This window comes from Aquirufa sp., from assembly GCF_044239315.1.
GTDB lineage: Bacteria > Bacteroidota > Bacteroidia > Cytophagales > Spirosomataceae > Aquirufa.
Genome location: NZ_JBIIBQ010000003.1, coordinates 57,672 through 115,342, shown reverse-complemented (window position 1 = coordinate 115,342; position 57,671 = coordinate 57,672). Strand labels below are relative to the sequence as shown.

Here is a 57,671-nt window from a genome sequence, read left to right as displayed (position 1 = left end):
CTGCCCCGAATTTCTTGCGAATCATCGTACGAAAAACCTCTTCCAAAACCGCGATCATCGTCGGCTTGTCAATGTTTTTCTCCCGAGCAAAGTCTGAAAATGACGAAATTAATTCAACACTGTTCATTGCTATCTCTTCTTTGTTTATTGAAATGACACTTGTACTTTTATTTTATCTACCTCTGCTAACGGAAACCAAGTGGCCTCTTTCGCAACGATTTTTCTATGCTTGACGGTCTTCTCTGTTAAGATCTCCACCGCTTCCTCTGTAAAAGAAACCAACGTCCCTTCTACATTTTCTGCGTCTTTATTTTTCATCCAAACCTTTACCTTACGGCCCAAATTCTTTTGAAATTGCCAACCTTGACTTAAAGGAAAGTCTAAACCTGGCGAAGACACTTCTAAATTGTATGCTTCTTCGATTAACACACCCTCTTCAATGAAGTGAGCTAATTTACGGCTCATTAAAGCGCATTCATCAATCGTAACTCCCTCTAATGTATCCACTAGAATTGTAATTAAGGTTCTTTTAGCACCCTGAGTAACAGAAAAATCCACTAATAACAAAGGGCCATCGCCTATGTAAGCTACTGTCCACTCTTTCAGTTTACTCGTCAAATCCATCTTTCGCTCGGCCTATTAAAACAAAAAGAGGGATCAAAAACCCCTCTTCTTTTCCTTAAATTCTTCACAAAGATACGCATAATTTTAGAAAATCCAAGTATTTGATGCTTTATAGCGTCTTTAACCCAAAACAGATTGAGATTTTTTTCGTTATTTGCGATTGAATTTTTTTCCAAATGAAATTAGCGTCGCTATTCTTTTTATTCAGTTTACATGTCTTTGCTGGCGAGCGCTTGCCAGTTCCCCCTGATTCCCCTATTCGATTATTTTTTATCCAAAGAAGTACGAATATAAATGTGGCCGTATACGATGCGAACTTAATTGCAGGTAAACTAAATCCACAGGACCCAGTTAGAACCTATTGGTACAAATTCAATGAAAAGCCCCCTATTGAGGAATTAACTATGATTCAAAGGACATTAGCTTATGGATTATATACCACCGCTATTCAAGGAATTATGAATGCTTTTGAAGGACATTTCCTTGCCTATAGAAAACGTAAATTCATAGTTAAACAAGATGCGTCAGGAAATCCGATTGCGCTTTTTTTAATTAATGGCAAAATGCAGATTTTGAAAAGAGTCTATGTAAAAGTAGATGAAACAAAATTTCTGACCACCGTGGAATACATTGAGCTTTTCGGGAAAGATCCGGTGACGGGGAGGGATGTGTATGAGAAGTTCAAGCCTTAAACTAGAGTAGAGATAAGAGAGTATAGAGTAGAGATAAAAATCTCACAATCTTCTCTCTACTCTATAATCTATACTCTTTACTCTAAAAATTTCCCGTTAGGGATATTTGTAAGTTCCTCGGTTGCCCGCTATACCCCGTTATCTCTGTGATTTCTTGATTCAGCGCGTTTTTCAATATGCCTGAAAGCTTCCAATTTCGATTGATTTGATAATGTATAGATAAATCAGTCCACAAATAACCATCCATCGGGTTTGCCTTGACGGAATAGCTGGATTCATCGTAGAAGTAGTCCGTTCTTTGGCCTACATACTGATTATTCATCCCCACGGACCATTTTTTGTGGAGCTTATATTGCAAACTTAAATTCCAGGCATTCGAAGGACGGCGAATCAAGGACGAATAGGTCGAATCGCGATCAATCATCTCCCCTTTCAAATAAGTGTAATTGAAATCGGCTTGAAACTTAGCTTTTTGATAACCTAACTCGAATTCGATGCCATGCGTTTTTTGGCGAGAGATATTTTGGTATTTGCCAAAAGGCTCCACGGCCATCGACTGAAACACAATCCCCTGATTCACCTCGTTTTGAAATCCCACGACGCGTATTTTCCAAGATTTGTATTTCTTTTCTGCGCCTAATTCGATTGTTTCACCTTGCTCCGGCTGTAAATCTAGATTACCATAAGGTGAAGCTAATTGATAGATTGAAGGCGTCTTAAAACTCGTATAATAATTCCCAAAGAGCTTCGCTGTCTGCGAAATAGCCCAATAAGGATTAAAATTATACGTAAAATAATTCCCAAAAGTCGATTGTACATTCCAGCGCGTCCCCACTTCGTAACCAAACTTTCCCCAACTCTGCTGAAAGGTAAAATAGGTCCCCAGAATCTGCTGAGTCTTTTGTTTTTCAGTTAAATCTGGTGAAATATAAAGACCATACTCACTGATGGAAAGATCGCTTTGGTCCGTTTTTTGGCGTCTAAATTCTGAACCAATTAACAAAGTGGCATTCTCTTTGACTAGAATTTTTACGAAAGACTCAAATCCTTGATTCAAACCCACATAATTGGAAAGGCTGAATTTATAGAAAGCGTTTGCCGCTACGTTTGTCGAATCATTCTTAAATTCTCGGTGAATTAAATCCTGAAAAGCACGAACCGTCCAATTTTTCACCTGATACTGTGCTCTAAACGAATGACTAGTCGCTTTAGAAGCGAAATCACGATCATCTACAAAAGGCCCATTGTCTAAATTCCCTTGGTACAATTGCGATGAATAAGAGAAATCAAGATTTCCATTTTTGCCCAAATCACGCCCCCATTTCAAACCCCAACTTTGTTGCTTAAATCCATCAGCCTCCGCTACGCCTTGCGCAATTTTGGCTGAAGAAAAGCCATCTGTCGCATAATTTTGGGCCTGAATTTGAAGTCTATTAGTTCCTTGTCGAGTCGACCAAGAGATCCGTTCCTGATGCGTACCTAATCCTCCCCCTTGTAAAACTACATTCAATCCTTTTGCATCTTTTCGCGTCACTAAATTGATGACCGCAGCCATCGCGTCCGAACCATATAATGTTGATTGCCCCCCTTTCAGGATTTCAATTCTTTCGATGTTTGCCAAATCAATCAAGTTCCAATCCATTACCGACGAAATATGTGACGGATCATTTAGCGGAAAACCATCCATTAACAAAAGCACATGCCCCGTATTCGCCCCTCTTACATAGATCTCTTGATTTGTCCCCGGCGCGCTGCGCGCGCCTACTACTGCGACACCTACACTCTGTTGGAGTAATTCACCTAGACTTTTCCCCTGATTGGCCTGGATCATTTTGGCTGAAATCACCGAAACTACTTTTCCTGTGCGCGCTAATTTCTCGGGATACTTGGGGGCGGAGATGGTGACGTCTGCGAGCGTGGAATCTTTTTGAATGGTAAATGGTGAATGGTAAATGGTGGATGATTCCGCCGGACTACTGTCTACTGAATACTGACTACTGGCTACTGTCGACTCCCGACTAGCGACTAGCGACTGTTGCGAAGCAACTACTAGCGACTCCCGACTACTGACTACCGGATACTGATTACCGGCTACTGACCACTGACTACTGACTACCGGATACCGACTACCGACTACCGGATACTGATTACTGACCACCGCTGACCACAACGTGGTCGCAACTAATACTACGTTTAACATTTTTTTGCCCTTTCAGGCCTGTGAAATAAATAGGTAATCGAACGCTCGACCTCGGATCATCCTCCGTAAAACAAGGTCAAGAATAGTAAAAGGCAGGTCTCCTGACTCATTTCCATTGCTTTTCGGCCTTCCCAGCGACGCCAGTGACCCTAGATTGAAAAGCTTTTTGAAAATTTACAGTTGCGGGGACAGCTTTGGACTTACACCAAATTCCCTATTAATCAACGCCGTTCGAAGCGGCGCAGAACCTTTCGCTGACACAAAGGTAGTTCAATTTCTATTTTATCAAGTTGTTGGGCCAAAGATTCGAAATATATTCTTCTATTTTGTAAAAAGAAACCCGAAATAATGGACAATAAAATACGCTGCCGCTGGTGTGGCACAGATGAATTATACCAAACTTACCACGACCTGGAATGGGGCAATCCGGAGCACCGAGATGACGCGCTTTTTGAGCTCCTCATTTTAGAAGGCTTCCAGGCCGGCCTCTCTTGGATCACTATTTTGAAGCGACGCGAAGCCTTCAGAGAAGCCTTCGCGCATTTCGACTACCATCTTCTTTCTGACTGGTCTGATGACCAACTCGAGGCCCAAATGCAAAATGAGCTAATCATCCGAAATCGGTTAAAAATCAACGCCGTTCGAACGAATGCGCAGGCTTTTATTAAAATTCAGGAAAAATTTGGTAGCTTTAACCAATATATTTGGGAGTTTGTGGGCCATACGCCTATCCTAAACCACTTTGCCCATCACGGAGAATTACCCGCTAGCACAGAAACCTCTGTCTTATTGAGCAAATCTCTAAAAAAGAATGGATTCCGATTCGTTGGACCCACCATTTGTTATGCCTTGATGCAGGCGGCTGGATTAGTGAACGATCATACGATCGACTGCTTTCGCCATCCTAACAATAGCTAAATGAACAAAAGGATAGTCATTATCCCCACTTACAATGAGATTGAAAATATCGAAGCCATCCTTTTAAAGGTGCTGAGCTTGGATCCCATTTTCGATGTCTTAATTGTGGATGATGGTTCTCCTGATGGAACAGCCCAGCAAGTGAAACGCCTCCAAAAAGCAAATGAAGGACGTATCCACTTATTGGAAAGAAAAGGAAAATTAGGACTAGGCACTGCCTATATTGAAGGCTTTAAAATCGCCCTAGATAAAGGCTACGACTTCATCTTTGAAATGGATGCGGATTTTTCCCACAATCCAGATGATTTAGTTCGTCTATTCAAAGCTTGTGCAACACCCGCTGAATTGAAGGCTGAAAAACTAGTAGAATCAGAAGCAGGAAACGGCGATATGTCCATTGGGTCTCGATACATTAAAGGTGTAAACGTCGTGAATTGGCCGATGAGCCGTGTTTTAATGTCCTATTTCGCTGGATTTTATGTGCGATTTATTACAGGAATGAAGGTGCAGGACGCCACCGCTGGATTTGTTTGTTACCGCAGACATACGTTAGAAACATTACCCTTAAATCAAATTAAATTCATCGGATATGCCTTCCAAGTGGAAATGAAATTCACTACCTGGAAATACGGATTTAAATTGGTGGAAGTGCCAATCATCTTCACGGATCGCACGAAAGGAACGAGTAAGATGTCAGCGAATATCTTTAAAGAGGCGATTTTTGGGGTGATACAGATGAAAGTCAATAGTTTGTTCAAACGTTACCAAGCCTAACATGAGCTATACGGTCTTAAAATCCCTTCATATCATTTTTGTGGTCAGTTGGTTTGCTGGGCTGTTTTACCTTCCCCGTTTATTGGTTTACCACGTAGAGGCTCAGGATAAAGACGAACCAGAGAAAAGTATTTTGGCAAAACAATTCGAGAAGATGCAAAAGCTCCTATTCAATGCCATCATGATTCCAGCGATGTTTTTGACTTGGATAACTGGACTATCTCTAATTTATGTGGCTTGGTTGAGCAGTTTCGCCAGCCAAGGTTGGCTACATTTGAAATTAGCCTTTGTGGTGGCCATCACGATTTATCACTTCGTTTGTAGACACCTGATTCTTCAATTCAGAAAAGGGAATTTCTTACTTACTGGCCCACAACTACGTCTTTTCAATGAAATCGCTACGATTCTGTTAGTCGCTGTTGTATTTCTAGTGGTGGCTAAAAATACGCTGGACTGGATGTATGGATTGGGTGGATTTGTAATTTTTGCCATCGTTATCATGGCGGCCGTGACGATTGTCAAGAAAATCAGAACGAAAAACTAGGATAAAGAGCGGTCCATATCTCGCTTCACATCTTTCTCTTTAATGTCGTCCCTTTTATCGAAGGTCTTCTTGCCTTTCGAAAGGGCGATATTCAATTTCGCGTAGCCTTTGTCTGAAATGAATAAACGCGTAGGGATAATCGTTAAACCTACGTTCTTTAATTCCTTCTGTAATTTACCTAGCTCGCGTTTGGACAATAATAATTTACGGTCACGAAGAGGCTCATGGTTATAATGAGTTCCTTCGTCGTAGGCGGAGATGTGCATGTTTCGGACAAAGAGTTCATCTTGAAAGAAGACACAATAGGCATCCGTTAAATTGGCCTTCCCCTGACGAATTGACTTAATCTCTGTTCCCATTAAAACCAAGCCCGCCGTGAAGGTATCGATGAATGCATATTCAAAGGATGCCCTACGATTCTTGATTTCAACAGTCTTTTGGATTTTCTCTTTTGCCATTGGAATAAAAAAAGCCACACAGCGAAACGCTGAGTGGCCAAATGTAGCTAAAAGCTATTATTTATCTTCTTTTTTGTCGCCTTTTGTCGCAGCGTACTCTTTGTTCAAGCCTTCGATGATTTTGTTTGTTACATCTACAGAAGGATCTGCGAATAATATTCCACCACCCACTTTCGAGTACCCTAAAACAAACTCATATTTGTTAGCCTTGTTTGTTTTTGTGATATAGTCACGAATGTTGTTGTACAATTCTTCGTTTTTCTTTGCTTGCTCTTGACCTAACTCGGCCTGCTTTTGTTGAGAATATTGTTGCAATTCAGCACCTTTCTTCTTCAACGTCATATCAGCTGCTTGTAATTCAGCTTGAGTCATAGCAGATGCACGTTGTTGAATGGCTTGCAATTCACCTTGTAATGCTTGCTCTTTTTGGCCTAAATCAACCTGCAAACGGTACCCTTTGTTCTCAAACTCCTTTTGAGCGTCTTTGTAAAACTGGTAATTCGTTAATAAGGAATCCGAATTTACGAATACGATACGTTTTCCATCAGCTGTCGAAGCACCTAAGCCTGCAGACGAGTTATCTGAATTTTTGTAAAATAAAAAGGCAATTGCGATGGTTAAAACGCCCAACCAAGCGTAAGGTAAATTTTTCACGTGTATTAATTTTATTTATTGGATTGTCGGCAAATATACAAGGTCTGTATCGTTTGTCCTAAAAAATTATTATTTCTGTCTTAATCTAGCTCCTGCCCAGGTCCAAATGCCACTAAATAAGCCTCCTAGCACACCAGTCACGGCAAATAAAGCAAACACATTCCCCTTCAATGGAAACACTTGAGCCATCCGGCCAGGTAATGTACTCGGGTGTTGCAAATCCAGCCACAAGGCTGCTACCACCCACAAAATAAAGCCCGCCAAGAAGCCTGTTAAAAAACTTGACTTTACAGGCATATTCAATGCAAAGGCGATTAAACCGAATGCTATACCCATCGCATACCAAGGCAAATAAATACCCACTAGGGCACCTATCACGATCAATATCAAACTATAAATTAACTTGCTCATAGACTTATTTAGATAAAGTGATTTTCTTACGTAAACGATTCGATTTCTCCTCTGGAGATGTTAAATAAAGAAGAGGTTTAAGCTCTCCTTTGGCCCATGTATCAATCAAATCATCGTAATGACTACTACCCGGATTCCCAGACTGACCACCTGGATACACGCCATAGGCTCTCGGTTTTCCCTCCTTCGAAAGCTCCACCACTAAACGCCAAGATGGACCAGTCTTCGTAGTAGAAGCATTCACAATCGTTCCGCCACCCCCAATCGGGATATTCAAGCGAGACAAGGCATCCATACCTGGAATCAAGTGACGAACCCCCGTTTGTTTGACCTTATACCAAGCCCACTCAGGTCCCTGCGGACCGTGATGTTTTACCAAGGAATCCAAATTCGCTTGTAAGGACTTCATGACGATATCTGACATCGACTCCTTAATAGGGGTCTTCGTATCATCCCACCAGCGTGCGGAGGGCTCCGATTTAATCAATTGAATCGTGCGGTCCATCGAAGGACGGCTCATAGGAACCTTTTCATCCTCTGAGAATTCATCATCCCAAAGACAACTCTGCAATGTCAATACCCAGTTTTCAAAAATCGTTGCTCCCACAGATTCTGGGCTATTCACTAGATTCCATGATTTCAAGGCAGCCAATGCTTTCGATTGAGCAGCGTTTGGCGATTTTACCTGTGCAAAAAGAAGTGGCAATAATTCACGAGCACGGATGTTAAAGTTGTCGTTTTGGAGACCACGTAAGGAGTCCATCGTAATTTTCTCCATCACCGCTAGGCGCTCATTGATGCGACGCCCACGCTCAGATGGCGCATATTGCCAGCCTAAATAATACGGATAGGATGGATCTACTGAAAATTGATTAGCTGAACTCACGAAGCCACGTACTGGATTTTTCACATGTGGATTGTGTGCTTGCGGAATAAATCCTTGCCAATCCGCCGCCGCATCCGTTCCGTCTAATAAATACTTGCCTTGCAATTTCGACTTCAAAGGAAATTTACCATTCACCCATAAAGCGATATCCCCTTCATTACTAGCAAATACGAAGTTTTGAGCCGGAGCAGAATAGTAGGTTAATGCTTTCGCGTAATCGGCATAGTTTTTCGCGCGATTCAGCTGATAGAAAGTTGTTAATTCTTGAGATTTCTCATGCGCAATCCAACGAAGAGCATGACCTACCGGAATATTCGAACGGAACGGCTTTTCATGAGAAAGATAAACCACAGGACCATGGTGAGTAAAGAAAATCGTGTCCACCATATCTTTCTTACCCTTAATCTTGAAGGTTTCGATACGCATGGTGGTTTTCTTCCATTTCCCGTCGTGCCAATACTCCTGCTTCGAAGCATCCTTGAATTTCACTTGGTACCAATCTAAGACATCAGAACCAACGTTCGTTACACCCCAAGCCACATTTTTATTGAATCCAATGATCACGTTTGGTGTTCCTGGCATCGTAGATCCGTAGACATTCACACCGGGTGCAACTAATTGCATTTGGTACCAAATCGATGGAAGAGATAACGTTAAGTGCGGGTCATTCGCTAAGATTGGTAAACCCGAAACCGTTTTGTTTCCTGAAACAGCCCAGTTATTCGAACCGATATTTGGATCTTTTTCTGGGGTAGTCATCGAGCTTCCTAAACCGGTGAAGTCAGCCGGTGCAGCTGGAATAGGCACGGGTTTGAAATCGACAGGAGAACCTACGGGAATGATTGGACTTTCTTGGAAAGGATAGTTTGGAAATAAATCCTCTGCTACCTCGCGGCCGTATTTGCGCAAGATGTTAGTCATCTTCAAATCGTCAGTTCCCGAAGCTAATACGAAAGACATATTCTTCAAAAACAAGGCGCTCTTGATAGGTGTCCAAGGTTCTGGACGGTAGTTTAATAGTTTGTATTCCAAAGGTAATTGGCGATCTGACAAAGAACCAATGTAGGCATTAACCCCTGCTGAATAAGCTTCAAGAGCCATCTTGGCAGCAGGATCTTGTTGCATTCCTTCGAAAGATTTCTCGGCTCCATAAACGGAACCCATTCTGCGTTGGAATTGATCGGATGCCATTCCTTTTTCACCTACGATTTCAGAAATGCGACCGCCAGCAAAGTGGGTTTGGAACTCCATTTGCCATAAACGGTCTTTGGCAGTTAAATAACCCTGAGCCAAATATAGATCATGGTCATCCTGTGCAAAGACGTGTGGCACCCCCATCTCATCATACACGACTTGAACGGGTTGATGAAGGCCATCAATTTGCAAAGTTTCTTCTGTAGGCTCGCCTGATTCTGGACTTTCGGCATTCATCCAGAAGCCATGGAAAGGACTAAATATTTTACCGATGGGAGGAATAGTTCCCCAGCTTTGGTTCATCGCATAGGTTAAAAACAGGGCGATTACCAAAGGAAAAGCAGATTTAATGATTTTCATTGATGAAATAGAGGGAGATTAATGAAATATCCGAAGATTTTTTTCTATTTTAGAAAGACAATTTTACAAAATTGTTCCTTTACGCCCAAATAATTTATCTTTAAAGCTATATGAAAAGACGCACCTTCCTTCAAACCTCTACCCTTTTAGGCGCCAGCTTAGGAGCCACCGCCCAGGCGGCGACATCAGAACCTCTCATTATTGCCACCTGGAAAAATGAGAAAGCGACCATCGCAGGTTGGAATAAATTGATGGAAACAGGGAAAGCGCTTGATGGCGTAGAAGCTGGGGCTCGAATTCCGGAAGCAGATCCAAATGACACGTCGGTAGGTTATGGCGGTTATCCAGATCGCGATGGCCATGTGACTTTGGATGCTTGCATTATGGATCACTTAGGAAATGCCGGGTCTGTCACCTTTTTAGAAGGCATTATGCACCCCATTTCAGTAGCCAGAGCCGTGATGGAAAAAACACCTCACGTCATGCTCTCGGGTGCGGGGGCCCTGAAATTCGCTAAAGAACAAGGCTTCAAAGTAGAAAATCTATTAACGGAGAGCTCAAAAAAGGCCTGGGAAGAGTGGAAAAAAGAATCCAAATACGAACCCGTTATTAATATTGAAAGACACGATACCATCGGTTTATTAGGGATCGGGAAAGCGGGCGAAATTGCGGGTGCTTGCACCACGAGCGGTTTGGCTTTCAAAATGCATGGACGTGTAGGCGACTCCCCTATTATTGGTGGAGCCGTTTTTTGTGATGATGAGGTAGGCGGAGCTTGTGCGACGGGATTAGGGGAGTTTGTGATGAAGACCTTGGGATCATTTCTAATTGTTGAATTAATGAGACAAGGAAAATCCCCACAGCAAGCTTGTGAAGAAGCTGTGATGCGGATCGTGAAACGCTATAAATACAAGGAATTCCAAATCGGGTATTTGGCCCTCAATAAAAAAGGCGAATATGGCGCCTATGCCATCCAAAAAGGATTCAATTACACGATTACTAAAAACGGGAAAACGCAAGTACTAGAAAGTGCTTCCTACATGTAATATTTATGCCAGCAGAAAAGAAAAAATATTTATTCGAGATTGCCTGGGAAACCTGTAATCAAGTAGGTGGAATTTATACCGTCATTAGAACAAAAGTACCATCGATGGTCGAAAAATGGGGCGATGATTATGCCTTAATTGGACCCTATTTTCCCCAAACAGCAGCCGCAGAATTCGAGCCATTAACAGTAACTGAGGATACCCCTTTAGAGAGAGCTGTTTTGAACCTGCGCAAATCTGGCTTAGGTGTCCACTACGGCTATTGGTTAATTACGGGAAAGCCTAAAATCGTTCTTTTTGAACTTGAAACCTTGATTTCTGAGGTAGATGCGATTAAAGGTCGCATCTGGGATAACCATAAAATTTCCACTTTAGGGGTTGAGGATTTAGTGAACCAAACCATTGTTTTTGGCGAAATGATCCGTCTTTTGTTAACGGAAGTAGCTGAAGAAAACAAGAATAAATCACACATTGTAGCCCACTTCCACGAGTGGATGGCATCCACGGGACTACCGGATTTAAAGAAAGAAAAGGTCAAGATAGCCACCGTTTTCACCACACATGCGACCATGCTAGGTCGCTATTTAGCGGGCAATGTGCCTAACTTTTATGATGTCATCGAAAACTTCGATTGGCACAAAGAGGCAAAACATTATGGCATCGAGGCGCAAGCCTGTTTTGAGCGTGCTGCCGCACAAAAAGCCGATGTTTTAACCACAGTCAGTGATATTACGGCAAAGGAATGCCAGTATTTCCTAGGCCGAATTCCGGAATTGATTCTACCAAATGGTTTAAATATCCAGCGTTTCGCTGCACTTCACGAGCACCAAAACCTGCACTCAAAATACAAGCAAAGCATTTCGAACTTCGTCATGGGGCACTTCTTCCAAAGCCAACCCTTTGACCTAGATCAAACCCTGTATTTATTTACCTCCGGTCGCTTCGAATATTCGAACAAAGGATACGACATCACCTTGGATGCGTTAGCTATTTTGAATCGCAAGATGAAGGAAGCGGGATCAAAGAAAACGGTTGTCATGTTCTTTGTAACAAAACAACCCTACCATTCGATCGACCCCGAAGTCTTGCATTCTCGTGCGGTATTGGATGAAATCCGAGAGAATTGCCATGCGATTGAGAAAAAAGTAGGGGATCTTTTATTCAATGCCTCCGCTTCGTCCAGCGACTTACAAATGCCAGATTTGAATGCCTTCGTGGATGAATATTGGCGGATGCGTTTACGTAGAACGGTGCAGACCTGGAAGACGAATGCGCGACCAAAAGTCGTGACCCACTTATTGAAACAAGAGGACGATATCATCCGGAATTTACACCGCACGAATCTCTTGAATAACCCTGAGGACAAGGTCAAAGTGGTATACCACCCAGACTTTATTGTGTCGACGAACCCGCTTTTTGGTTTGGATTATGGCCAATTCGTACGCGGTTGTCACTTAGGTGTTTTCCCTAGCTATTACGAGCCATGGGGCTATACGCCACTAGAATGTATGGCGCGCGGGGTACCTACGGTGACTTCTGACCTGTCTGGTTTTGGTGATTATATGATGCAAATTATGCGTGATTACGAACAATGGGGCGTAAGCGTGGTGAATCGCAAAACGCAATCCTACCAGGAATCTGCGGAGCAATTAGCGAACTTATTGTTCAAATTCGTACAGCAATCGCAACGTGATCGAATCACGCAGCGTAACCGCGTAGAGAGTATTGCAGATACCTTTGATTGGTCAAACTTGCGTTCGTATTACGATACGGCGCACGAACTTGCGATTATTAAAAAGAAAAGATAGTTAAAGATGCTTTAAGGCCTCGCGTTTACTCAGCGGGGCCAAAGCATTGTTTCCCACAAAATCCATCACCCATTCTTGGTCCGTTCGAGCGTATTGACGTAGCGCCCAGCCAATCGCTTTTTGAATAAAAAATTCCTTCGAAGAGCTCAGTGCTTGAATGTTTTTCGCTAGCAACATGGTATCCGTTTTGCCTTTGTAACCTAACGAAAAAATAAGGCAAAAACGCTGCAACCAAAAATTCCCTGAATTCAACCAGTGCTCAATCCACACATCGCGATCTTCGGGAAATTTCAAGAAATAGGGCCCTAGAATTTGTGGCGCTAAGAAATCAACCACATCCCACCAAGAGTCCTCCCCTACCCAAGATTCAAACAAAGCCGGCAATCGCTTGTCCCAGGATTTTTTCGCCTGCTTTACATATTCCATCGCGACATACTGAAATTCCCGCTCTGGCATCGCAAATAGCTGAGAGGACACCTCGAACCAATCTTCTGAGGATCCGTATTGCTTATACAGGTGCTTAAAAACCTCTTGACGCTCCGGCTTTTTTACCCCCAGAAACGGGTATTTCTCCCGCATGTACTTGCGCATCCAAAACGCATTGTCTGCATCTGCTAGATCACGTAAGGCTTCTGTGATTGCTGGAATAAATTGACTCATCGATTCGTGAAATAGATTTTACCTTTCATTCCTCCGTCTTCAATCACCCATTTCGAGGCATCGAAAGGCTTGTACCGGATATCCACAAAGTTAATCTCATAGAAATTCTTCCAAACTACTCCTTTCTGATCCATCTTCCGAATGCGATTTGCGGAATTGGAAACCACTTCGATTTCCACCTGATTTTGCTCTTGCAAGATGCCTGCAGGAATAGCCAGTTGGAACGGAAGCGACCAAATCATACCGATCTCTTTTCCATTGATACGCAATTTGGCCATATCTCGTAGGTCTGTCAAATGTAAGACTTTCGCTGCAGCTATCTGATCCGAAGTCAAGCTCAGATTAAAACGATAGCGAGCGGATGGAGAATCTGCTAAAGTAGTATCTAAATGTGTGTAATAGTCAAAATCTGGTAAATCAAATGTGCGGGCACCGACGGAAACTTGGAGGTTTTGGGGCGTGATTTCCGTGGTGATTTTTGCTGCAGCTATCGGAGAAGCCGAAGGAATTTTAGCGACCGATTTAATGATCACGCTTTGGCCAGGAGCTAAAGAAAGCCAGGCATCAGAACCTTTTTTGCCATAGCTTTTCGCGTCCGTTAATGGATCCCAAACCTCGTAATTTCCAGCTATTTTTTTCAAGGAAATCGACCCCTCCGAAAATTTCGATTGTAAATTCGTCACAAAATAAGCCGCGCCGGCAGGCGTCTTTTTACGAAGGAAGGATAGCCCTTTTGAAGTCATCGACTCTGTTGAAACTCCTAAGCGAGCGAGTTGATCTGCAGGATCTGAAAGCACGCGCATTAATAAGGCGTTACGGGCATTCTCCCAACGTTCTTTGGCCTCCTTCTTCGCCCCGTATGTATTCAAGTTAAGAGGCAAATGTTCTAGGAAATAGACCGGATAGCCTTGCTTTACCCATTTCGCAAGCAACTCTAGCGTCTCCACGGAAACATAGTGCGCGGCCGGAATTAACAAAACTTTGTAATTTCCACCGGACTTAGTCTTAAAGGTCTTAGTAGGCGTCAGCACAAGATCAGTCAACAGATCATCTGAAATATAGTCTACCGAGAAACCTTTGTTCTGCAATAGTTCGGACCATTTTCCGAAGGACGTATTCTTCAACCATTCCCGGCTATTCGCGTGCAATTCCAAGGTGTGCAATTTGCCTGACCCATTATTGACATGCCAAATATCTTCCATCGGAAAATACAACAAGGCGTCGCTATCCGTCGGATTTGCCTGCAACATCGTTTGTACGTTTTCAATGTATTTATTTAGAGCCGGCATTGCCTCCCAAAAATGACTTTGGGGATTAAAGTTCGTGCTCGCATAGAACAACCAACCTGGCCAGGCGATTTCGGGTGGAGAATAGGTCACTCCATGAAAGAATAAGTGATTCACACCCCCCACAAAAACCTGATCTAAAACCGGTTTTACTTGTGCGATAGACACCTTAAAGTGATTCCCTAACCAAGTCGCCGTTTCAGCAGCAACTAATTTCTTTCCAGTCAAATTCGCTGCCGAACTCGCTAATTTGAGCGCCCGTATATCGGGTATCCCAAAAGTCGTGGAATCATAATCCGGATCTACCCGGTAGCCCGGAATGTCAAAGGGTTTAGAACCAAAAAACTCGGCCTCCGGAATATCCGCAGCCGCATAGAGATCCAATAAATTCCCAGGTGATCCGTGTGCTTGGCTGCGCGAGATGAAGCCCATCGAATTAATCCAATGGTCAAATGGTAGCGCAAAATTACGCTGCAATAAAGTCGACATCGTCCGATGGTAATCGGCAAAAATCTGGTTTTCTTCCTCTGATTCTGCCTTCTTTTTCGACAGTACATCAAAATGCTTCCGCAAATCGTAGCCATTCATTCGCTGAAAAGCGGGGAACAAATCGGGTGTATAATTCGAACCATAGGCCTCATAAGAATCATTGTAAATGGCACGCAGCGGAGAATGTGCTTTCTTTAAAAGAGGCACAAAATTGTGACTGTATTTCGCAAAGGCCTTAATGTCGAAGTGATCGAGCACGAGCCCTTCTCCGCCAGGTGCAGCACGTTTCACTTTTTGGCCAGTCAGATCTGTTGTAAATACGCCCTCTTTAAATTGGTATTTTTTTGCTGCTTCCTTTTCGGTGATGGTCGGTCCACCTAAAGGCCAGCCCGTCCCCATGGTCATATCGATGCCAATTCCTAAGCGCTTGGCTTCTTTTAGGGTATAAAAGAATTTAGATTGCCAGCCAGGACTTAAATAATTTTGGAATAAGGCCTCTGCCCCTTTCGCCCCGTAGATGGGAACGATGTGAAGGCCGCCAAAACCTGCTTTTTTAAAATTCTCTAAATTATATGTTATTCCCTTTTCTGTCACCGCACTACCCGGCCACCACCAATAGGCCCAGGGTTTAGCGGTAGAAAAAACAGCAGGATCATCGGATGACCCTGCTGTCGCTATCAATCTAGAGGCAAAAAACAGAAGGAGTAAAAAAAATCTTTTCATACCCCGAATTACGTATTTTTAAACAAAACGGCCTAACAAATTCTCTAAGTATTCTTGCTTACCAGAGATCTGAGCAGGTTCTCCCACTTCAACAGCAATTTTATATAAATCTTCTAATTTTAATTTTCCAGCTGTATAATCAGCTCCTTTTCCCGAGTTAAAGCTAGCATAACGCTCCGCTTTCAAACGGTCCATTTCGCCATGTTTCGCCATTTTTTCTGCGATTAATAAGGCGCGAGCAATCGTATCCATACCACCGATGTGTGCATAGAATAAATCTTGCATATCCGTCGAATTACGGCGACGTTTCGCATCGAAGTTAATTCCACCACCCGCTAATCCACCTTGCTTTAAGATGATAGCCATCGCCTCCGCCCACTCGTAAACATCCGTCGGGAACTGATCTGTATCCCAGCCATTTTGATTATCTCCGCGGTTTGCATCGATAGAAGCTAGCATCCCCGCATCAGAAGCCACTTGGCATTCGTGTGCAAATGTGTGTCCAGCCAAAGTAGCGTGGTTAACTTCTAAATTTAGACCAAACTCAGATAATAAATCGAACTCACGAAGGAAGCCAATAACCGTAGCTGCATCGTAGTCGTATTGGTGTTTTGTAGGCTCACAAGGCTTAGGCTCTATGAAGAACTTCCCTTTGAAACCATTGCGACGCGCATATTCTACACAAGTATGTAACATGCGAGCGAAGTTTTCACGCTCTAATTTCATGTTCGTATTTAACAAACTCATGTAGCCCTCACGACCTCCCCAGAACACATAGCCTTCGCCACCTAAGGTAATCGTTGCATCTATCGCTCCTTTTAATTGAGCACCCGCGTGAGCGACCACTTCAAAGTTCGGGTTCGTCGAAGCACCGTTCATGTAACGCTCGTTTGAGAACAAGTTCGCCGTTCCCCACAAAAGTTTCACACCACTTTCAGCTTGTTTTTTGGCAAAAATATCGGTGATAAACTTCACGCGATCCCCGAATTCTTTCGGATCATTGTGTCCATCAATCGCATCCACATCATGGAAACAATAGTAAGGCGCACCTATCTTCGTAATGAATTCAAAGGCTGCATCTGCTTTATCAGCCGCACGTTGACGCGCATCTGAAGCAACGTCCCATGGGTAATGATGTGTACCTGGTCCAAAAGGATCTGCGCCATCGCCACAGAAAGAATGCCAATAGGCAATCGCAAAACGAAGGTGCTCCTTCATGCTCTTACCCGCTACGATGCGATTCTCATCATAATAACGGAAAGCTAATGGATTATCTGATTCTGCACCTTCAAATTTGATTTGACCAATGCCTTTGAAATATTCCTTTTGACCAATGATTACACTCATGATATATAATGCTTAAAGATTTTACAAGTAAAGGCCCAAAACTACATAATCTACCTATTATATACAAATATAATTTAGCACAGATTAGCACAGCTATTTTTTTCCTGAAAAATCACTATTTTGCAAAAAAATAACCTTTTCAACATGCTTAAAAAACTACTAAAGCTTGTCGCGCTGACCATCATTTTGTTGCCAGCGAAAGCTCAGACCTCATTTAATGCGAATAATCGATTCGAACAATTAGAGTCGACTTTGCCTACGCCTAACTCCTACCGGACTGCGAGTGGTTCTCCAGGTAAAGATTATTGGCAACAACGCGCAGATTATGACATCAAAGTCGAATTGGATGACATCAATCGCAAAATTATTGGATCGGAAACGATTACCTATTACAATAATTCACCTGATGATTTACCTTATTTGTGGATTCAATTAGACCAAAATCTATTTGAGAAAAATTCTCCGGGCAAAACCACTAAAACAGGTGAAATCAGAAATGGTATCAGTGCAGGCGCTTTTCAAGAACTAACAGATCCGAAGGATTATGGCTATAAAATCACAGCTGTAAAAGATGCTAAAGGAAATCCATTACGCCACACGATTAATCAAACGATGATGCGTATCGACCTTCCGACTCCGTTAAAATCAGGAGCTTCGGTTAGCTTTGGGATTGATTGGAATTATTTGATCACCGCATATTATGGCCGTTCTGGCTATGAAGTATTGGGCAAAGAAAATATTGCCAATTATTTCATCGCACATTGGTTTCCACGTTTAGCTGTTTACAATGATGTATATGGCTGGCAACATAAGCAATTCATGGGGCAGGGAGAATTCACCTTGAATTTTGGTAATTATAAAGTGGCGATTACGGCTCCTAATGACATCGTCGTGGGTGCTGGAGGAGAATTATTAAACCCAAATCAGGTACTGACAGCTACCCAATTAAAGCGTTGGGAGCAAGCAAAAACAGCGACTCGTCCTGTAGAAATTGTGACGCAAGACGAAGCGATCAAGGCTGAGAAAAGTGTACCAACTGGAAAAAAGACCTGGGTATACAAAGCAGATAATGTACGTGACTTTGCGTTCACGGCATCGCGTAAATTTATTTGGGATGCCATGCAAGTCGATGTAGAAGGGAAAAAAGTGTGGGCGATGTCCTATTATTCGAAAGAGGGAAATCCACTTTGGGGTAAATACTCGACGATGGTCGTAGCACACACGCTTCGTTCGTATTCTAAGAGAACCATTGCCTATCCTTATCCAGTAGCCATTTCTTGTCACTCTACAGCGGGAGGTGGAATGGAATATCCGATGATTTCCTTCAATGGCGGACGTCCAGAACCAGATGGAACCTACACAGAAAACGTGAAAAACGGAATGATCGGTGTGATTATCCATGAGGTGGGTCACAACTTCTTCCCGATGATTGTTAACTCAGACGAGCGTCAATGGTCGTGGATGGATGAGGGTTTAAATACGTTTTGCCAATACTTAGCCGAGCAAGAGTGGGATCGCAACTTCCCAGCACGTCGCGGAGAGGCACAAAGCATTGTTCCCTACATGCGTTTAGATTCGAAGAACCAAGTGCCTATTATGGCGAACTCGGAGAACATCATGGATTTTGGAAATAATGCATATGCCAAACCAGCTGCGGCCTTGAATATCCTTCGTGAAACGATCATGGGTCGTGAATTATTCGATTATGCGTTTAAAGAATATGCACGTCGTTGGGCATTCAAACAACCTTATCCAGCTGACTTCTTCCGTACCTTAGAAGATGCATCAGGCGTGGATTTAGATTGGTTCTGGAGAGGTTGGTTCTATGGAACAGAGCCTGTGAATCAGTCAATTGAGACGGTAGAATGGTTTGGAATTGATACCCAGGACCCTGCGATCAAAAAGGCAGGAGATAAAGCGGTGGCTGAGTCCAAGGCAAAAACCATGTCTGCTATTCGTAATAAAACAGATATCAAGCGTACCGTAGTGGAGGAAAATCCAGATATGACGGACTTTTACAATACCTACGATCGTTTTGCTCCTACGGAAGCAGATAAGAAGAAATACCAAGACTACATGGCTTCATTAAATGAAGATGAGAAAAAATTAGTCACAGAAGGTAAGAACTTCTACGTAGTCAACTTCAAGAATAAAGGCGGTTTACCGATGCCAGTGATTGTTCGCTTGAGCTATGAGGACGGCACGGATGAGGTGTTACGCTTCCCTGCGGAGGTTTGGCGATTGAACGATGTGACGGCAAAGAAGATTATTCCTACGTCGAAGAAGGTCGTTAAGTGGACGCTAGATCCATTCTACGAAATTGCAGACATCGATACAGAAGACAACGCATTCCCTCGCGAGCCTGCACAACCTACGAAGGTCCAATTGTTCAAGATGCAAGGCAGAACCTACAGCGGAGGTCCTAACCCGATGCAAGAAGCCAAGAACGCGAAAGAGAAAGCTGGAGCGGTCACTGGATCGAAAAACAACTAATAAAAAAGCCCCTTTCGCGAGGGGCTTTTTTTATTCTTGATCGATCAGATTCAATTTCGAGAGATCTAACTCCGTCCGCTGATTTCGGCTGAAATACATAGGTAAGAATCTAAAGCCAAACTTAAAGTCTTTGATCGCATAGGAAGCGCGCGCTACGACCACACTCGAATAGACTTCATCGAAGCCGGTCAGATAAGCTGATATCTCAGGTTGTAGGTTGACTATATCTTTTTGGGATAATCCAAAGAATGGGCTATGTTCATCAATCGGATGCACCACCGTCCAGTTCAATACTAAACTATCTACGTGGCTACGCTCTAAGGTTAAATTAAAAAATTGGTAGCCCTTATTTTTCGTCACGATACGCGCATTCAATTTTACCTCCGCATTCGTTAACAAGTGATCGTCTTTGTAACAAACGAGACGAAACATAAAGGCATATCCCTCTTTATACTTCGCATACACCATACTCTCCGAAAAACGAATAAAGGATCGCGGGCGTGAAAAACGACCATATAAAAGACCTGCCGCAATGGCAAACGAAAGGAAACCAATCAAGGATTCTACCGCCGCAATCCAATTCGTTAACTCACTAACCGGATTCACGCGACCATAGCCCACCGTCGTAAAGGTCTGGGTAGAAAAGAAAAATAACTCCTTAATTCTTCCCCAAAATTTCACTTTCTCCACCCCTTCTAAACCAGACGGGCCAGCTAACCAATACAAGGCTGTAAAGAAGCAGTTAATTAAAAAATAAAAAAGGAAAATAATTCCTAAAAAGCGCCAACGAGGCATCGTCAGCATGCTTTGGTAGCCACTCGCCCGATCCCGAACGCTGATACCAATTCGTTTGATATTAAAACTCCCGTCCTTGTTGACCATTCGGCCACCCATATCCGAGGTTCTTTCCCCAAATCCTGTGTCTTGATTTACGTTTTCGATCATAGTCTATTAAACAAACCACAATTTAAGAGATGCAATCACTAATACCAAAGCCAAAATCCATTTCACCTTCGTATTCGAGGCAATGGCGGCTCCCCATCTCGCTCCTAAAAAGCCTCCTAACAGCGAGGCCCCTAACCAATAAATCATTTGCGATTGGTCTAAGGGAATCCAGGATTTCAATCCAGCTAAACCTGAAACAGAATTAACGAAGATAAACAAAGCAGAAACGGCAGCCGCTTCTTTCAAAGAAGCCCAACGGAAAAGTAGTAAAAGGGGGCTCAGAATAATGCCTCCACCTATGCCGATCATTCCAGAAAGTAAACCGATGGCAGATCCAGTGAGTATGCCTACTCCTAGGTTTAGTTTTTGAGATGAGTCTTCTTTCAAAACGACTACCATTCTAATCACCGCTAAAAACAAGCAAGCTCCCAGAATCTGTTTGTAAGTTGAATCAGTTAGCGGAATACGTGCGCCTACAAAGGCGAAAGGGATGGATCCAAGCGCGAATGGCCAAAATAGATTCCATTTAAAATAACCTTGGCGGTAAAAGGCGATGAAAGACATGAGTGACACGCCTAAATTCAACAGCAAGGCCGTTTGCTTCATGATGGGTGGTGCGATGGCAAACAAGGCCATCACCGCTAAATATCCACTGGCACCTCCGTGTCCTACAGAAGCATACAAGAAAGCCATGATACCCAGCAAGACGATTAATTCCACGCTATTTTCGGAGAGCCAATTGGAAATAAATGAACATCTTCTCCCAGTCTGCCACTCGGATACGTTCTTCCTTAATTCTGGAAGCTGGTAAAGACTTAATTTTCTCAAAAAGTCGAATGTAATATTCGTAGGCTAATAAACAGCCTTTGCGAGCGACGTCAGGCAAGCGGTGTATTCCGCGTAAACCCGCATCAAAATCTAGCTGAATATCCGCTTCGATTTCTTTTTTCTCTTCATCTGTGAAGGTGTTGAAATCGATTCCTGGGAAATAAACCCTGCCACGCTCATCGTAATCGGAACGGATGTCACGTAGAAAATTGATTTTTTGGAAAGCGGAACCCAGCGCACAGGCATCTTCTTTTAAGGAATCGTATTGCTGTGCATCTCCATCACAGAATACACGTAGACACATCAGACCCACTACCTCAGCAGATCCATAAATGTATTTTTTGTATTCCTCTGGATTATAATCACGCTTGGTTAGATCCAATTCCATGGAATATAAAAAGGCATCGATTAATTCGCGCTCCATCCCGAACTTATTCACCGCCCATTGAAAGGAATGAAGAATGGGATTTAAACTTATTTTCTCCTCAATCGCACGGTAGGTATCCTCTCTAAAACGTTGCAGTAAAGCGGCCTTATCATGACTATGGAAGGTATCAACAATCTCATCTGCTAAACGCACAAAACCATACACAGCATAGATGGGATCGTGCACCTTTTCATCCAACGTGCGAATTCCCAGAGAGAAAGAGGTCGAATAAGCTTTCGTTAGCAACTTACTCGAGGCTAAAGAAACCTCTAAATATAAATCCATATCATCCTTTTAATTCTTTATCGACTTCAGTCGCAACCACGATCCCCGATATCAAGGATGGAGGTACGCCCGGGCCTGGAACCGTTAATTGTCCTGTATAATACATATTATCCAAGTGCTTATTTTTCAAAGTAGGCTTCAAAATCGCCGTCTGCATCAGCGTATTAGCTAATCCATAGGCATTCCCCTTGTAAGCATGGTAATCTGATTTGAAATCTCGGTGCGCATACGAACGCTTGTAGACAATGGAATCACGAATAGAAACGCCGCAATGGGCCTCTAAACGATTCATCAGTTGCTCAAAATATTTCTCTCTCTGCTCTTCCGTATCCTCTAAATCTGGGGCTACAGGTATCAATAAAAAGACATTTTCGCAACCCTCAGGTGCGACAGACGGATCTGTAACAGAGGGTGCTGAGGCATAGAATAAGGGATCTGATGGCCATGCTGGATCCGTGTAAATTTCATGTGAATGGACCGTAAAATCACGGTCAAAAAACAGATTATGGTGCTTTAAATTAGGTAAACGCTTCGAAATTCCTAGATAAAATAGGAGCGACGAAGGGGCCATCACCCGTTTGTCCCAATACGCTTCATCGTAATTGCGCAAACCTTCACCTAGTAATTCTTCCACGTGATGGTAATCTGCACCAGCCACCACTGCATCTGCCTCGATTAAGCCAGCGGCCGTTTGAACACCGCGCACTTTTCCGTTCTTGATGTCAAAGCCTAGGACCTCAGCATTATAAGTTATCTTCACCCCTTTTTCTTCGGCTAAAGCCACCATCCCTTTCACGATGTTGTGCATGCCGCCCATGGGGTACCAAGTACCTAATTTGATTTCAGCGTAATTCATTAAGGAATACATCGCCGGTGTATTCTCCGAAATCGCTCCTAAAAAGAGGATTGGAAACTCCATCAACTTCAATAAAGTGGGCGATGTAAAGAATTTGCGAATGTGCTTGTAAAATGAGGTGAATACATCGATTCTTACAGCATCCACCAGTAATTTCAAGCTTAAGAATTCCGTGATTTTCCGGGAAGGTTTCCAAACAAACTCCTGAATTCCCACCTTGTATTTATAAGCTGCCTGTTCCATAAAGGCATCCAGTTGTGCACCGGCACCTGATTCATAAGACTCAAATAGAGCTTTTAAATCCGTATAATTCGCTGGTAAATCTATTTTTTCAGAATCCGAGAGTATAACTGAATAAGAAGGATCTAATCGAACTAAGTCATAATAGTCAGAGGGCTTTTTGCCAAATCGACCAAAATACGTCTCAAAAATATCTGGCATCCAATACCAGGAGGGACCCATATCAAACGTGAAACCATCCGATTGAAACACACGTGCTCTACCTCCAGCGTGGTCGTTTTTCTCTAAAATTTGGACCTCATAACCTTTCGATGCCAGCTCAGTGGCTGCTGAAAGACCTGAAAATCCGGCACCTATGACAACTATTTTTTTCATACTAACCTCTAATTTAACAAAAATACGAATCTTTCTACTGACCAAAGGGGTAAAAAGAAAAAGCCAGATAAAATCTGACTTTTTAACTTCCTTCTGTTAACCAAAAAACTAATCAAAACCTATTATTTAATTACTTAAGCATACATATGTAAATGATTCTTCAAATCACGTCTTGCCATAAAAATCCGATTCTTAACAGTACCAATAGGTAAATCCAATTCTTCTGCGATTTCGTGGTATTTGAATCCCTCGAAATACAACATAAAAGGTACCCGGTACATAGCATCAATTTTTGCAAGTGCAGATTGAATGTCTTCGCTTATAAAGGAGTTCACTGCAGTGTTTTCCTGCAGTGACTCCATTGAGTTGATGAAGTGTAAATTATCTGTTGTGTCGATGAAGGTATTACGACGTACCATGCGTTGGTATTGCGTGATGAACGTATTCTTCATGATCGTGAATAACCAAGCTTTCAGGTTTGTCCCATCTTGGTATTTATCACGATTCGTGAAAGCCTTTACTAAAGTGTCTTGCACTAGGTCGTTTGCATCATCTCCGTCCTTCGTCAAACGAAGCGCGAAAGGGCGTAAAAACTTTGAAAAAGTGCCTATTTGGTAAGTAAACTCAAGAGCTGTCATATTGGTCGTCTGTTTTGTTCAACAAATTTATAAAAAGATTAAACAAAACAAATAATTTGTTTAAAAAAATTTAAAAAAGTTTAAACAAAAAATTTTGTAGTCCTGATTTGTGCATTCATCGACAGAGGAAGAGGGTTAATCGTTTAGGTGAAGGAAGATTCGGTTAAAAGGTGGATTTAGCCTATCTTTAAACCCTATTTGTCTCATGAAATACCTTTTTATTCTTCTTGCATTCCTTCCTTTCACTGGCTTCTCGCAAACGAATTGCCACTGTACGCTAAAGGGTATTGTAGCCTCCAAGGAGAATAAAGAAAAAGTACCCGGAGCTTATGTTTACATCAAAGGAACAAATAAAGCCACCATATCGGATGCAAAAGGAGCTTTTGTCATCAAGGACCTCTGTCCTGGAAAATATACCTTAGTTTGTCAAATGGCTAGCTTCGATCCCATCGAAACCGTCATTAATTTAGAAGATGAAAAAGAAGAAGATTTTCTGTTAAGTTCTCATGAGGAACATTTACAAGAGGTTTTCGTGCAAGGTCGAAAACAGGAAATTACTTCTCAATTAAAAGGTGAATTAAGTGCAGAGGAGCGTTCTCAGAAAGATGGTTTATCTTTAGGTGAGATGTTAAAAGGACTAACGGGCGTTCAAAGTTTGCAAACAGGAAGCTCCGTTTCAAAACCAGTCATTCATGGATTGCACTCTAGTCGCGTCATCATTTTAAATCAAGGCGTAAGGCAAGAGGGTCAAAATTGGGGTAGTGAACACGCACCAGAAATCGATCCTTTTGTTTCCAAAAACATACAAGTGATTAAAGGTCCAGGTGGGCTTCGCTACGGTGGAGATGCCATCGGGGGAATCATCATGCTAGAGCCCAATGCCTTACCTGACAGCGCTGCTCTGCATGGGTCTGTTCAAAGTATCTACTTCACGAATGGTAGACAGGGTGTTATCTCTGGTCTATTGGAAGGAGGGATTCCGCGACATAAAGGATGGGGCTGGCGCCTGCAAGGTACATGGAAAGACGGTGGAAATGTACAGGCAGCTGATTACTACCTGAGCAATACAGGTGTGAAGGAAGAAAATGTTTCCTTTGCCCTGGGTTATAAATCGAATCTCTTTGGAACAGATGTATTTGTCAGCCGTTTCCATACCGTTATCGGTATCTATGAAGGCTCTCACATTGGAAATATTTCCGATTTAGAAAAATCCATTGCACTGGATAGACCGCTAAAGGTCTTTACTCCGGATAAATTTATTCGAAAAATAGATCGTCCTAATCAGGATGTTTGGCATGATTTGGCCAAAATAAAAGCCTTTTATCACCTTCCCAATCAGGCAACCCTTCGTGCCACAGCGGCTGTTCAATCAGATGAACGCTGGGAATTAGATGTACTTCGTGCAGGTAAAAATGTCAATACCCTACGCTTCAATTTGAATACTTCTTCGGTTGAACTACTGTATGATGAGACAAATACGAATAAGCTTTGGAAAGGACAAGCTGGTTTGACGTTCCTGGATCAAGGGAATATCACTTCGGGCCGAAAGGTACCCAATCCCACACTTACCACGAGTCTTCTACCCAATTACTCGTTGCAGAATACCGGGATTTTTGCCATCGAGAAAAGAACAACAGAAAAATGGGAACTCGAGGCAGGTTTGCGATATGATGTAAAGGAAATCGAAACACATCGTCCGAGAAATAATTTCTCACCTACCATCCTTCGAACAAAACAAGTATTTGCAGGCTTTTCGGGTAGCTTAGCGTTTAAATACCATTGGAATCAAGCGACAGAGTCATTTATCTCCATTTCGCGAGCCTTTAGAGCTCCAGGAGGAAATGAGTTATTCTCTAATGGCGTCCACCATGGGGCGGGAGCCTATGAAATCGGGGACGCTAGTTTGAAGGGGGAAAAAGGAACGAATCTCAGCTTATCCACTAATTTTAATCCAGAGCGCTGGGATATCGAAGTCGGTTTATATTCGAATTTCATCCAAAATTTCATCTATTTACGTCCAGAGGTACAAAATGGCAAAGCGGTTTACGCTACAACTGTGAGAGGAGTATTTCCTATTTTCACCTACCAACAAATCGATGCACGGTTCCAAGGGGTAGATTTTCAGGCTACTTATCTCATTAGCCCACGTTTATCGGTACAACAAAAGACAAGTTTGGTCCGAGCTTTTGACACAAAAAACGATCAATTTATGGTCAACATCCCTGTCGACCGTTTTGAATACCTGATTCGGTATGCTTTCCAAAATAGAAATGCCTATATAAGCGGAGGAATCACACAAGTATCTAGACAAACGCGTGTGGAAGCAGGGTCTGATTATGCTTCTCCACCAGCTGGCTACTTTTTAGTTAATTTGAATGGGGGGATTACTTTCAAGAAGATCGACGTCAACCTACGCATTTCGAATGCCCTTAATACGGCTTACCGTGACTATTTGAACCGCTTCCGCTATTACGCAGATGATCAGGGTAGAAATATCAGCCTAAGAGTCTTGTATAATTTTTAACGGCGGAGCCAGGATTCTGGATTTTGGCGTACTGTATTTTTCCAAACCTGAAAATTAATTTCTGCCGTCCCATCTTCATCTGAAGCAACAGAACCGATTCGTTGGCCTGTTCTCACGCGCGTACCTACACTCACAGAAACATTCGCAAGCTTACTATAAACGGTAAAATAATCTCCGTGTTGTATAGCCACTACCATGTTAATCCCCGGAATATTAACAACGGATTGCACCACACCATCATAAACGGAGTGTACAGGCGAACCTGGTGAAGTTTGAATATCTATCCCATTATTATTGATCATCACTCCCTTCAATAGCGGGTGCTTATGAACACCGAAATGATCTGAAATAAAACCTGAAGGCACAGGAAATGGCATTCTACCCCTCAAAGCAGCAAATGAACTTGCTACTTTAGCCTCATCCGCATTCATATAATAGGTGTTACTTTCAATCTTCTTCTCTACTACTGGTGCAGGCTCGGCTTTTGGCTTCTTTACTTCAGCTACCGCCGCTTTTTTCTCTTCCTTAGCTGCTTCTTTCTTTTCTGATTTAGCATCTGATTTTGTCTCAGCTACAATCTTTGTTTCCTCCCCCTTTTTTATTTCTGGTAAGGCAGGTTTTACGACCTCCACTTTCTTCACTTGACGTGCTTGACGAAGTTTACGCTCTCTTTCAATACTTTTTTGGATTTCTCGCTGTACGATTCCAGCAATTAAATTGTCTAATTTCCGAACAGCTAATTTTTTACGCTCTAGCTCTGTCTTTAATTTTTTTTCTTGCTGAGTTAAAACCGTAACTACCTTATCTTCTTTTGTCTTTAACACCTCTAATTTCTTTTTCTCCCCCTCTTTCTCGACGAGCACTTTTTTCTCCTCCTGCTTTTTATAAACTACTTTTTGCTCTTGAGTCATTAAATCCTGACGCGTTTTATAGATCAAATCTGCTTGCTTTTTCCGATTGGATGAATAGTGACGCAGGTAATCAAAACGGCGAACAAACTGTCCTAAATCATTGGATAGCAACAAAAAACTCATTTTATTATAGACAGACGACGTTTTTTGTGCCTCATAAATCATCAAGGCATACTGCTTCTTTAGGCGCTCTAATTTAGCCTTTAATACATCGCCCTCATTACGTAATTTTTGTGCCTCCTCCGCTAAGATTTGTTGATTTTGTTCTAAAACCGTGATCTGCTTTTTCTGTACACCGATTTGCTCTTTGATTACATTAAGCTTTCCTATAGACGCTTTTTTCTTCTTGGAAGTTCTGGAAATGATGGAATTGAGCTCCTTAATTTTAGATAAATTATCTTTCTTCTGCTGCTCTAAAGCTGCTTTCTTGTCAGTCTGCGCGAAAGATGAACTGGATAAAATGAACGCAAATATTAGTAAAAGGTATTTCAAGGCTTTAATAGTTTGGCTGGTACTTTAAAGGGGAATTCCAAAGGGGTATCTAATAACTCAACTTTAGAATATTTAATCGTAATTAAGGTCTGATTCACCTGATTTTCTTTGTTCTTCACGTCTAAGGTGATTGAACTGGAGAAGGGGAAAATCGCGGAATTCAAATTCGCAAAATCCTCGTAATCCAAGGTCAATTTATTCGATGATGGAAGATCACTCACCGATAATTTCTTCAATTTACGATTAGGCCCTACCCAGTTATTGACCTCCACGTGCCCCTCTTGCTGTTTCACTAAGAAATTTTCATTCTCGCGAACCACGCGGCGCGTATTGTTTTTCTTATAAGGTTGGTTGCCTACGATCATGTTTTGAATCAGATCATAGCCTACTTTAAAGCCTAAACTGGTACTTAGACTATCATAAGTCAGATTTGTATATTCGTTATTAATCTTATGATAAAATTGAACACGATCTTTAGTGAATAATATCGCCGCACCGGAAATCATCGAAACGGAAATATTTGCCCAGATAATGCTATCCTTCTTCATGCGAATATCTACGATATAGGTATCTGAATTGTCTTTGGTCTTCCAAACTACTTTCGATTTCGCCTTCAAATAAGTGAAATTCAAGTCATCTGAAGCAGATTGTTGATCTACATTTTCGACAGGAGCAGCTGGGGCCGCGACTGGTATGGAATCTATTCGAATGCTGTCAGCCTTAGGAGTCTGAATCGTAGTCACTGTAACCTTAGGAGCGCAGGCGCCTAAAAGAAACAGCAGAACAAGACTTAACAGAATCCGCATTGGGAGGAATTTTGGTAACAAAAATAGCTCAATTTTCGGGAATTCGTCGCAATCGAATCTTTTTATCTACAGTTTCACGAGCTGGATCTACCCGTAATGCTTCTTTCCATGCCTCGATCGCTTTGTCCACTAAATTCAAACGAAAAAGAACATCTCCGTAGTGTTCCCACAAAGTGGCAGAAACATTTTCTTTGTCTTTCAAAGCGGCTTCCATTGCTACACGCGCTTCCGGATAGCGTTTAAGTTCATACAACACCCAAGCACGGGTATCTAAATAGGTTCCATTTTTGGGATGGTCTTTGACCAACCGCGCGGATAGCGAATCCGCTAGCGCTAATTTTTCTTTTCTGATCGACAAGAAATAACTGTAATTATTTAGCACGTGATCGTCTTTCGGATTTGCAGCGAGTGCTTTCTCAAAAGCCGCATCTGACGCGGAATTATTTCCTAAAGCTTGGTAAGCATCTCCTAAAATAGGATACGCCCAAGGGGCCATCCGGGGGTAGTTTTCTAGTGCCTCTAAGGCATGTTCCACTACCGCTTCTTTTCTATTTAATTCCCAATCTAATTGTATGATCCGTACCCAAAGTTCTTCTTGAACAGGTCCTAAGTCTGCTGCTTTCAAATAATACGCATTTTTCTCTGCCGCATCTTTACTTTCATCACCCTTAAACAAAAAAACGAACTGCTTCACCCTGATCATATCAGGTTCAGCATCAAAACGGTGATCGTCGTAGGCTAATAGATTCTCAAAACAGGTAAGCGCTTTTTCGTATTCCTTGTTGGCTAAGAGTAGGTCTCCATATAATAGACCATAATCGAAGGAATAGGGTGATAAAAGGTGTGCCTTTTCTGCATTTGAACGAGCAGAGGTAAGTTGTTTGTCGGCGAGGTAGCTTTTGGCCAAATAATAAAAAACAGCTGGCTCTTTCGTTTGAATCTTGGCTAGTTTCTCAAAAACCAAGATCGCATCGCCAAAATTCTCCTTCATGTAGTGCTTCATCCCCTCGACTAGTAGGGCTTCAGACTGCACTTCTGATGGCGATTTCGTCTGTGATTTCGTCTGCGCATTTAGCTGCAAAAACCCACAAAGCAACAAGAATAAGCACGTGAGTTTCCGCATTATTTTAGGCTACTGTTACATTCACAAACAGATTAGACTCCTCAAAGGTAATTTCGGTCGATGCTGCCTCCACCCATTCTAAACTCAAGGCCTGCACTTCCTGCGAAATATACGTTTTAAATTCGTTCAAGCTGGCCGTCCATTCGTCATCCGAACGCTGCACTTGGATATTTATTTTATCGGTCACATCGAAACCAGAATCTTTACGCAGGTTTTGGATACGGTTCACGAATTCACGCGCATTTCCTTCGCGCACTAATTCAGGTGTCAAGGTATTGTCTAAGGCAATCGTCAAACCACCCTCACTCGCCGTTAAATATCCTGGCATATCCTCTGTCAAGATTTCAATGTCCGCTAATGCAATCTCAAAACCTTGAATCTTTGCAGAACCAGCTGATTCAATCGAAGCTAAATCATCTGCAGACATTCCCGTAATCGCCTCCGCAACTACCTTCATATCTTTCCCAAACTTAGGTCCTAAAGCTTTGAAATTAGGCTTCACTTTCTTGTTCAAGACACCAGAGGCGTCATTTAGATAATTTACTTCCTTCACGTTCACCTCTGATTTAATTAGATCTTCCACGCGGCGGATTTGGTCTCTAACCGACTCTTGCAACACCGGCACTAAGACCTGCGCTAAAGGCTGACGTACTTTCAAACGGTGTACTTTACGAATCGAGTGAACGAGCGAACAAATACCTTGCGCTAATTCCATCGACGTTTCTAAAGCTGGGTTTTGCAGGCTTGGATTTACCTTCGCAAAATGCGTCAAGTGAACCGATTCTTTACCCGTTAAATTCTTGTACAACCACTCCCCATAGAACGGCGCGATAGGCGACATTAATTGCGCCACCGTCTCTAAACAGTGGTATAAAGTCTCATAGGCAGCTTGTTTATCCGCGTTAATCGCCTGGTTTGCCGTTTCCGGATTCCAGAAGCGACGGCGTGACAAGCGAACATACCAGTTAGACAAGTGGTCACAAACGAAATCTTGGATCGCACGACCCGCTTTCGTAGGCTCGTAAGACTCAAATGACTCGTCTACCTCCGCGATCAAATTCATTAATTTAGATAGAATCCAACGATCTAATTCCGTCAAGTCCTCCTCCTTAATGCCTTTTTGCTCGAATCCATCTAGATTAGCATATAAGGCAAAGAAATTATACGTATTCGTTAGGGTACCAAAGAACTTGTTGCGCACCTCTGTAATCCCGGCTAAATCAAATTTCAAGTTATCCCATGGCTGCGCATTCGTAATCATGTACCAGCGAGTAGGATCCGCACCGTAACTATTCAGCGTTTCGAATGGATCAATGGCGTTGCCAAGACGTTTAGACATCTTGTTTCCATTCTTATCTAAGACTAATCCCGTCGAAACGACATTCTTAAATGCCACAGAATCCTCCACCATGCTTGAAATAGCGTGCAAAGTAAAGAACCAACCACGCGTTTGATCCACCCCTTCCGAGATGAAATCCGCCGGATAACTCTGCTTAAATATATCTTGATTTTCGAATGGATAATGCCATTGTGCAAACGGCATCGCACCCGAATCGAACCAAACGTCAATCAAATCTAATTCACGTGTTAACACATTTCCAGTCGCAGAAAGCAAGAATACCTCATCTACAAATGGACGGTGTAAGTCTGCCTCTCCAGCTGCTAAAGCCTGTAGAAAAGCATCGTTACCTTTCTTCTGTACTTCTGTTAGTGTTCCAGAAGCCTGTGCCTTCTCAATCTCCTCTTTCAATTGAGCTAAAGATCCGATGCAGATTTCCTCTGAACCATCTTCCGTTCGCCAGATAGGCAACGGAGTTCCCCAATAGCGAGAACGTGACAAATTCCAGTCCACTAAATTCTCTAACCAGTTTCCGAAACGACCTGTTCCTGTCGACTCTGGTTTCCACTGAATCGTCTTGTTTAAAGCGATTAATTTATCTTTTACCGCCGTCGTCTTGATGAACCAAGAGTCCAATGGATAGTATAAAACAGGCTTGTCCGTTCTCCAGCAATGTGGATACGGGTGATCGAATTTCTGTACGTTGAAAGCTTTGTTTTCCGTCTTCAATTGAATCGCAATGCGCTCATCCACTGATAGATACTTATCGCGACCTTGCTTTACGCGCTCTGCTTCTTTCTCCTCATCTGTTAAGTAAGCTTCTTTTACGGGTTCCAAAGCGTAGTCTGTCACCTGAGTCACAAAGCGGCCTTGGCGATTCACTAATGGTACTTCTTTGCCGTTTTCGTCTGTAATTAAAAGAGCAGGGATATTGTTTTGGGCTGCGACTCTAAAGTCATCTGCTCCAAAAGTCGGTGCAGTATGCACCATACCCGTTCCATCTTCTGTTGTCACAAAGTCTCCTAAAATTACACGGAAAGCGGGTGCAGATGGTTGTACATACGGCATCAACTGCTCGTATTCAACACCATCTATATCGGAACCTTTGCAGGTGGCAACAATCTTATATGGGATAGCTTGAGGCTTTTTCTCTGCCGCTTCATAAGCCGCAAAATCGCCGTTTTCAGCAGAAGCTTGGAAGTAATTTTTGACTAAGTCTTTGGCTAAAACCACATGAACCGGAACATAGGTATACGGATTAAAGGTCTTCACTAATACGTAGGAAATATTCTTTCCTGCCGTTAATGCCGTATTCGAAGGCAAGGTCCAAGGCGTGGTCGTCCAAGCCAATAAATAGACCGGCGCATCGCCTGAGGCCTTAAATAAGAACTCCGACTTTGCATTCTTGATCGCCTTAAATTGCGCGGTCAAGGACGTATCCTTCACATCGCGGTAGCAACCCGGCTGGTTTAATTCGTGGGACGAAAGACCCGTTCCCGCTGCCGGAGAATAGGGCTGAATCGTGTAACCTTTGTATAATAATCCTTGGTCGTAAAGACGCTTCAATAAGTTCCAAACACTCTCAATATAATTCGCCTGGTAGGTCACATAGGGGTTTTCTAGATCCACCCAATAGCCCATTTTCTCCGTCAAATTATTCCACTGATCCGTGAATTTCATCACCGTTTCGCGGCACTTTTTATTGTATTCTTCGACCGAAATGCTCTTACCAATATCTTCTTTCGTAATGCCTAATTCCTTTTCTACCTGCAATTCCACCGGCAAACCGTGTGTATCCCAGCCCCCTTTACGCTTCACCTGCTTGCCTTTCAGGGTTTGGTAACGGCAGAAAATATCCTTGATCGCACGCGCCATCACGTGGTGAATACCCGGCGTTCCATTCGCAGAAGGAGGTCCTTCAAAAAACGTAAACGTAGGCTGTCCCTCTCTCGTGGAGATGGATTTTTCAAAGATGTTATTCGCGTTCCAGAAATCTAGAATTTCATCTGCCAAAACGGCGTAATCTAAATTTTTGTATTCCTTAAAGCTCACAGACGTGTGGGGTTAAATTGAAAAAATCGGCAAAATTGAGGCAAAAATACAAAATTATACCGAACATCTCACGTGAAGATTTGTATTCTGAAAGCAAATCCCTAGGTTTGAATATGAAGAAGGTGGAAATCCGAAAAGTAGTTATGGCGCGTAGGACTCAATTGAGCGAAGATGATTTTTCATTTCGGCAAGAGGCTATCATCGAAACACTCAAAAACCTACTCATTCCTACACAAACCATCGCCAGCTTCAAAGCCATCCCGCATCGCAATGAAATTAGTTTAGAAACACTCGAAGGCACTTTTGCTTATCCACGAGTCGTATCTGAAAACGGAACAATGGAGATGGCTCAATCCACTGAATTCGCTAATTCCGAATGGGGTATTCCCGAGCCGGTAGGAGGATCCGTTCTGAAACCAACCGATTTCGATATCGTTTTAATCCCTTTACTCGCATTTGACTTAAATGGAAACCGGGTGGGTTATGGGAAAGGCTTTTATGATCGATATCTGTTAAATTGCCGGCCCGATTGCCTTAAAATAGGCATCAGTCTCTTCGATCCGGTCGAGAGCATTGAGGACGTAAAAAGCCACGACATTCCTTTAGATATCGTTATTTGCCCAGCGAAAATGTACGATTTTCGCTAATTTTCCTTTCGTTTCCCCATTTTAAGCCCTAATTTTGTAGGCCAAAATCCCAGCTTTGCTTTGAAAATCAGGAGCTTTATTTTCTTTTTGTTTGCATTCAGCTATTGCGCTTCAGCTCAAGAGAAAAAACTTATTCCGATTGAAGATATGCAAGGGGTTTTGAGTAGAAAATTTATTTATGACAGGCAGGTGATTGATCATCCTTTGGCATTACAAATACCTTTGCTTGATGCCAAAGACCCAGAAATCAGCGTCGAATTCTTGAAATTCAAACGTCAACGTAAAATTTCCAACTGGTTAGCCGGTTGTTCTACCGCACTCGCTTTTTCCACCTTTATAAGCAAAGGCGGTATTTCTGACGGCTTTTATTGGTCAGCATTAGGGGGTATTGCTATCGCAAATGTGTACATTGGAACAGTAAGTAATAGGCATTTTAACAAAGCCTTGAAACGATATAACGAATTGAGTAAAGCCCAAATGGGGATTAAAGTAAGCTCCACTGGAGCAGTAGGAGTAGGAATCACATATCCATTATAAAATAAATAGAATGAAAGTTGCAGTAGTAGGCGCCACTGGACTAGTAGGCGGAGAAATTTTGAAAGTATTAGCGGAAAGAAATTTTCCTGTCACGGAGTTAATCCCAGTAGCATCCGAGCGTTCAATCGGTAAAAAGGTAAATTTTAAAGGCCAAGACTTCACGATTGTGGGTTACGAAACTGCAATTTCGATGAAACCAAACGTAGCCATTTTCTCAGCAGGCGGAAGCAGCTCATTAGAAATGGCTCCTAAATTTGCAGCTGCTGGCATCACCGTAGTGGACAACTCGTCTGCTTGGCGCATGGATCCGACGAAAAAATTAGTCGTTCCAGAAATCAATGCAAGCACGTTGACCAAAGAAGATAAAATCATTGCAAACCCGAATTGCTCGACCATCCAAATGGTGGTCGTATTAAATCCTTTGCACAAAAAATACAAAATCAAGCGTGTAGTCGTTTCCACTTACCAATCAGTCACAGGAACTGGAAAGGCAGCTGTCGATCAATTATTCGATGAGCGCGCTGGAAAAACGGATTATGCGAAAGTGTATCCACACAAAATCGACTTAAACGTATTGCCTCACATTGATGTTTTCCAAGATAATGGCTACACGAAAGAGGAGATGAAGATGATTTTAGAGACCAATAAAATCATGATGGACGATTCGATCAAAGTAACCGCAACGACGGTTCGTATTCCTACGATCGGCGGACACTCGGAGGCAGTAAATATCGAGTTCGAAAACGACTTTGATTTAGCAGAGGTTCGTACGATCTTAGAAAAAGAAGAGGGAATAATCGTTCAAGATGATCCGAAGAACTTCTTATATCCGATGCCGATAACGGCACACGGAAAAGACGAGGTATTTGTAGGTCGTATCCGTCGTGATGAGTCCCAAAAGAATACCTTGAATCTGTGGATCGTAGCAGACAACTTGCGCAAAGGAGCTGCCACAAATGCGGTTCAAATCGCAGAATATTTAGCGGCTCATCACCTGATCTAATGACCAGACTCAGTGTCAATATCAATAAAATTGCCACCTTGCGTAATTCACGAGGTGGTCATAATCCAGACCTCATTCAGGTGGCTTTGGATTGTGAACGTTTTGGCGCACAAGGAATTACAGTTCACCCACGCCCGGATGAGCGTCACATTCGTTACGCGGATGTGTATGCATTAAAAGAGCGCGTTACAACGGAGTTTAATATCGAAGGTAATCCGATGGAGGCCTCTTTTGTCGAATTAGTTTTAGCGGTGAAACCTGAGCAGGTAACTTTAGTTCCGGATGCTTTAGGCCAAATCACCTCTAACCACGGATGGGATACGATTAAACACCAAGAATTGTTGAAGAGCCTGATCGCCCCATTCAAAGAGGCAGGTATTCGCACATCCATCTTCGTAGACCCAGTCTTAGAAATAGTCGAAGCCGCTGCAACCACTGGAACGGATCGCATCGAATTATATACGGAACCTTACGCGCATGATTTCCCTTCGAATCCTACGCAAGCCGTTGCCTCTTACCGCAAAGCAGCATTCAAAGCACATCAAATCGGATTAGGCATTAACGCCGGACATGATTTAAGCCTAGAAAATTTAGCTTTCTTTGCAGCGAATGTGAATCCTTTGGACGAAGTTTCCATCGGCCATGCGCTCATCTGCGATGCACTTTATTACGGCTTAGAGAATACGATTCAACTCTACCGCAGACAACTGAAATAAAAAAAGGGGCTTCGATCGATACCGAAGCCCCTTTTTTATGTAGTAATTAATTATTCAACTGCACCAGTCAGTACAACCGCACCACCAGCAACTGATAATTTAATTGTCTGCACTTTACCAGCCGCACGACCAAAAGTGATCTCTGCCTCATACCCTTGCAATGATGTAGCAAACGTATCTGGCGTAGATGCCGCTGTTAAAACCGCCGCTTCAGATGGATTCGAATCCGACGAAATCATCAATTTGCCGTCTTTTGCGACAACAATCATTTTCTTCACATATTCGTTATCTGCCATTTTAAAGGTAGCTGCATAATCAGCAATCCCACCAGCAGCAGACGCAACTGCAGCACCCGCTTTAACGCCTTCTAACGTTTGGCCTTGCGCTTCAATTTTCAATTTTGTTACCGCTCCACCTACACGAGTAAAGCTAATATCGCCACCCATTCCACCTAACACAAAAGCATCAGGCTTGCTACCAGGAGTTAACTCTGTGTCTGGAAAACCTTCCGCTGACATGATTAATTTTCCTTCTTTGTCCGCTAATTTCAAGACTTTTACATAAGGATTATCGCTCATTGTGTATTCACCCGCATAATCAGCGGCTTTTTGAGCAGTAGAAACAAAGGCCAAACAAGTCAGGGCCATAGCTGACACAATTGAACGTAGATTTTTCATTTTTTCTTAAAAGTTTAGGTGTTCAAAATTACGGATTAAAATGAGCTTCCAAATTTTGTTATCGAAATTTATTCAAAAAGAAATAAAATTTTGGATGTAAAAAAGATTTATTTAATATTGCGTCACAAACAATTCGCCCATTTAGCCCCTACTGCATGAGATAAACCTCTACATTAACCATTTTACTTTTTTATGAGCAAAATACCCGTTAATGATGCAGCGTTAATTTCCGCGTACATACAAGGTGATTCTAAAGCGTTTGAGACTCTTCTTAATCGCAGTAAATCGAAAGTTTACACGACTATTTATTTAATTGTGAAAGACCGCTATGTGGCGGAAGACCTTTTGCAAGAAACTTATATCAAAGCTTTGGACGTTATTAACCAAGGCAAATATAATGAAGAGGGGAAATTCCTTCCCTGGATCGTACGCATCGCCCACAACATGGCGATCGATCACTTCCGAAAAGAGAAGCGTTACCCTAAAATTGTATTAGACGATGGCTCACCACTTTGGAATAGTTTTCAATTTTCTGAAGAAAGTTCAGAGGACAAACAATTAAAAGAAGATTCGATCGTTAACATTAAGGACTTGATAAAAAAACTTCCAGATGAGCAGCGCGAAGTGCTCGTGATGCGTCATTACGAAGAATTAAGCTTCCAAGAAATTGCCGATTTAACCCATGTTAGTATCAATACAGCATTAGGGCGTATGCGTTATGCGCTCATTAACCTGCGTAAAATGTTAGAGAAACAAAACCTTGCCTATGACAAAAAACTCTACCCCGAATGACCTGATTAAACACCTTTATGAGCCTGAAATAGGGTTCCAGCAAACATTAAATGAAGACGAGAAGCAAGAGCTTGCTCGTTTAAAACAGGTCCAAAATTTGCTGAATTTGGCTTATACCGAGCCCTCCGAAAGGAGCATAGAGAACATTCTCGAACATGCTCGTCAGAGTAAAAAGCCCCTTGCACACTAGGGGCTTTTTTATTCAAAAAATCTCGCTAATTTTAAAAAAAATCAAATCCTATGGACGCAGCTAAAGTTGACCTATTTATCATGACCCATGGTAAGAGTTTTGAAACGCATCAATTATCATATATTCGAGAGAAACTGCTTGAGCTAGATGATTCCCAATGGATTATAATACAGCATGTGCAAATTAAAGACCCCGTTCTTAGCCTGATTGTGTCTATTGTGGCTGGTGGCTTAGGGATTGATCGATTCCTGATCGGCGATACTGGAATAGGCATAGCAAAATTACTTACCTGCGGCGGAATAGGGATTTGGGCAATCATCGATTGGTTTTTTATTATGGATGCAACGCGCGCCAGAAACTTTGCTCTATTACAACCCTATTTAGTTTAATGACCCGTCAGCAGCTTTACAGAACTATCTTACTAGCCTGCACTGCTGGATTTATTTATTTGTGGACAGGAATAGGCTTCCCTTGTTTTTTCAAAACAATCACCGGCATTCCTTGTCCGTCCTGCGGAACGACTCGCTTTCTTTTAGGGGATTTCACCCATGGAAACCCACTTGGTATCATCGTAGGATTCGCTATGCTATTACCCATTGGTGTAATTTTTGACCTGTTCACTGGAGGTGATCGGGTATTTCGGATGTATCTTTGGGTGGAGAAAAAGTGTCGCCAGCCTTTGCTTGCGGCTTTTTTAATCGGGATGGTGGTGTTGAATTGGATTTGGACGATAGCTAAAGGATTATAATGTTAAAAAAGGAGCGATTTCAGGCTTTTGTGGATCATTTTTCAACGCGCTTTCCCGAAGCGGAAACCGAATTGCATTATACGAATCCCTTCGAATTGTTAGTGGCAGTGGTTTTATCCGCACAATGCACTGATAAACGCATCAACCAAGTCACTCCTGCCCTATTTAAGCGATTTCCAGATGCAAAATCTTTGGCGGAATCTAGTGTAGAAGAGATTTTTTCCTACATTCGCTCCGTCTCTTATCCGAATAATAAGGCAAAACATCTCTTAGGTTTAGGCCAAAAAATCACCGATCAATTCGCCGGCGAAGTACCCGAAACGATGGATGATTTACAAAGTTTACCGGGAGTAGGCCGCAAAACGGCAAACGTCATCGCGTCGGTCATCTACAATCAGCCTGCAATGGCCGTGGATACACATGTATTTAGAGTTTCACAGCGACTAGGACTCGTTCCAAAAACGGCGAATACACCACTAAAAGTAGAAATGGCTTTGATCAAAAATTTACCAGACGAAGTGATTGCGACAGCTCATCATTGGTTGATTCTACATGGCCGCTACATTTGTTTGGCTAGAACCCCTCAATGCGCAAAATGTGACATTACCCATTTCTGTGCGTTTTTTCAGAAAAATAACAAGGGATGAGCCTAGTCGAGATCTTAGCCATTATTGCCTCTTTAGCCGGCGTGTTTCTTAGTATGGCTAAGAAAAGTGCGGCATGGATTTGCAATATCATTGCCTCAGGACTTTATGGATATGTTTTTTGGCAAAATGGGCTCTATTCTGACATGGAATTGCAGGGATTCTTCATTTTAATGGCTCTGTATGGCTGGTGGACTTGGTCCCGCGCAGAGCAAAATTGGAAACCTGAAAGAGCTTCAAATTCGCAACTTATGGGAGGTCTTGCCATAGCGCTACTTTTCGGTGCCGGATCTGGATTTTTACATTTGAACTATTTCCCTTCCGTCAGCTTCCCTTTTTTAGATGCCAGTTTAACTGGCTTAAGTATTTATGGCACCTGGCTTGCGACGAGACGCAAAATCGAAAACTGGCTCGTATGGATTGTGGTCGATATCGCCTACGTAGGAATGTATGCCACGAAAGAATTATGGGGCACGGCTGCCCTCTATTTGGTCTTTATTATTTTAGCCATAAAAGGCTACCTAGACTGGCTTAAACCCCTGAAAAACAGCGATTAAAAAATTTGTCAGAGATTTTATCCGTTATATTACCTTATTCCGATCGAGCTAATTATATTTGTGCCCTATTACAAAAAATCATATTTTAGATTATGGCGAACGAAGAAAAACAAAGATACTCTGCCGAAGAATTGAAGGAGTTTGAACAGATCATCAAAGCGAAGTTAGAAGACACCCAAGCAGAATTAAAATATTTAAGAGAAGCGTTAAGTAAGAAAAACGATACGGGAACAGACGCAACTTCCGGAAACTCGAAAGTAATGGAAGATGGAGCTGATACTGCAGAAAAAGAAAACTTAAACCAATTAGCTGTTCGTCAACAAAAATTTGCTGTTAATCTGGAAAATGCATTAATGCGCATTAAAAACGGGACTTATGGCGTATGTATTGATTCAGGAAAGTTAATTTCCAAAGAACGTTTACGCTTAGTACCGCACACGCAACACTCGATTGAAGCGAAGTTAAAGCAAAAATAAAATGGGTTTTTTCGAAAACAACCGCCTAGTTGAATTAATAACTAACTATCTCAAAACACAATTTGAGATCATCAAGTTAGATATTCAGGAAAAACTAGAGGAGATCCTTGTTCGGATTTTCAAACTATTTTTAGTGGCAACTGGTTTCGGAATTACCTTATTCTTCCTTCTTTTAGGCGGATCTGAATGGCTCAATCAAGTTTTAGAGAGCCGTTTTATCGGTTATTTCATCATGGCTGGTATCATTGGCGTAGCTAGCATCGTTCTTTTCTTATCCTTAAAACCACGCGAAAATGAGTCAGAATAAAGAGAAAAGAGAAGAATTAGAAAGCCAAGCAGCTGAAATTCAAGAAAAATTAACGGAAACCGTCACTGAATACAAAAAAGTGGGAAACCAGATGTTAATCGCTGGAGGCATTGTAGCCGGCGCTTACCTTTTGTATTCGACCTTCTCTGGTTCAAAGAAAAAAGGTTCTATTGTGGGTGATGCTATTAAGTCCTACGCCCTAGCGCTTGCACTCTCGTATGCAAAAGATTTACTAGTTGATTACCTAGCTTCACTAGAGCAAGAAACTGAATCAGCCGCTTCCGTCGAAGAAACCTCTTCGGAAAAAGCCTAACTCGTACACTAGACTACCGATTACCGACTACCGGCTACTGTTTACCGTCTACTAATTCTCCATCAAATACGCCTTAATAAACTCATTAATCTCCCCGTCCAGCACCGCATCTGTATTCGATGTTTGGTGATTAGTGCGGTGATCTTTTACGCGGCGATCGTCTAAAACATAGGATCTGATCTGAGAGCCCCACTCGATTTTCTTCTTTCCTGCCTCCACTTCGGCACGTGCAGCATTCCGCTTATCGATTTCGATTTGGTATAATTTGGACTTCAGTAAACGCAACGCTACTTCCTTGTTCATTAATTGTGAACGTTCTTGCTGGCAAGCGATGATGATTCCAGAGGGTTTGTGGGTCAAACGAACAGCAGTTTCTACTTTGTTCACGTTTTGGCCCCCTGCCCCACCAGAACGGAAGGTATCCCAATCGATGTCCGCTGGATTGATTTCGATTTCGATCGTATCATCCGCTAAAGGACAGATATAAACAGATGCAAAGGAGGTGTGACGACGTGCGTTCGAGTCAAAAGGAGAAATACGCACCAGGCGGTGTACCCCATTTTCAGATTTTAAATTTCCATAGGCAAATTCGCCATCTACTTCGATAGTCACGGACTTGATTCCCGCTACGTCCCCCGGATTTTCATCCACTAGACGTACTTTGAAGCCGTTCTTCTCCGCCCACATGTGGTACATACGAAGAAGCATAGATGCCCAATCTTGGGATTCAGTTCCACCCGCACCGGCATTAATTTCTAACACGGCGCTCATATTATCACCCTCGTCAGACATCATTTTGCGGAATTCCAAAGCCTCCAGGTTTGCTTCTAGCTTTTCACCTTCTGCATCCACTTCCGCTTCGGTCGCTTCGCCCATTTCGTAAAATTCCCAGATGGTTTCTAAATCGCCTTGTGCACTCGCGAGTTTATCGAATCCGTCCGTCCAAAACTTCAGCCCACGCATCTCACGCATCGTGCTTTCCGCCTTGTCAGGATTGTTCCAAAATTCGGGATCCAAGGTGACCGTCTCTAGTTCAGAGATTAAATATTTCTTGTGATCGTAGTCAAAGATACCTCCTTAAAGCCTCTATTCTGGCTTTCAGGTCATTGAACCTGTCTCTAGTCATGTGTTTTTCTACTTAATAAAGTGCAAATATACCCGATTTTGTGCTAAATTGCGGCCTCATTCATTTAAATCAAGCAATAAAATGGCGCAACAATACGATTTGATCGTGGTAGGCTCAGGCCCAGGAGGTTATGTAGCAGCTATCCGAGCTTCTCAATTAGGTTTGAAATGTGCAGTAGTTGAAAAAGAATCCTTAGGTGGTATTTGCCTAAACTGGGGATGTATTCCAACTAAAGCCCTTTTGAAATCTGCCCAAGTTTTCGAATACATCAAGCATGCTGCCGATTACGGAATTACCGTAAAAGGCGCTGAAGCTGACTTCTCTAAGGTTATCTCCCGTTCTCGTGGCGTGGCAGATAGCATGAGCAAAGGCGTTCAGTTTTTGATGAAGAAAAATAAGATTGACGTGATTATGGGTTTTGGAAAAATTCAACCTGGTAAGAAAGTCGAAGTAACCGACGCAGACGGAAAGAAAACCGTTTACGATGGAAAAAATATTATGATTGCAACGGGTGCTCGTGCTCGTGCATTGCCTAATGTACCTATCGATGGCGAAAAGGTGATCGAATACCGCAAGGCGATGAGCTTAGAAAAACGTCCGGATTCTTTAGTGATTATCGGTTCTGGTGCGATCGGCGTTGAATTTGCCTACGTATATGCGGCCATGGGAACGAAAGTGACGATTGTTGAATTCTTACCCAATATCGTGCCGGTAGAGGATGAAGATGTTTCCAAAGAATTAGCGAAGCAATACAAGAAAATGGGTATCGACATCTTGACTTCATCGAGCGTGGAGTCAGTGGATATCAAAGGAAAAGGTTGCAAAGTGAGCATCAAGACTCCGACAGGTAATCAAGAAATCCAATGCGATATTGTTCTTTCTGCAGCAGGTGTGACTTGTAACTTAGAAAACATCGGTTTAGAAGAAGTAGGTATTATCGTGGACAAGGGTCGTATCCCGGTGAATGCTTGGTATGAGACGAATATTCCAGGTTATTTCGCGATTGGAGATATTACTCCGGGACCAGCTTTGGCACACGTTGCATCAGCTGAGGCTATTATTTGTGCAGAGAAAATGGCTGGTCACAAGACAGAGGCATTAGACTACACAAACATCCCAGGATGTACATATTGCACACCAGAAATCGCGTCTGTAGGTATGACAGAGAAGAAAGCGATAGAGGCTGGATATGATATCAAAGTGGGCAAATTCCCGTTCGTGGCATCTGGAAAGGCGACTGCAGCAGGAGCACGTGATGGTTTCGTTAAGGTTATTTATGATGCCAAATACGGTGAGTTATTGGGCGCGCACATGATCGGTTACAACGTAACGGAATTGATTGCTGAAGCGGTAGTGGTTCGCAAGTTAGAAAGCACTGCTTACGAGATCATGAAAACGGTTCACCCTCACCCGACGATGTCAGAGGCCTTCAAAGGCGCGACTGAAGCGGCATATGGAGAAGCGGTAGATTTATAAGACTTTATCGTCAAAATTAAGGGGAGCTCGAAAGGCTCCCCTTTTTATTTAGTTCAATTTCACCTGAACACTTTTATAAGCGATCCTGCTCTTAGGATCATGTGCTTGAATAGCGATGGTTCCTGGTTGAATTCGCCTGCCTTCCGTTTTACCAGCTGGCTCTACAAAATCGACTACCGTCCTTCCGTTGATTTTCGTGATTATGCGATTCCCTTCCACCTTCACATACAATTCAAACCACTCCTCATCATGCACTAATTTTTCAGCTGTGTCCACAATGCCATAAAGGCTTGCTGTTCTACGCCAATCCGTGTGTGAATTATTGACTTGAATTTCATAGCCTTGAGAAGGCCAGTTGTTTTCTAAGAAGGCGGTACAAACATATAAGCCTGAGTTTGCTCCTGGGTAGGTTTTTACTAGGGCTTTTACTTCGAAGTTTTGGAAAGAATGATTCCCTACAGGTCCATCGTAGAAAAGATGTCCGCGGGGACCAGCTACAACTAGTTCACCATCTTTTACTTGAAAGGAGTTCGGATTTTCGCTGGTTTTCCAGCCGGATAAATCACGGCCGTTTAGGAGTTCGACCCATTGAGCGTGGGCGGAGAAGTTTAATAACAAAAGGAGGACGAAGAGATTTTTCATAATAGGTTTAATTATTTCAGGTAAATATTAACTTTTAAGTTTAAAAATGAAATAGTGGTGGGGATTAATCTACTTCCACTCGAAAGAATAATCTTGCATCAAGTGCATCAAAAACTTTAAGTATTGTATCAAAACGAGCCTGCCTTAAACTATTCTCTATTTTAGAAATCTGAGCTTTTTTAACACCTATCAAATCACCTAATTGCTCTTGAGTCAAATTTCGATCTTTTCTGATTTGCCTAATTTGTGATCCCAAAATATCAAGCCTTAACTCTTTTTCAAAAGCATCACGTTTTAATGAGCCTATTGGTCCAATGTATTTATCCGTTAATTCTACTAAGCTTTTAGTTTTCATTTTGTACGTATTTTAACCTGAGGTTCATTGCATGATGTAATTCTGAAATCGGCAGCTTAACAGTCTTCTTAAAGAAACCGTGTGTAACTATCACTAAAGCAACCATTTTATTTGCCTTATCCCAAAAAGAAAGCATTCTAATGTTTTGGTCTGCATACAGCGTTCTAAATTCCCAAATTTCATTACTGACCTTTTTAAATAATTCTGGGTCTAAAAGAGCACGTGACTTCCAAATAGTATATAAAACTTTATCCCTCGTTTTTTCAGATAACTGTTCTAAAAATGAAATGGCTTCTGGTAAAAAGCGGACATCAAATCGATAATTTATTTTCGACATACGAATGTATTAGTTTCCTTTAAAGGAAACTAATATTTCCATTGAAACTTCAGCAAGCTAGCTTTGAATAAGCGTGGATAAAAATGCTTCGCGCAGATTATCATGTAATTGATATTTCACAAAAGGGAGTGACAGCTCCACTACGTTCCGCTGTCAGCCCGCAGGGCATCTTGCACAAAGCCTACAGCATTCGCTGCGCGAATCCTATCCTTTTTTCATATGGGGCCGATTAACTTCGCGAGCGCATACTCGGCCCCATATGAAAAAAGCCTCCCTGCTAACGCTGGGAGGCTTTGTAGAGGGGAAGGGATTCGAACCCTCGGTAAGCTTGAGACCTACACACGCTTTCCAAGCGTGCTCCTTAAACCACTCGGACACCCCTCTGATTGGGATGGCAAAGTTATCAATTTATTTCGACGAATCGAAAAAGGAATCAATATCCTTCTTGAATTGGATCAAGGATGGTTTGTGGATGTAGTACATGTGACCAGATTCGTAGTATTTGATGTCTACGCGGGAGCGTTGCTCAGGGCGCAAGAACATGTGCTCGATGTCGTAGACCGCCGTGAAATACGGGGTTGCGAAATCGTAGTAGCCGCAGCCGAGGTACACTTTGAGGTTCGGATTTTTGGCCATCGCATCACGAAGACTTTCTGCCACATTCAGATATTTGTTTTGAACGTTTTTGTACGACCAAGGATATACTTCGCCGAAGACATTGTAGCCTTTCTCCTCTGTGAACTTCAATTCTCTCGATAAATAATCGTTGATGGTAGCCGTGAATGGACCGTCGATATTCGCGAAGGATGGATCGAAATCAACATATTCGCCGGCGTCATCTAGGTTACGACCCGTGAAACGAGCGTCTAAACGACCTACTGAAAGTCCATCCGAGCGGCGTAAGGCTTTGTAGAAACGATTTTCCTCTACGCGTAAGTTAGCTTGAAGGCAAAGCTCTTTGGAAAGACCCGTATAGTAAGCCATTTTTTCAGCGATGGCTGATTTCTCTGCCTCAGACATCCAACCGCCTTTAATTAAAGCAGTTGCGTAAGGTCCTATCGCCCATTGCTCTGATTCCTTTAATACGTCTGCGATGGGTCTCGCTAGTAATGCAGGAGCTAATTTCTTGTGGTACCAAGCTGCTGCGGTGTATGATGGAATGTACAAGGCACGAGGTAGATCATTTCCGACGTTGTAATCATTTGTCCCAAAATTCAAGACAGCAGAGATTAAAATAACCCCATTAATGTAGATGCGGTGCTCATCTTGCAAGAATTTAGATAATCCTGCGGCACGCGTCGTACCGTAGCTTTCGCCCGCTAGGAATTTAGGCGAGGCCCAGCGATCGTAGCGACCTAGGAAGTTGCGTACGAAATCGCCCACGGATTTGATATCTTCTACATAGCCATGGTATTTGCTTGCGGGTTCGCCCACGGCGCGGGAATAGCCAGTCGAAACAGGATCTATGAAGACTAAATCCGTCTTGTCTAACCAAGAAAATTCGTTCGGAATGTAAGAATAAGGAGCTGCAGTTGCAGTGCCGTCGTCTTTTAAAACAACGCGTTTAGGACCTACGCCACCCATGTGCAACCACAAAGAAGCTGAGCCTGGGCCACCATTGAAGGTAAAAGTAACTGGGCGTTTAGCGCCGTCTTCGTCGTCTTTGGAATAGTAGGTGAAGAATATTTTGGCCAAAACCTTACCCGTATCTGCCTTCATATGCATATAACCGGTGGTCGCCGTGTAATTGATCACCTTACCGGCAATCGTAATGGAGTGTTTCGTTTTAACTACTTGCACGCCAGCCGGGTCTTTCCCGATCTGAGCGTTTAGGCTAAGTGCGAGTGCACAAAAAAGAATGGTCAATATTTTTTTCATAGTTCAAAGATTTTGAAAACGAATATAAAAAATCTTTGGCAATAAAAGGTATTTTCGTAGATTTGCATCTAATCTATATATTATATAGACTTTATAAACTTATCAAGATTAAATTATGCAAAGCTTCCGTTCTGAGATAGAAAACCCAGTCGTAGAAAAAGACATTCTGGATTTAGCGAAAAAAATAGCTCAATTCAAGGCTGGCGAGATCCACGAGGAAAAATTCAGAAGTCTTCGCCTGGCTCGCGGGGTCTATGGACAACGTCAACAGGGGGTGCAGATGATCCGCATTAAATTGCCATACGGCAAGATTCAATTCCACCAATGGAAGCGAATTTCGGACATTTCAGACGAATATTCGACCGGAAACTTACATTTGACCACACGTCAAGATATACAGATTCACTATGTATCGTTGGACCGCACGCCAGAACTTTGGGCGAAATTAGAGCAAGACGATATCACCTTACGCGAGGCTTGTGGAAACACGGTGCGCAACATTACCGCCTCCCCTACTTCTGGAATTGACCCGAAGGAATTATTCGATGTAAGCCCGCATGCGGATGCGGCATTCCGCTACTTTTTGCGTAACCCGATCTGTCAGGAGATGGGGCGTAAAATCAAGATTTCTTTTTCGAATACAGATGAAGATACGTCTTTGGCCTATTTACATGATATGGGTTTTATTCCCAAAATCGTAAATGGAAAACGTGGTTTCAAAGTAGTCGTGGGTGGTGGCTTAGGTGCACAACCAATGCTCGCTCATGTGGCCCACGAATTCCTTGCTGAAAACGAAGTAATCCCCTTCATCGAGTCTGTTTTACGCGTTTTTGATCGCCACGGCGAACGTAATTCCCGCCACAAGGCTCGTATGAAATTCTTAATCCAGAAGATCGGATTCGATGCATTCATGGATTTAGTGAAGGCGGAGACTAAAGCTTTGAAAAATCATTCTTTTGAGATTCCTGCGGCAAGCGCCTGGGAAGTTACGCCGCCTACCTTGATTGCTGACGTGGTGGCACCATCTACCGAAGCATACGCCACTTGGTTAGCGACGAATACTTTTGAACAAAAGCAAAAAGGATTCCACGCGGTCTATGTGCGTATCCTAAATGGGAATATTTCCAGTGTTACGTCTCGATCATTAATCGAAGCTTTAACAGGTTATATTGGCGATGATGTTCGCATTACCATTAACCAAGGTTTGATGCTAAAATATGTGCCATCTGCGAATTTGGCCCACGTCTACTCCGTATTGGACGCGCACGGATTAGCGGCACCGGGAGCGAACTCTATCGCAAATATCACGGCCTGCCCGGGAACAGACACCTGTAATTTAGCAATCTCCGATTCAACGAATATCACGTCAAAATTAGAGGCCGTCATCAGCGAGGAATTCCCATCCTTGATCCACGACAGTGCGATGAAAATCAAAATTTCTGGTTGTATGAACGCCTGTGGACAACACAGCATGGCATCCATTGGATTCCATGGTTCATCCTTAAAAGCAGCAGACAAACGAGTATTACCAGCGCTCCAAGTCCTATTAGGCGGTGCCACTTTAGGAAATGGTGAAGGTAAAATCGCGGATAAAGTAATCAAAGTTCCTTCCAAAAGAGGTCCGCAAGTATTGCGCACGCTATTGAATAACTTCGAAGAGAACGCGCAAGCAGACGAGTATTTCCACAGCTACTACGATCGCCAAGGCGAGAAATATTTCTACGATCTATTAAAACCCATCGCTGATTTAAGCACATTGGTAAACGATGATTTCATCGATTGGGGTGCTTCAGAAAACTTCGCCACCGAAATCGGTGTGGGAGAATGTGCAGGCGTTGTGATCGACTTAGTGGCTACCTTACTTTTTGAATCAGACGAAAAATACGAATGGACGGCAGCGGCATTAGAGGACAAACGCTATGCGGATGCCATCTACCACGCCTACAGCGTCTTTATTTCTGCAGCGAAAGCACTCCTATTAGATAAATCGATTTCGGTTCCTACCCAAACTTCGGTCATCACCAAGTTCGATGAGAACTTCGTAGCAACAGACGAGTTTGCTGTAGATGCCCCATCGTTCGCTGAATTAGTATTACAGATTAATCAAAACGAGCCCTCAGCGGAGTTTGCTACAAGCTATACCGCTCAAGCTTACGCCTTTTTACAATCCGCTAAAGCCATCCGCTCTTAATCCCTATGAAGCATTTAAGCCATTTCAGACAATTAGAACCCCACCCGAAATTAACGGTGGTGGGTGCTGGCCCAGGTGATCCGGAATTGATTACTTTGAAGGCCATCAAAGCCATCGCATCTGCGCAAGCGGTTTTATATGATGCTTTGGTAGACCCTTCTTTGTTATCACATTGTTCCCCTAGCTGCGAGCAGATTTATGTGGGTAAGCGAGCAGGCTCAAGCCATTCACAAGACGCGATTAATACCTTGATCGTAGAAAAAGCCTATGCTTTAGGCCATGTGGTGCGCTTAAAAGGGGGTGACCCTTTCGTTTTTGGCCGCGGTCAAGAAGAAATTGAATATGCCCGCAGCTTCGGTTTATTAACAGATTATGTCCCGGGTATTTCGTCTTCCTATGCAGCTCCCGGGTCAGCTGAAATTCCGTTGACGATCCGAGGGGTGAATGAGAGCTTTTGGGTGATGACGGGAACGAAATCGGATGGATCCTTGACTACAGACCTTGCCTTAGGTTTGCAATCCACTGCTACCATAGTGATCCTGATGGGGATGAATAAATTGAAAGAGATTTCGGATTTATGCCAAAGTCTGGGCAAAGGCGATGTTTCTTGTGCGATTATCCAAAACGGCACGATGAAAAACCAAGGAATCGGCGTATCTTCCGCTTCTGAATTAGCCTCCATGGCTTCTAAAGAAGGTTTAAGTAATCCAGCCATCATCGTCATAGGCGAAGTAGTTCGACATGCAAAGCCTGAATTATGGAAAAAAATCACGAAAATTAGCAAAGAAAATGAGCAATAGAATTAATATCTCCAGCGGCTCCCCTTTTGAAGACACTTTCGGTTACTGCCGTGCCGTAAAAACTGGAAATCTGATAGAAGTTTCAGGAACTGTTGCCTTAATTGACGGCGAAAAAGTGACCTCAGATGACCTATACGCTCAAACCTACAATATCATCGAACGCATCTCGGTCGTATTAGAGGAAGCTGGTTCCTCCCTAAATGACGTGGTTCGTACCCGTATTTTCACAACGGATATGTCTAAAAATGCAGACATCGCTAGCGCTCACTCGCATTTCTTTAGGGAGGTGAAACCGACAACTGGTATCTACGAAATCTCTGCTTTGATTGCTCCACAGTATAAAGTGGAAATTGAATTTACAGCATGGGTGGGGTAGATTAATTAAATCTTCCTAGCTTCCCTCTTCAGCAACTCCACATCAATCGGAACTACCCCTAAGGATTCACAGACTAATCCCCCGCCTAAATTAGCGAGTTCAGCAATTTGCTTAGCCGTTCCACCAGCCGCTAGTGCACAAGCTGCAATCGAAATAACGGTATCTCCGGCTCCGGAGACATCGGCGATCTGGCGAATATGGGCTGGGATTTGAATTTGATCTGAGGCAAAATCCATGTAAACACCACGTTCGGACATGGTTACAAACAGTCCTTTAAATGATTGTGAGGCTTTAAAATTGGCTACGGTTTTAGCGATATTATTTGGACTCGTTGCCGACGCATCTAACCCTAAACCATCACGCAATTCATTTAAATTTGGCTTGAATAAGGTAGCTCCTGTGTAGGCAAAGAAATTCTTTTTCTTGGGATCGACCACTGTAGGAATTTGATGAGCAGATGCTAAGGCGATTATTTCTTGAATCAATCCAGCACTTAAAACCCCTTTGTCATAATCTTCAAAAAGGATCACATCCACTTCTGGCAACCACGCTTTTACTTGTGCCAATAAAGCTGAAGACGAGAAAGATGAAATGGGCGCTTCTGTTTCTGAATCAACGCGAATCAATTGTTGAGATCCAGCGATAACTCGTTCTTTTACCGTCGTGGGACGACCTTTTTCGACAATAATACCTGCTGTTGATAATCTCGCTTCTTGTAAAATAGTTTGTAGAGTTTCGCCAGTGGAGTCATCTCCGATAACCGAGCAAACATAAGGTTTAGCGCCTAAGCTGGCGATATTCAACACCACGTTTCCAGCACCCCCTAAACGAGATTCGCGCTTAACTACATTCACAACAGGAACGGGAGCCTCAGGTGAAATGCGATTCACCTTTCCCCAAGTGTAGGCATCCACCATTAAATCGCCAATCACGAGAACGCGCAGGCTAGAAAATTTCTCAATCAGGCTTGATAATTGACTCATATTTATCCTCCAATAGTCGTCATCGATTCTGTAATGACTCCTTTCCTTTTATTTTCTGCTTCAAAACCGTCTAAAGGACGTTTGTTGAATAAAGTTAACAGTTGTTTTTTCACCTCCTCATCACTCACTCCACCGCGAAGATACGCCTTCAAATCAAAAACCCCATCATCATAGAGACAAGTCTTGACTTGGCCTTTGGCAGTTAGACGAATGCGATTACAAGTGCCACAGAAGGTTCGACTGAAGGCTGCAATCACTCCTACATTTCCTTTAAATCCGGGTATATCATACGTGTGAGCCGTTTCTCCATATAAAAATGGTCTGGCTAGTAATCCTGGGAAAGCTGATTTAATGCGATCCAAAATCCGAATATGGTCCCAAAACAAAGTCTCCTCTACCAGCCCGGAGCCGTTAAATGGCATCTCTTCAATGAAACGAACGGACACTGGATGCTCGCGAGCGAACTCGGTCAGCGTAATGATATCTTCCTCATTTTTGCCCTGCATGACCACAGCGTTAATCTTCACTTGGAAACCGGCTTGAATCAAACGAAGGAGATTGTCGTATACTTTTTGGAAATCATCTCTTCGCGTAATTTGCTTAAAACGATCCCGATCTAAGGAATCTAAACTTAAATTAATGTGGTTAACACCCAGCTTTTTCAAGGCATCGATGTAATCTCCCAAGAACACTCCATTCGTTGTTAAACAAATTTCTAGGTCCTTCAATCCTGCCAAGTCTGTCAAGAAATCAAGCAATCCATTGCGAACAAATGGCTCTCCACCCGTGATGCGCACCTTCTTGATACCCATCTCGTGCATGATCCGAGTCAAGCGAAACATCTCCTCCCAGCTCAACAACTCCCGCTCTGGCATATAGTTAATCCCCTCCGCCGGCATGCAATAGGTGCAGCGCAGATTGCAACGATCCGTCACCGCGAGTCGTAAATAACTCAATTCGCGGCCGTGATTATCAAAAAGCTGAGGATTATCCAATATATTTGTTCAATTATTCAAAGGTACAAAAAACGATGTCAACCTACCACATTCTTCTCTTTGGGATTTGCCGTGATTTATTAAAATCGCCCACTATTTCGATCGAAAAAGAGGGAAAGGTGACCGTAGAAGAGCTTTTGCAATCGTTACGTTCGATGCACCCGGCTTTGGAAAAATTACCCTCCTTACGTCTCGCCGCTGAACATCGCTTTCCAGAACCGGATTTTATCCTGTCAGAAAGCATGGAAATCGCCCTAATTCCACCCGTGAGTGGCGGATAATCCGTATATTTGCGATTAAATCTTTGCAATTATATGGGATTAAATCTCCTGTTTCTTGGAGTGCTCTTGTTACCTTGGGTTTCTGCCCTTTTGGTGGCTTGTTTCCCTAAATCCCTTGTTTCGATTTCCCTTTCTGCCCTGTTTAGTGTTGCCTCGCTCTATTTCCTTTCGAGCGTCGGAACTGATTTCAAAATAGCTTATACCTGGTTTCAATTAGGAGGGCAGGAAATCAATGCCAGTTTTTGGGCGAATACCTCAGCGCAATTAGTGCTCGGTTTAGTGGCTTTAGTATCGTTTTGTGTACAGCTGTTTTCGAAATCTTATCTGGCTAAAGACCCTTCCATTGGCCGCTATTATATCTATTTGCACCTATTCGTGGGTGCGATGACACTGTTACTTTTAACCGATTCGGTGTTCCTTTTTTACGGAGCTTGGGAGTTAGTGGGGGCGTGTTCGTATTTGTTGATTAGTTTTTGGCATCAAAAACCAGAAGCCACGCAAGCAGCGAAAAAAGCTTTTTTGATTAATCGTTTAGGTGATATTGCCCTGTTATTCGGCCTTATCGGTTTAGGATTACACTTTAATACGTGGCAATTTTCTGCGATGCAGGGTATCGCACCTACCTTGATAGGGGTGGCGATTATCACCGGTGGAATCGCTAAATCAGCACAATTCCCATTGATGTCTTGGCTACCCGATGCGATGGAAGGGCCTACACCAGCCTCTGCTTTAATTCACGCAGCTACGATGGTGGCGGCGGGTGTTTTCGTGGGTGTCCGCGTTTTCGATATCACGAGTCCAGAAACCCATCTATTTATGGGTATTATTGGTGCGATTTCTTTCTTATCAGGTGCTGTATTTGCCATTTTCCAAAATGATATAAAGAAGACCCTCGCCTATTCCACCATCTCCCAGCTGGGATTAATGTGGATGGGAATGGGCTCAGACGCGTCATTATTTCACTTATTTACGCATGGCATTTTCAAAGCTGGCTTGTTTTTAGCAGCTGGCGCCGTGATCCATACGGTACATTCCCAAAGCCTGAACGACATGGGCGGCCTTCGAAAAAAAGCGCCGGTGGCAGCTTTTGCTTACCTTATTTTCGGTGCCGGACTAATGGGATTACCCTTAACTGGCGGTTTTTTCAGTAAGGAAAACCTGGCCGGCTTTTTGTATACTTCCGGTCGCGTCGAATTACTCGTTGTTTTAGCGCTAGGCATGATGTTGACCAGTTTCTACATCAGCAGGCAGTTTTACTTGATTTTTATGGGACCCTTGAGAGAGGGCGCAGCAGCAAAAAATCCTGCTCAAAACATCCCCATCAGACTGTTAATCATCGCGAGTTTATCCATATGGCTTTCTCGCCATCCATTAGAAATGACCGAGAATGCCTTCATAACGATTTACCACATCCCTTCCTTTTGGTTGTACATAACTGCCGCGACTTGGGTTATAGGAATTGCCGGGGTGTATTTATCTAGAAACTGGATACCTGCTGGAAACTATCAATTCCTGCCTCGTTTTTGGCCTAGTTTATTTCGCTTCATTCGCTGGAAAAGTAGGTCTGCGTTAGTTTTCGAAACACAATTTATTGATCGTTTCGTAAACGGAATCGCGGCACTTCAAGTGATTATCGCCCACCTATTAGCATGGGTAGACCGTCATCTAGTGGATGGTATTTTAGTGGGAGGAAGTTCCAGCCTTAGTGCAGGGACTGGAAAACTTTTAAGTCGCTGGCAGTCAGCTAAAGTCCAAAGTTACTGGGCTATGATTATTGTGACATTTGCCTTATTTTTACTTTACGCGCTATTTATTAAATGACGAATTTACCCCTATTATCGCTCTTGATTGGATTGCCCTTGCTTGGTGCTTTGGTGCTTGGACTAGGCCAATTAAAAGAACAGGCAAGAAGCATAGCTATCGGTCTTTCGACGCTGCAATTAGCGCTTTTAGGCTATATCTACACCGCCTTCGATAAAACATCCGGTTTATTTCAATTCAACGAATCGCACAATTGGTTCTCCATTTCACTGGGCTCGATGGGACAATTTATGTCCAAATACACCATCGGTATTGATGGATTGAGTATTTCATTGATTCTCTTAACGGGATTAATTACTTGGGTGGCGCTTTGGAATTCGACAGAAATTAAAGAAAAAATAGGCGGCTATTATGCCTTAGTCTTGCTATTAAACGCCTCGATTATGGGTTGTTTTATGGCCAAAGACCTTTTCCTCTTCTACGTCTTCTTCGAATTTATGTTGCTTCCGATGTATTTTTTAATTGGAATTTGGGGTGGACCACGCAGAAATTATGCTTCTTTGAAATTTTTCCTTTACACGCTGATTGGATCCCTTTTGATCCTGATCGTCATGTTAGGTATGGGCGTTGCCTACGTAGATCCCTACGAAACGGCTTTGTTAAATAACTTAATTCGACCAGAACAAGACTTCAATCTTGAGGCATTGAAAACAGTGCAGCAACTAATTCAGTCACAAGAATTAGCGACGTCATCCTTAGTGCACAGCTTCGATATGCAAGCTTTATCGGATTTTAAAAATTGCCAAATCACTAGCATTCTTCACATCGGTTCTGGCTGGCAATTAGCGGGAATGAGCGCTAGAGAGTGGGGATTTTGGCTATTATTCATCGGATTTGCGATCAAATTACCGATGGTTCCTTTGCACACCTGGTTACCCGATGCCCACGTGGAAGCACCTACGCCTATCTCTGTTTTATTAGCTGGGGTTTTATTGAAAATTGGTGCCTATGGCTGGCTGCGAATTACTATTCCCTTTTTTCAAATAGAGGCCTTAATGGCTGCTAACATTTTAGCCGTATTAGGTGCCCTATCCATTATTTATGGTGCTTATAACGCCTTAGCGATGACGGATTTGAAGAAATTAGTGGCCTATTCGTCTGTTTCTCACATGGGTTTTGTGTTACTCGGAATCGCGGCCTTTACGGCAGAAGGTTGGCAAGGTGCCATCTTCCAAACGATCTCACACGGAATCTTATCTGCCTTATTATTCTTAATTGTAGGTGTGTTGTATTCTCGCACCGGAAACCGTGAAATCGACTCCTACTCCGGCTTAGTGACCTTGATGCCACGCTTCACAGTCATTTCCGGAATCGCGATTTTTGCCTCTTTAGGCCTTCCCGGATTCTCCGGATTTATCGGAGAATTCTTCAGCTTATTAGGCGCCTTCAGCAGCCCGTTTATACAGCCAGTGATTGCGGTGTTCGGGGCTTTGGGACTATTATTAGGCGCTGGATATTTATTATGGACCTTCCAAAAAATCTACCTTGGAAAACACTACCAGAAAAATGCGGACTGGTCTTTACCCGATTTGAATAAATTAGAATTAATTAGCCTTTTTGGTCTAGGAATTATCAGTATATTGCTAGGCGTTTACCCGGGCTTATTATTCGAGCTTAGTGAAAAATTCGTCACCGGATTACTAAAATAAACCTATTAAAATTTAAACCTATGGAAAACAAATTCAGCCGGAGAGACATCCTAAAAAGTTCTGCAGGATTCGCTGGCCTTGGAATGATGGGCCACCGTTTTCAAGAAGCAGATATTCAAGCGGGCCTCGACCTGAAAGGAAAAGTACATCACTCAGCTTGTCGCTGGTGCTACCAAGATATTCCTTTTGAAGAATTAGTGATTAATGCTAAAAAAATCGGCTTACAGTCCATCGAATTAACAGGTCCTGCTGAATGGGATATCCTGAAAAAACACGATATGACCGCGGCCATCGGCTGGGGAAAATACCCAGACGGCATGAACATCCCGAATTTCTTTAACCGGACAAAAAATCACGATGGTTTAGTCGGATTCTACGAAGATATCATCCCAAAAGCGGCGAAAGCCGGAGTAAAAAATATCATCGCCTTCTCTGGAAACAGAGACGGATTGAGCGATGAAGATGGTCTAATCAATTGCAAAAAGGGCTTACAGCGAATCATGAAAACCGCTGAACGGTACGATGTGACTATCTCGATGGAGTTATTGAACTCTAAAGTCAACCACAAAGACTACCAAGCAGACACGACCGAATGGGGAGCTGCCCTTTGTGAAATGGTAGGTTCCGATAAATTCAAATTGCTATACGATATCTACCACATGCAAATCATGGAAGGGGACGTAATCGCAACCATCAAAAAATACCACCAATATATCTCTCACTACCATACAGGTGGTGTTCCGGGTCGTAACGAAATTGATGAGACGCAAGAATTAAACTATGCGGCTATCATTCGGGCCATCTACGATACGGGCTATAAAGGCTTCATCGGACAGGAATTTATTCCAGCCCGCAAAGACAAAATGGCGTCCTTAGAACAAGCGGTGAAAATCTGCGATATTTAAGAATACCAAAAGCTTGATTAAAACGCAAACTGCTCCGAATGAGTGGTTTGCGTTTTTTATTTATCAGCCTGTTGATAATCGATTTTTTTGCCTAGTTCCCTAGCGTTTTTCACTCCAATTTTAGGGAATGAAAACGCTCTTTTTTCTCCTTTTATCTTTTCTGTCTATCGCACAATGTGCGAGCATCAGCACGCAACCCCTCCCTCAAATCACCTGTGAAGGAGACTCCATACGACTATTGGTTAACAGTTTAGCTGGCACCTTTCAATGGGAAAAGCGCAGACCCACAGACACAAAGTTCACCAGCATCACAAACGCCCGCGCGACACGCTACGCTTTTCTTTCCGGCGGAGCTACCCACCCTTCAGGATCATATTACCGCTTAAAAATAACCACCAGTAAATGCATTATTTACTCAGATTCTGTACTTATCACGCTAAGGAAAGCGCCGGTCATTTCTAGCTTAACCGTTTGTGAAAAGACGCTTATACCCCTTACCTCTGCCTATTCCTGGACACTCAATCGCCTTCCCGTCGATTCCCTTATAGCAGTTCCCTCCCTCCATGGCGCTAAACTAAAGGCATTCGCACGGCACGTCACTTTTCCAACCGGCACCTGTATACTTGCTTCGAATGAAGTTAGCTTAAGTGTAACATCGTTACCTTCTGCTCCTACACACGTAGTGAAAGTTGTCAAAGCCTGCGCAGGGATCCCTTTCTCATTAAATGCCACTGGCTGTTCTCCCTCGTTAACCTTTTGGTACAATGCAGCTGGCATAAAAATGGGTGAAGGCAGTCGTTTGCCACTCGTAGCATCTGATAGTTCCATTTTTCGCGCATCC

The 57,671-nt window shown here is 42.8% G+C and carries 57 protein-coding genes, 1 tRNA gene and 1 riboswitch (2 of these 59 cut by a window edge); of the genes, 30 read left to right on the top strand and 28 right to left on the bottom strand.

All coding sequences use genetic code 11. The features are described 5' to 3' along the window. On the bottom strand, positions 1-127 hold the 5' portion of the coding sequence (gene nusA, locus ACILP5_RS01870; RefSeq protein WP_377977565.1) for a transcription termination factor NusA. It extends 1,121 nt beyond the left edge of the window; 127 of the gene's 1,248 nt are visible here — the first part of the coding sequence; its start codon is at positions 125-127; its stop codon lies beyond the left edge, outside the window. A gap of 17 nt (positions 128-144) precedes the next feature. Then, complete coding sequence (gene rimP, locus ACILP5_RS01865; RefSeq protein ID WP_395616951.1) at positions 145-624, bottom strand: ribosome maturation factor RimP; 480 nt, start codon at positions 622-624, stop codon at positions 145-147. Between the two features lie 176 nt (positions 625-800). On the opposite strand from rimP, the gene ACILP5_RS01860 reads away from it, so the two are divergent. Then, entirely contained in the window at positions 801-1,316 is a 516-nt protein-coding gene (locus ACILP5_RS01860) for a DUF4833 domain-containing protein (protein ID WP_395616950.1), read from the top strand. Positions 1,317-1,398: 82 nt separating this feature from the next. Here ACILP5_RS01860 and ACILP5_RS01855 read toward each other — a convergent pair whose 3' ends face one another. Next, positions 1,399-3,516, bottom strand: a complete 2,118-nt coding sequence (locus ACILP5_RS01855) for a TonB-dependent receptor plug domain-containing protein (protein ID WP_395616949.1) — start codon at positions 3,514-3,516, stop codon at positions 1,399-1,401. Positions 3,517-3,589: 73 nt separating this feature from the next. After that, positions 3,590-3,783, bottom strand: a riboswitch (cobalamin riboswitch). 81 nt (positions 3,784-3,864) lie between these two features. On the opposite strand from ACILP5_RS01855, the gene ACILP5_RS01850 reads away from it, so the two are divergent. From ACILP5_RS01850 to ACILP5_RS01840, 3 genes are read left to right on the top strand one after another with little or no spacing between them, the layout of a single operon-like run. Continuing rightward, entirely contained in the window at positions 3,865-4,434 is a 570-nt protein-coding gene (locus tag ACILP5_RS01850; RefSeq protein ID WP_395616948.1) for a DNA-3-methyladenine glycosylase I, read from the top strand. After that, entirely contained in the window at positions 4,435-5,208 is a 774-nt protein-coding gene (locus tag ACILP5_RS01845) for a polyprenol monophosphomannose synthase (protein WP_395616947.1), read from the top strand. A 1-nt stretch (position 5,209) separates the two neighbouring features. Then, complete coding sequence (locus ACILP5_RS01840; RefSeq protein WP_395616946.1) at positions 5,210-5,752, top strand: CopD family protein; 543 nt, start codon at positions 5,210-5,212, stop codon at positions 5,750-5,752. On the opposite strand, the gene smpB is transcribed toward ACILP5_RS01840, so the two are convergent. From smpB to ACILP5_RS01820, 4 genes are all read right to left on the bottom strand, one after another. Next, a complete protein-coding gene (smpB, locus tag ACILP5_RS01835; protein WP_395616945.1) occupies positions 5,749-6,210 on the bottom strand; it encodes an SsrA-binding protein SmpB in 462 nt (153 codons plus the stop codon). The two genes, ACILP5_RS01840 and smpB, sit on opposite strands and share 4 nt — an antisense overlap. 57 nt (positions 6,211-6,267) lie before the next feature. Continuing rightward, a complete protein-coding gene (locus tag ACILP5_RS01830; protein ID WP_395616944.1) occupies positions 6,268-6,864 on the bottom strand; it encodes an OmpH family outer membrane protein in 597 nt (198 codons plus the stop codon). A gap of 69 nt (positions 6,865-6,933) precedes the next feature. Continuing rightward, positions 6,934-7,275: a hypothetical protein gene (locus ACILP5_RS01825; protein WP_395616943.1), complete on the bottom strand. Its 342-nt coding sequence runs from the start codon at positions 7,273-7,275 to the stop codon at positions 6,934-6,936. A 4-nt stretch (positions 7,276-7,279) separates the two neighbouring features. Then, entirely contained in the window at positions 7,280-9,715 is a 2,436-nt protein-coding gene (locus ACILP5_RS01820; protein WP_395616942.1) for a penicillin acylase family protein, read from the bottom strand. A 110-nt stretch (positions 9,716-9,825) separates the two neighbouring features. Here ACILP5_RS01820 and ACILP5_RS01815 point away from each other — a divergent pair, with 110 nt between their 5' ends. Both ACILP5_RS01815 and ACILP5_RS01810 read left to right on the top strand, forming a co-directional pair. Next, a complete protein-coding gene (locus tag ACILP5_RS01815) occupies positions 9,826-10,761 on the top strand; it encodes a N(4)-(beta-N-acetylglucosaminyl)-L-asparaginase (protein WP_395616941.1) in 936 nt (311 codons plus the stop codon). Positions 10,762-10,766: 5 nt separating this feature from the next. Continuing rightward, a complete protein-coding gene (locus tag ACILP5_RS01810) occupies positions 10,767-12,569 on the top strand; it encodes a glycosyltransferase (protein ID WP_395616940.1) in 1,803 nt (600 codons plus the stop codon). Here ACILP5_RS01810 and ACILP5_RS01805 read toward each other — a convergent pair whose 3' ends face one another. The 3 genes from ACILP5_RS01805 to xylA are packed head-to-tail and all read right to left on the bottom strand — an operon-like array spanning position 12,570 to position 17,074. Beyond that, positions 12,570-13,229, bottom strand: a complete 660-nt coding sequence (locus tag ACILP5_RS01805) for a DNA alkylation repair protein (RefSeq protein WP_395616939.1) — start codon at positions 13,227-13,229, stop codon at positions 12,570-12,572. Further along, complete coding sequence (locus ACILP5_RS01800; protein ID WP_395616938.1) at positions 13,226-15,727, bottom strand: glycosyl hydrolase; 2,502 nt, start codon at positions 15,725-15,727, stop codon at positions 13,226-13,228. Before ACILP5_RS01800 ends, ACILP5_RS01805 begins: the two co-directional genes overlap by 4 nt. Before the next feature lie 18 nt (positions 15,728-15,745). Further along, positions 15,746-17,074 (bottom strand): xylose isomerase, encoded by a 1,329-nt coding sequence (xylA, locus tag ACILP5_RS01795; protein ID WP_395616937.1) that lies wholly within the window; start codon positions 17,072-17,074, stop codon positions 15,746-15,748. Between the two features lie 144 nt (positions 17,075-17,218). Between xylA and ACILP5_RS01790 the strand changes: the two genes are divergently transcribed. Next, positions 17,219-19,567 carry a M1 family metallopeptidase gene (locus ACILP5_RS01790; RefSeq protein ID WP_395616936.1) on the top strand — a complete coding sequence of 783 codons (2,349 nt, stop codon included), beginning with the start codon at positions 17,219-17,221 and terminating at the stop codon, positions 19,565-19,567. Between the two features lie 30 nt (positions 19,568-19,597). On the opposite strand, the gene ACILP5_RS01785 is transcribed toward ACILP5_RS01790, so the two are convergent. From ACILP5_RS01785 to ACILP5_RS01765, 5 genes are all read right to left on the bottom strand, one after another. After that, entirely contained in the window at positions 19,598-20,512 is a 915-nt protein-coding gene (locus ACILP5_RS01785) for an ion channel (RefSeq protein WP_395616935.1), read from the bottom strand. Between the two features lie 6 nt (positions 20,513-20,518). Next, complete coding sequence (locus tag ACILP5_RS01780) at positions 20,519-21,232, bottom strand: sulfite exporter TauE/SafE family protein (protein WP_395616934.1); 714 nt, start codon at positions 21,230-21,232, stop codon at positions 20,519-20,521. A gap of 1 nt (position 21,233) precedes the next feature. Further along, on the bottom strand, positions 21,234-22,052 hold the full coding sequence (locus ACILP5_RS01775) for a phytoene/squalene synthase family protein (RefSeq protein ID WP_395616933.1): 819 nt from the start codon (positions 22,050-22,052) through the stop codon (positions 21,234-21,236). A 1-nt stretch (position 22,053) separates the two neighbouring features. Then, positions 22,054-23,523 (bottom strand): phytoene desaturase family protein, encoded by a 1,470-nt coding sequence (locus ACILP5_RS01770; RefSeq protein WP_395616932.1) that lies wholly within the window; start codon positions 23,521-23,523, stop codon positions 22,054-22,056. Between the two features lie 134 nt (positions 23,524-23,657). Continuing rightward, positions 23,658-24,161: an RNA polymerase sigma factor gene (locus ACILP5_RS01765; RefSeq protein ID WP_395616931.1), complete on the bottom strand. Its 504-nt coding sequence runs from the start codon at positions 24,159-24,161 to the stop codon at positions 23,658-23,660. Positions 24,162-24,366: 205 nt separating this feature from the next. Between ACILP5_RS01765 and ACILP5_RS01760 the strand changes: the two genes are divergently transcribed. After that, positions 24,367-26,685, top strand: coding sequence for a TonB-dependent receptor (locus ACILP5_RS01760; protein ID WP_395616930.1), 2,319 nt, complete (start codon positions 24,367-24,369; stop codon positions 26,683-26,685). On the opposite strand, the gene ACILP5_RS01755 is transcribed toward ACILP5_RS01760, so the two are convergent. From ACILP5_RS01755 to ileS, 4 genes are read right to left on the bottom strand one after another with little or no spacing between them, the layout of a single operon-like run. Next, the gene (locus ACILP5_RS01755) at positions 26,682-28,088 is read right to left on the bottom strand and encodes a murein hydrolase activator EnvC family protein (protein WP_395616929.1); all 1,407 of its coding nucleotides are present in this window, start codon (positions 28,086-28,088) and stop codon (positions 26,682-26,684) included. The two genes, ACILP5_RS01760 and ACILP5_RS01755, sit on opposite strands and share 4 nt — an antisense overlap. Beyond that, complete coding sequence (locus ACILP5_RS01750) at positions 28,085-28,894, bottom strand: DUF4292 domain-containing protein (protein ID WP_395616928.1); 810 nt, start codon at positions 28,892-28,894, stop codon at positions 28,085-28,087. The genes ACILP5_RS01755 and ACILP5_RS01750 overlap by 4 nt, the downstream gene beginning before the upstream one ends. A gap of 28 nt (positions 28,895-28,922) precedes the next feature. Beyond that, positions 28,923-30,017, bottom strand: coding sequence for a tetratricopeptide repeat protein (locus ACILP5_RS01745; protein ID WP_395616927.1), 1,095 nt, complete (start codon positions 30,015-30,017; stop codon positions 28,923-28,925). A gap of 4 nt (positions 30,018-30,021) precedes the next feature. After that, on the bottom strand, positions 30,022-33,408 hold the full coding sequence (ileS, locus tag ACILP5_RS01740) for an isoleucine--tRNA ligase (protein ID WP_395616926.1): 3,387 nt from the start codon (positions 33,406-33,408) through the stop codon (positions 30,022-30,024). Between the two features lie 113 nt (positions 33,409-33,521). Here ileS and ACILP5_RS01735 point away from each other — a divergent pair, with 113 nt between their 5' ends. From ACILP5_RS01735 to ACILP5_RS01720, 4 genes are read left to right on the top strand one after another with little or no spacing between them, the layout of a single operon-like run. Beyond that, positions 33,522-34,055 carry a 5-formyltetrahydrofolate cyclo-ligase gene (locus tag ACILP5_RS01735; protein WP_395616925.1) on the top strand — a complete coding sequence of 178 codons (534 nt, stop codon included), beginning with the start codon at positions 33,522-33,524 and terminating at the stop codon, positions 34,053-34,055. Positions 34,056-34,115: 60 nt separating this feature from the next. Beyond that, positions 34,116-34,592: a hypothetical protein gene (locus ACILP5_RS01730; protein ID WP_395616924.1), complete on the top strand. Its 477-nt coding sequence runs from the start codon at positions 34,116-34,118 to the stop codon at positions 34,590-34,592. Positions 34,593-34,602: 10 nt separating this feature from the next. After that, positions 34,603-35,595: an aspartate-semialdehyde dehydrogenase gene (locus ACILP5_RS01725; protein WP_395616923.1), complete on the top strand. Its 993-nt coding sequence runs from the start codon at positions 34,603-34,605 to the stop codon at positions 35,593-35,595. Further along, positions 35,595-36,311 (top strand): pyridoxine 5'-phosphate synthase, encoded by a 717-nt coding sequence (locus ACILP5_RS01720; protein WP_395616922.1) that lies wholly within the window; start codon positions 35,595-35,597, stop codon positions 36,309-36,311. The genes ACILP5_RS01725 and ACILP5_RS01720 overlap by 1 nt, the downstream gene beginning before the upstream one ends. 50 nt (positions 36,312-36,361) lie before the next feature. Here ACILP5_RS01720 and ACILP5_RS01715 read toward each other — a convergent pair whose 3' ends face one another. Continuing rightward, positions 36,362-36,988 (bottom strand): hypothetical protein, encoded by a 627-nt coding sequence (locus tag ACILP5_RS01715; RefSeq protein ID WP_395616921.1) that lies wholly within the window; start codon positions 36,986-36,988, stop codon positions 36,362-36,364. Between the two features lie 192 nt (positions 36,989-37,180). Between ACILP5_RS01715 and ACILP5_RS01710 the strand changes: the two genes are divergently transcribed. The 8 genes from ACILP5_RS01710 to ACILP5_RS01675 all read left to right on the top strand — a co-directional run bounded on the left by ACILP5_RS01710 (position 37,181) and on the right by ACILP5_RS01675 (position 41,015). Beyond that, on the top strand, positions 37,181-37,780 hold the full coding sequence (locus ACILP5_RS01710; protein WP_395616920.1) for an RNA polymerase sigma factor: 600 nt from the start codon (positions 37,181-37,183) through the stop codon (positions 37,778-37,780). Between the two features lie 240 nt (positions 37,781-38,020). Then, positions 38,021-38,359 carry a TM2 domain-containing protein gene (locus ACILP5_RS01705; protein ID WP_395616919.1) on the top strand — a complete coding sequence of 113 codons (339 nt, stop codon included), beginning with the start codon at positions 38,021-38,023 and terminating at the stop codon, positions 38,357-38,359. Continuing rightward, positions 38,359-38,718: a DUF2752 domain-containing protein gene (locus ACILP5_RS01700; RefSeq protein WP_395616918.1), complete on the top strand. Its 360-nt coding sequence runs from the start codon at positions 38,359-38,361 to the stop codon at positions 38,716-38,718. Before ACILP5_RS01705 ends, ACILP5_RS01700 begins: the two co-directional genes overlap by 1 nt. Continuing rightward, positions 38,718-39,365, top strand: a complete 648-nt coding sequence (gene nth / locus ACILP5_RS01695) for an endonuclease III (protein WP_395616917.1) — start codon at positions 38,718-38,720, stop codon at positions 39,363-39,365. The genes ACILP5_RS01700 and nth overlap by 1 nt, the downstream gene beginning before the upstream one ends. Then, complete coding sequence (gene pnuC, locus ACILP5_RS01690; RefSeq protein ID WP_395616916.1) at positions 39,362-39,919, top strand: nicotinamide riboside transporter PnuC; 558 nt, start codon at positions 39,362-39,364, stop codon at positions 39,917-39,919. The genes nth and pnuC overlap by 4 nt, the downstream gene beginning before the upstream one ends. Positions 39,920-40,011: 92 nt before the next feature. Continuing rightward, a complete protein-coding gene (locus ACILP5_RS01685; RefSeq protein WP_395616915.1) occupies positions 40,012-40,395 on the top strand; it encodes a TraR/DksA family transcriptional regulator in 384 nt (127 codons plus the stop codon). Between the two features lies 1 nt (position 40,396). Continuing rightward, entirely contained in the window at positions 40,397-40,702 is a 306-nt protein-coding gene (locus ACILP5_RS01680) for a hypothetical protein (RefSeq protein WP_395616914.1), read from the top strand. Next, positions 40,689-41,015, top strand: a complete 327-nt coding sequence (locus tag ACILP5_RS01675; protein ID WP_395616913.1) for a hypothetical protein — start codon at positions 40,689-40,691, stop codon at positions 41,013-41,015. The genes ACILP5_RS01680 and ACILP5_RS01675 overlap by 14 nt, the downstream gene beginning before the upstream one ends. A gap of 51 nt (positions 41,016-41,066) precedes the next feature. Here ACILP5_RS01675 and prfB read toward each other — a convergent pair. Next, positions 41,067-42,141, bottom strand: a protein-coding gene (prfB, locus tag ACILP5_RS01670; RefSeq protein WP_395616912.1) for a peptide chain release factor 2 whose coding sequence is annotated in 2 segments (ribosomal slippage) — positions 41,067-42,089 and positions 42,091-42,141 — 1,074 coding nt in all. Because the reading frame shifts where the segments join, the coding sequence is not laid out codon by codon here. An 81-nt stretch (positions 42,142-42,222) separates the two neighbouring features. On the opposite strand from prfB, the gene lpdA reads away from it, so the two are divergent. Continuing rightward, positions 42,223-43,617: a dihydrolipoyl dehydrogenase gene (gene lpdA, locus ACILP5_RS01665; RefSeq protein WP_395616911.1), complete on the top strand. Its 1,395-nt coding sequence runs from the start codon at positions 42,223-42,225 to the stop codon at positions 43,615-43,617. A 48-nt stretch (positions 43,618-43,665) separates the two neighbouring features. Here the strand turns inward: lpdA and ACILP5_RS01660 are convergent, their stop codons facing one another. The 3 genes from ACILP5_RS01660 to ACILP5_RS01650 form a co-directional block, all read right to left on the bottom strand. After that, complete coding sequence (locus tag ACILP5_RS01660; protein WP_395616910.1) at positions 43,666-44,259, bottom strand: DUF1080 domain-containing protein; 594 nt, start codon at positions 44,257-44,259, stop codon at positions 43,666-43,668. 64 nt (positions 44,260-44,323) lie between these two features. Then, complete coding sequence (locus tag ACILP5_RS01655) at positions 44,324-44,614, bottom strand: helix-turn-helix domain-containing protein (protein WP_395616909.1); 291 nt, start codon at positions 44,612-44,614, stop codon at positions 44,324-44,326. Then, the gene (locus ACILP5_RS01650; protein WP_395616908.1) at positions 44,604-44,951 is read right to left on the bottom strand and encodes a type II toxin-antitoxin system RelE/ParE family toxin; all 348 of its coding nucleotides are present in this window, start codon (positions 44,949-44,951) and stop codon (positions 44,604-44,606) included. The genes ACILP5_RS01655 and ACILP5_RS01650 overlap by 11 nt, the downstream gene beginning before the upstream one ends. A gap of 83 nt (positions 44,952-45,034) precedes the next feature. Between ACILP5_RS01650 and ACILP5_RS01645 the strand changes: the two genes are divergently transcribed. Next, positions 45,035-45,184, top strand: a complete 150-nt coding sequence (locus tag ACILP5_RS01645; protein WP_395616907.1) for a hypothetical protein — start codon at positions 45,035-45,037, stop codon at positions 45,182-45,184. 63 nt (positions 45,185-45,247) lie between these two features. On the opposite strand, the gene ACILP5_RS01640 is transcribed toward ACILP5_RS01645, so the two are convergent. Continuing rightward, a tRNA-Ser gene (locus ACILP5_RS01640) sits at positions 45,248-45,335 on the bottom strand. A gap of 24 nt (positions 45,336-45,359) precedes the next feature. Next, on the bottom strand, positions 45,360-46,829 hold the full coding sequence (locus ACILP5_RS01635; protein ID WP_395616906.1) for a S10 family peptidase: 1,470 nt from the start codon (positions 46,827-46,829) through the stop codon (positions 45,360-45,362). A 115-nt stretch (positions 46,830-46,944) separates the two neighbouring features. On the opposite strand from ACILP5_RS01635, the gene ACILP5_RS01630 reads away from it, so the two are divergent. From ACILP5_RS01630 to ACILP5_RS01620, 3 genes are read left to right on the top strand one after another with little or no spacing between them, the layout of a single operon-like run. After that, the gene (locus ACILP5_RS01630; RefSeq protein ID WP_395616905.1) at positions 46,945-49,020 is read left to right on the top strand and encodes a nitrite reductase; all 2,076 of its coding nucleotides are present in this window, start codon (positions 46,945-46,947) and stop codon (positions 49,018-49,020) included. 5 nt (positions 49,021-49,025) lie between these two features. Next, on the top strand, positions 49,026-49,820 hold the full coding sequence (cobA, locus tag ACILP5_RS01625) for a uroporphyrinogen-III C-methyltransferase (protein ID WP_395616904.1): 795 nt from the start codon (positions 49,026-49,028) through the stop codon (positions 49,818-49,820). Beyond that, complete coding sequence (locus tag ACILP5_RS01620) at positions 49,810-50,196, top strand: RidA family protein (protein ID WP_395616903.1); 387 nt, start codon at positions 49,810-49,812, stop codon at positions 50,194-50,196. Before cobA ends, ACILP5_RS01620 begins: the two co-directional genes overlap by 11 nt. A gap of 5 nt (positions 50,197-50,201) precedes the next feature. On the opposite strand, the gene ACILP5_RS01615 is transcribed toward ACILP5_RS01620, so the two are convergent. Together ACILP5_RS01615 and moaA are read right to left on the bottom strand one after the other, a co-directional pair. Further along, positions 50,202-51,179: a bifunctional heptose 7-phosphate kinase/heptose 1-phosphate adenyltransferase gene (locus tag ACILP5_RS01615; RefSeq protein WP_395616902.1), complete on the bottom strand. Its 978-nt coding sequence runs from the start codon at positions 51,177-51,179 to the stop codon at positions 50,202-50,204. Positions 51,180-51,181: 2 nt separating this feature from the next. After that, positions 51,182-52,174 (bottom strand): GTP 3',8-cyclase MoaA, encoded by a 993-nt coding sequence (gene moaA / locus ACILP5_RS01610; protein WP_395616901.1) that lies wholly within the window; start codon positions 52,172-52,174, stop codon positions 51,182-51,184. 35 nt (positions 52,175-52,209) lie between these two features. On the opposite strand from moaA, the gene ACILP5_RS01605 reads away from it, so the two are divergent. The 5 genes from ACILP5_RS01605 to ACILP5_RS01585 all read left to right on the top strand — a co-directional run. Continuing rightward, complete coding sequence (locus tag ACILP5_RS01605) at positions 52,210-52,455, top strand: MoaD/ThiS family protein (RefSeq protein ID WP_395616900.1); 246 nt, start codon at positions 52,210-52,212, stop codon at positions 52,453-52,455. A gap of 33 nt (positions 52,456-52,488) precedes the next feature. Next, complete coding sequence (locus ACILP5_RS01600) at positions 52,489-54,276, top strand: NADH-quinone oxidoreductase subunit L (RefSeq protein ID WP_395616899.1); 1,788 nt, start codon at positions 52,489-52,491, stop codon at positions 54,274-54,276. Continuing rightward, positions 54,273-55,925 (top strand): NuoM family protein, encoded by a 1,653-nt coding sequence (locus ACILP5_RS01595; RefSeq protein WP_395616898.1) that lies wholly within the window; start codon positions 54,273-54,275, stop codon positions 55,923-55,925. Before ACILP5_RS01600 ends, ACILP5_RS01595 begins: the two co-directional genes overlap by 4 nt. Positions 55,926-55,945: 20 nt before the next feature. Then, positions 55,946-56,830 (top strand): hydroxypyruvate isomerase family protein, encoded by an 885-nt coding sequence (locus ACILP5_RS01590; RefSeq protein WP_395616897.1) that lies wholly within the window; start codon positions 55,946-55,948, stop codon positions 56,828-56,830. A gap of 127 nt (positions 56,831-56,957) precedes the next feature. After that, positions 56,958-57,671 carry the beginning of a T9SS type A sorting domain-containing protein gene (locus ACILP5_RS01585; RefSeq protein ID WP_395616896.1) on the top strand. It continues 1,473 nt past the right edge of the window, so 714 of the gene's 2,187 nt are visible here — the first part of the coding sequence; it begins with the start codon at positions 56,958-56,960; its stop codon lies off the right edge, out of view.

Coding starts and splice junctions, on each gene's coding strand:
- ACILP5_RS01675 (WP_395616913.1), top strand. CDS start 40,689: ATGAGTCAGAATAAAGAGAAAAGAGAAGAATTAGAAAGCCAAGCAGCT.
- ACILP5_RS01660 (WP_395616910.1), bottom strand. CDS start 44,259: ATGAAAAATCTCTTCGTCCTCCTTTTGTTATTAAACTTCTCCGCCCAC.
- ACILP5_RS01680 (WP_395616914.1), top strand. CDS start 40,397: ATGGGTTTTTTCGAAAACAACCGCCTAGTTGAATTAATAACTAACTAT.
- ACILP5_RS01620 (WP_395616903.1), top strand. CDS start 49,810: ATGAGCAATAGAATTAATATCTCCAGCGGCTCCCCTTTTGAAGACACT.
- ACILP5_RS01825 (WP_395616943.1), bottom strand. CDS start 7,275: ATGAGCAAGTTAATTTATAGTTTGATATTGATCGTGATAGGTGCCCTA.
- lpdA (WP_395616911.1), top strand. CDS start 42,223: ATGGCGCAACAATACGATTTGATCGTGGTAGGCTCAGGCCCAGGAGGT.
- ACILP5_RS01815 (WP_395616941.1), top strand. CDS start 9,826: ATGAAAAGACGCACCTTCCTTCAAACCTCTACCCTTTTAGGCGCCAGC.
- ACILP5_RS01715 (WP_395616921.1), bottom strand. CDS start 36,988: ATGAAAAATCTACGTTCAATTGTGTCAGCTATGGCCCTGACTTGTTTG.
- ACILP5_RS01800 (WP_395616938.1), bottom strand. CDS start 15,727: ATGAAAAGATTTTTTTTACTCCTTCTGTTTTTTGCCTCTAGATTGATA.
- nth (WP_395616917.1), top strand. CDS start 38,718: ATGTTAAAAAAGGAGCGATTTCAGGCTTTTGTGGATCATTTTTCAACG.
- ACILP5_RS01650 (WP_395616908.1), bottom strand. CDS start 44,951: ATGTCGAAAATAAATTATCGATTTGATGTCCGCTTTTTACCAGAAGCC.
- ACILP5_RS01770 (WP_395616932.1), bottom strand. CDS start 23,523: ATGAAAAAAATAGTTGTCATAGGTGCCGGATTTTCAGGTCTTTCAGCA.
- ACILP5_RS01630 (WP_395616905.1), top strand. CDS start 46,945: ATGCAAAGCTTCCGTTCTGAGATAGAAAACCCAGTCGTAGAAAAAGAC.
- ACILP5_RS01855 (WP_395616949.1), bottom strand. CDS start 3,516: ATGTTAAACGTAGTATTAGTTGCGACCACGTTGTGGTCAGCGGTGGTC.
- ACILP5_RS01655 (WP_395616909.1), bottom strand. CDS start 44,614: ATGAAAACTAAAAGCTTAGTAGAATTAACGGATAAATACATTGGACCA.
- ACILP5_RS01745 (WP_395616927.1), bottom strand. CDS start 30,017: ATGCGGAAACTCACGTGCTTATTCTTGTTGCTTTGTGGGTTTTTGCAG.
- ACILP5_RS01685 (WP_395616915.1), top strand. CDS start 40,012: ATGGCGAACGAAGAAAAACAAAGATACTCTGCCGAAGAATTGAAGGAG.
- ACILP5_RS01635 (WP_395616906.1), bottom strand. CDS start 46,829: ATGAAAAAAATATTGACCATTCTTTTTTGTGCACTCGCACTTAGCCTA.
- ACILP5_RS01785 (WP_395616935.1), bottom strand. CDS start 20,512: ATGATCGAAAACGTAAATCAAGACACAGGATTTGGGGAAAGAACCTCG.
- ACILP5_RS01725 (WP_395616923.1), top strand. CDS start 34,603: ATGAAAGTTGCAGTAGTAGGCGCCACTGGACTAGTAGGCGGAGAAATT.
- ACILP5_RS01750 (WP_395616928.1), bottom strand. CDS start 28,894: ATGCGGATTCTGTTAAGTCTTGTTCTGCTGTTTCTTTTAGGCGCCTGC.
- ACILP5_RS01705 (WP_395616919.1), top strand. CDS start 38,021: ATGGACGCAGCTAAAGTTGACCTATTTATCATGACCCATGGTAAGAGT.
- ACILP5_RS01720 (WP_395616922.1), top strand. CDS start 35,595: ATGACCAGACTCAGTGTCAATATCAATAAAATTGCCACCTTGCGTAAT.
- ACILP5_RS01790 (WP_395616936.1), top strand. CDS start 17,219: ATGCTTAAAAAACTACTAAAGCTTGTCGCGCTGACCATCATTTTGTTG.
- ACILP5_RS01805 (WP_395616939.1), bottom strand. CDS start 13,229: ATGAGTCAATTTATTCCAGCAATCACAGAAGCCTTACGTGATCTAGCA.
- ACILP5_RS01595 (WP_395616898.1), top strand. CDS start 54,273: ATGACGAATTTACCCCTATTATCGCTCTTGATTGGATTGCCCTTGCTT.
- ACILP5_RS01765 (WP_395616931.1), bottom strand. CDS start 24,161: ATGACAGCTCTTGAGTTTACTTACCAAATAGGCACTTTTTCAAAGTTT.
- ACILP5_RS01735 (WP_395616925.1), top strand. CDS start 33,522: ATGAAGAAGGTGGAAATCCGAAAAGTAGTTATGGCGCGTAGGACTCAA.
- ACILP5_RS01845 (WP_395616947.1), top strand. CDS start 4,435: ATGAACAAAAGGATAGTCATTATCCCCACTTACAATGAGATTGAAAAT.
- ACILP5_RS01710 (WP_395616920.1), top strand. CDS start 37,181: ATGAGCAAAATACCCGTTAATGATGCAGCGTTAATTTCCGCGTACATA.
- ACILP5_RS01605 (WP_395616900.1), top strand. CDS start 52,210: ATGTCAACCTACCACATTCTTCTCTTTGGGATTTGCCGTGATTTATTA.
- cobA (WP_395616904.1), top strand. CDS start 49,026: ATGAAGCATTTAAGCCATTTCAGACAATTAGAACCCCACCCGAAATTA.
- xylA (WP_395616937.1), bottom strand. CDS start 17,074: ATGAGTGTAATCATTGGTCAAAAGGAATATTTCAAAGGCATTGGTCAA.
- ACILP5_RS01600 (WP_395616899.1), top strand. CDS start 52,489: ATGGGATTAAATCTCCTGTTTCTTGGAGTGCTCTTGTTACCTTGGGTT.
- ACILP5_RS01860 (WP_395616950.1), top strand. CDS start 801: ATGAAATTAGCGTCGCTATTCTTTTTATTCAGTTTACATGTCTTTGCT.
- ACILP5_RS01775 (WP_395616933.1), bottom strand. CDS start 22,052: ATGGATTTATATTTAGAGGTTTCTTTAGCCTCGAGTAAGTTGCTAACG.
- pnuC (WP_395616916.1), top strand. CDS start 39,362: ATGAGCCTAGTCGAGATCTTAGCCATTATTGCCTCTTTAGCCGGCGTG.
- rimP (WP_395616951.1), bottom strand. CDS start 624: ATGGATTTGACGAGTAAACTGAAAGAGTGGACAGTAGCTTACATAGGC.
- ACILP5_RS01615 (WP_395616902.1), bottom strand. CDS start 51,179: ATGAGTCAATTATCAAGCCTGATTGAGAAATTTTCTAGCCTGCGCGTT.
- ACILP5_RS01590 (WP_395616897.1), top strand. CDS start 55,946: ATGGAAAACAAATTCAGCCGGAGAGACATCCTAAAAAGTTCTGCAGGA.
- ACILP5_RS01810 (WP_395616940.1), top strand. CDS start 10,767: ATGCCAGCAGAAAAGAAAAAATATTTATTCGAGATTGCCTGGGAAACC.
- ACILP5_RS01645 (WP_395616907.1), top strand. CDS start 45,035: ATGCTTCGCGCAGATTATCATGTAATTGATATTTCACAAAAGGGAGTG.
- ACILP5_RS01820 (WP_395616942.1), bottom strand. CDS start 9,715: ATGAAAATCATTAAATCTGCTTTTCCTTTGGTAATCGCCCTGTTTTTA.
- smpB (WP_395616945.1), bottom strand. CDS start 6,210: ATGGCAAAAGAGAAAATCCAAAAGACTGTTGAAATCAAGAATCGTAGG.
- ACILP5_RS01840 (WP_395616946.1), top strand. CDS start 5,210: ATGAGCTATACGGTCTTAAAATCCCTTCATATCATTTTTGTGGTCAGT.
- ACILP5_RS01850 (WP_395616948.1), top strand. CDS start 3,865: ATGGACAATAAAATACGCTGCCGCTGGTGTGGCACAGATGAATTATAC.
- ACILP5_RS01700 (WP_395616918.1), top strand. CDS start 38,359: ATGACCCGTCAGCAGCTTTACAGAACTATCTTACTAGCCTGCACTGCT.
- ACILP5_RS01760 (WP_395616930.1), top strand. CDS start 24,367: ATGAAATACCTTTTTATTCTTCTTGCATTCCTTCCTTTCACTGGCTTC.